44 protein-coding genes and 3 pseudogenes (1 of these 47 running past the window's edge) are annotated in these 48,243 nt (G+C 72.7%); 29 read left to right on the forward strand and 18 right to left on the reverse strand.

Annotated elements, in window-relative coordinates; all coding sequences use genetic code 11:
* Together AB0J53_RS21215 and AB0J53_RS21220 are read right to left on the reverse strand one after the other, a co-directional pair.
* Positions 1 to 427: the 5' portion of an oxygenase MpaB family protein gene (locus tag AB0J53_RS21215; RefSeq protein ID WP_364174698.1), read on the reverse strand. Its footprint begins 788 nt before the window's first position; 427 of the gene's 1,215 nt are visible here — the first part of the coding sequence; it begins with the start codon at positions 425 to 427; its stop codon lies off the left edge, out of view.
* A gap of 59 nt (positions 428 to 486) precedes the next feature.
* Positions 487 to 1,710 (reverse strand): oxygenase MpaB family protein, encoded by a 1,224-nt coding sequence (locus tag AB0J53_RS21220; protein WP_364174701.1) that lies wholly within the window; start codon positions 1,708 to 1,710, stop codon positions 487 to 489.
* Between the two features lie 169 nt (positions 1,711 to 1,879).
* On the opposite strand from AB0J53_RS21220, the gene AB0J53_RS21225 reads away from it, so the two are divergent.
* The 5 genes from AB0J53_RS21225 (at position 1,880) to AB0J53_RS21245 (ending at position 7,127) form a co-directional block, all read left to right on the forward strand.
* The gene (locus tag AB0J53_RS21225) at positions 1,880 to 2,524 is read left to right on the forward strand and encodes a TetR/AcrR family transcriptional regulator (protein ID WP_219510637.1); all 645 of its coding nucleotides are present in this window, start codon (positions 1,880 to 1,882) and stop codon (positions 2,522 to 2,524) included.
* A gap of 103 nt (positions 2,525 to 2,627) precedes the next feature.
* Entirely contained in the window at positions 2,628 to 3,653 is a 1,026-nt protein-coding gene (locus AB0J53_RS21230) for a sigma-70 family RNA polymerase sigma factor (RefSeq protein WP_364174704.1), read from the forward strand.
* A 52-nt stretch (positions 3,654 to 3,705) separates the two neighbouring features.
* On the forward strand, positions 3,706 to 5,103 hold the full coding sequence (locus tag AB0J53_RS21235) for a DHA2 family efflux MFS transporter permease subunit (protein ID WP_364174707.1): 1,398 nt from the start codon (positions 3,706 to 3,708) through the stop codon (positions 5,101 to 5,103).
* Positions 5,104 to 5,120: 17 nt separating this feature from the next.
* The gene (locus AB0J53_RS21240) at positions 5,121 to 5,888 is read left to right on the forward strand and encodes an isocitrate lyase/phosphoenolpyruvate mutase family protein (protein WP_364174710.1); all 768 of its coding nucleotides are present in this window, start codon (positions 5,121 to 5,123) and stop codon (positions 5,886 to 5,888) included.
* A 54-nt stretch (positions 5,889 to 5,942) separates the two neighbouring features.
* The gene (locus tag AB0J53_RS21245) at positions 5,943 to 7,127 is read left to right on the forward strand and encodes an MFS transporter (protein WP_364174712.1); all 1,185 of its coding nucleotides are present in this window, start codon (positions 5,943 to 5,945) and stop codon (positions 7,125 to 7,127) included.
* On the opposite strand, the gene AB0J53_RS21250 is transcribed toward AB0J53_RS21245, so the two are convergent.
* From AB0J53_RS21250 to AB0J53_RS21260, 3 genes and pseudogenes are all read right to left on the reverse strand, one after another.
* Complete coding sequence (locus tag AB0J53_RS21250) at positions 7,093 to 7,539, reverse strand: DUF6463 family protein (RefSeq protein WP_364174715.1); 447 nt, start codon at positions 7,537 to 7,539, stop codon at positions 7,093 to 7,095. The two genes, AB0J53_RS21245 and AB0J53_RS21250, sit on opposite strands and share 35 nt — an antisense overlap.
* Positions 7,540 to 7,619: 80 nt before the next feature.
* Positions 7,620 to 7,712 (reverse strand): annotated as a pseudogene (locus AB0J53_RS21255) (VOC family protein); the annotation flags it as partial.
* A 98-nt stretch (positions 7,713 to 7,810) separates the two neighbouring features.
* Positions 7,811 to 8,206, reverse strand: coding sequence for a hypothetical protein (locus AB0J53_RS21260; RefSeq protein WP_364174718.1), 396 nt, complete (start codon positions 8,204 to 8,206; stop codon positions 7,811 to 7,813).
* An 82-nt stretch (positions 8,207 to 8,288) separates the two neighbouring features.
* On the opposite strand from AB0J53_RS21260, the gene AB0J53_RS21265 reads away from it, so the two are divergent.
* Positions 8,289 to 8,717: a MerR family transcriptional regulator gene (locus tag AB0J53_RS21265; protein ID WP_246646204.1), complete on the forward strand. Its 429-nt coding sequence runs from the start codon at positions 8,289 to 8,291 to the stop codon at positions 8,715 to 8,717.
* A gap of 7 nt (positions 8,718 to 8,724) precedes the next feature.
* Here the strand turns inward: AB0J53_RS21265 and AB0J53_RS21270 are convergent, their stop codons facing one another.
* Entirely contained in the window at positions 8,725 to 9,645 is a 921-nt protein-coding gene (locus tag AB0J53_RS21270; RefSeq protein ID WP_364174721.1) for a VOC family protein, read from the reverse strand.
* A 77-nt stretch (positions 9,646 to 9,722) separates the two neighbouring features.
* Between AB0J53_RS21270 and AB0J53_RS21275 the strand changes: the two genes are divergently transcribed.
* The gene (locus tag AB0J53_RS21275; protein WP_364174724.1) at positions 9,723 to 10,301 is read left to right on the forward strand and encodes a TetR family transcriptional regulator; all 579 of its coding nucleotides are present in this window, start codon (positions 9,723 to 9,725) and stop codon (positions 10,299 to 10,301) included.
* Between the two features lie 28 nt (positions 10,302 to 10,329).
* Here AB0J53_RS21275 and AB0J53_RS21280 read toward each other — a convergent pair whose 3' ends face one another.
* Positions 10,330 to 10,851: a GNAT family N-acetyltransferase gene (locus AB0J53_RS21280; protein WP_364174727.1), complete on the reverse strand. Its 522-nt coding sequence runs from the start codon at positions 10,849 to 10,851 to the stop codon at positions 10,330 to 10,332.
* A gap of 117 nt (positions 10,852 to 10,968) precedes the next feature.
* Here AB0J53_RS21280 and AB0J53_RS21285 point away from each other — a divergent pair, with 117 nt between their 5' ends.
* Positions 10,969 to 11,808: an alpha/beta fold hydrolase gene (locus AB0J53_RS21285; protein ID WP_364174729.1), complete on the forward strand. Its 840-nt coding sequence runs from the start codon at positions 10,969 to 10,971 to the stop codon at positions 11,806 to 11,808.
* 9 nt (positions 11,809 to 11,817) lie between these two features.
* Here the strand turns inward: AB0J53_RS21285 and AB0J53_RS21290 are convergent, their stop codons facing one another.
* Positions 11,818 to 12,528, reverse strand: coding sequence for a DJ-1/PfpI family protein (locus AB0J53_RS21290; protein ID WP_219510612.1), 711 nt, complete (start codon positions 12,526 to 12,528; stop codon positions 11,818 to 11,820).
* A gap of 69 nt (positions 12,529 to 12,597) precedes the next feature.
* Complete coding sequence (locus AB0J53_RS21295) at positions 12,598 to 13,554, reverse strand: helix-turn-helix domain-containing protein (RefSeq protein WP_364174732.1); 957 nt, start codon at positions 13,552 to 13,554, stop codon at positions 12,598 to 12,600.
* A gap of 98 nt (positions 13,555 to 13,652) precedes the next feature.
* On the opposite strand from AB0J53_RS21295, the gene AB0J53_RS21300 reads away from it, so the two are divergent.
* From AB0J53_RS21300 to AB0J53_RS21310, 3 genes are all read left to right on the forward strand, one after another.
* Positions 13,653 to 14,864 carry an MFS transporter gene (locus tag AB0J53_RS21300; protein WP_364174735.1) on the forward strand — a complete coding sequence of 404 codons (1,212 nt, stop codon included), beginning with the start codon at positions 13,653 to 13,655 and terminating at the stop codon, positions 14,862 to 14,864.
* A gap of 45 nt (positions 14,865 to 14,909) precedes the next feature.
* Positions 14,910 to 15,197, forward strand: coding sequence for an antibiotic biosynthesis monooxygenase (locus tag AB0J53_RS21305; protein WP_364174738.1), 288 nt, complete (start codon positions 14,910 to 14,912; stop codon positions 15,195 to 15,197).
* A 157-nt stretch (positions 15,198 to 15,354) separates the two neighbouring features.
* The gene (locus tag AB0J53_RS21310; RefSeq protein WP_364174741.1) at positions 15,355 to 16,920 is read left to right on the forward strand and encodes a phosphodiester glycosidase family protein; all 1,566 of its coding nucleotides are present in this window, start codon (positions 15,355 to 15,357) and stop codon (positions 16,918 to 16,920) included.
* Positions 16,921 to 17,132: 212 nt separating this feature from the next.
* On the opposite strand, the pseudogene AB0J53_RS21315 reads toward AB0J53_RS21310, so the two are convergent.
* Positions 17,133 to 17,540: pseudogene (locus AB0J53_RS21315) on the reverse strand (acyl-CoA thioester hydrolase/BAAT C-terminal domain-containing protein); the annotation flags it as partial.
* Between the two features lie 167 nt (positions 17,541 to 17,707).
* Between AB0J53_RS21315 and AB0J53_RS21320 the strand changes: the two are divergent.
* From AB0J53_RS21320 to AB0J53_RS21360, 9 genes are all read left to right on the forward strand, one after another.
* A complete protein-coding gene (locus tag AB0J53_RS21320; protein ID WP_364174744.1) occupies positions 17,708 to 18,790 on the forward strand; it encodes a sensor histidine kinase in 1,083 nt (360 codons plus the stop codon).
* Positions 18,787 to 19,380: a response regulator transcription factor gene (locus tag AB0J53_RS21325; RefSeq protein ID WP_364174747.1), complete on the forward strand. Its 594-nt coding sequence runs from the start codon at positions 18,787 to 18,789 to the stop codon at positions 19,378 to 19,380. The genes AB0J53_RS21320 and AB0J53_RS21325 overlap by 4 nt, the downstream gene beginning before the upstream one ends.
* Before the next feature lie 46 nt (positions 19,381 to 19,426).
* On the forward strand, positions 19,427 to 20,398 hold the full coding sequence (locus AB0J53_RS21330; protein WP_364174750.1) for a hypothetical protein: 972 nt from the start codon (positions 19,427 to 19,429) through the stop codon (positions 20,396 to 20,398).
* Positions 20,399 to 20,728: 330 nt separating this feature from the next.
* Positions 20,729 to 21,760 carry an ABC transporter substrate-binding protein gene (locus AB0J53_RS21335; protein WP_364174753.1) on the forward strand — a complete coding sequence of 344 codons (1,032 nt, stop codon included), beginning with the start codon at positions 20,729 to 20,731 and terminating at the stop codon, positions 21,758 to 21,760.
* A gap of 9 nt (positions 21,761 to 21,769) precedes the next feature.
* Positions 21,770 to 22,798 carry an iron ABC transporter permease gene (locus AB0J53_RS21340; protein ID WP_364174756.1) on the forward strand — a complete coding sequence of 343 codons (1,029 nt, stop codon included), beginning with the start codon at positions 21,770 to 21,772 and terminating at the stop codon, positions 22,796 to 22,798.
* Between the two features lie 2 nt (positions 22,799 to 22,800).
* Positions 22,801 to 23,850 carry an iron chelate uptake ABC transporter family permease subunit gene (locus AB0J53_RS21345; protein ID WP_364174758.1) on the forward strand — a complete coding sequence of 350 codons (1,050 nt, stop codon included), beginning with the start codon at positions 22,801 to 22,803 and terminating at the stop codon, positions 23,848 to 23,850.
* Entirely contained in the window at positions 23,847 to 24,620 is a 774-nt protein-coding gene (locus AB0J53_RS21350; RefSeq protein WP_364174761.1) for an ABC transporter ATP-binding protein, read from the forward strand. The genes AB0J53_RS21345 and AB0J53_RS21350 overlap by 4 nt, the downstream gene beginning before the upstream one ends.
* Before the next feature lie 35 nt (positions 24,621 to 24,655).
* Positions 24,656 to 26,416 (forward strand): ABC transporter ATP-binding protein, encoded by a 1,761-nt coding sequence (locus tag AB0J53_RS21355; RefSeq protein ID WP_364174764.1) that lies wholly within the window; start codon positions 24,656 to 24,658, stop codon positions 26,414 to 26,416.
* 10 nt (positions 26,417 to 26,426) lie between these two features.
* Entirely contained in the window at positions 26,427 to 28,109 is a 1,683-nt protein-coding gene (locus tag AB0J53_RS21360) for an ABC transporter ATP-binding protein (protein ID WP_364174767.1), read from the forward strand.
* Between the two features lie 12 nt (positions 28,110 to 28,121).
* Here the strand turns inward: AB0J53_RS21360 and AB0J53_RS21365 are convergent, their stop codons facing one another.
* Positions 28,122 to 28,892 (reverse strand): SAM-dependent methyltransferase, encoded by a 771-nt coding sequence (locus AB0J53_RS21365; RefSeq protein WP_364174770.1) that lies wholly within the window; start codon positions 28,890 to 28,892, stop codon positions 28,122 to 28,124.
* A 142-nt stretch (positions 28,893 to 29,034) separates the two neighbouring features.
* Complete coding sequence (locus AB0J53_RS21370; protein ID WP_364174773.1) at positions 29,035 to 30,162, reverse strand: alpha/beta hydrolase; 1,128 nt, start codon at positions 30,160 to 30,162, stop codon at positions 29,035 to 29,037.
* A 165-nt stretch (positions 30,163 to 30,327) separates the two neighbouring features.
* On the opposite strand from AB0J53_RS21370, the gene AB0J53_RS21375 reads away from it, so the two are divergent.
* Together AB0J53_RS21375 and aspT are read left to right on the forward strand one after the other, a co-directional pair.
* Positions 30,328 to 31,941: a bifunctional aspartate transaminase/aspartate 4-decarboxylase gene (locus AB0J53_RS21375; RefSeq protein ID WP_364174776.1), complete on the forward strand. Its 1,614-nt coding sequence runs from the start codon at positions 30,328 to 30,330 to the stop codon at positions 31,939 to 31,941.
* On the forward strand, positions 31,938 to 33,632 hold the full coding sequence (gene aspT, locus AB0J53_RS21380; protein ID WP_364174779.1) for an aspartate-alanine antiporter: 1,695 nt from the start codon (positions 31,938 to 31,940) through the stop codon (positions 33,630 to 33,632). The genes AB0J53_RS21375 and aspT overlap by 4 nt, the downstream gene beginning before the upstream one ends.
* Here aspT and AB0J53_RS21385 read toward each other — a convergent pair.
* Positions 33,622 to 35,868: an Orn/Lys/Arg decarboxylase N-terminal domain-containing protein gene (locus AB0J53_RS21385; protein WP_364174782.1), complete on the reverse strand. Its 2,247-nt coding sequence runs from the start codon at positions 35,866 to 35,868 to the stop codon at positions 33,622 to 33,624. The genes aspT and AB0J53_RS21385 overlap by 11 nt on opposite strands.
* 67 nt (positions 35,869 to 35,935) lie before the next feature.
* Positions 35,936 to 36,316, reverse strand: a complete 381-nt coding sequence (locus AB0J53_RS21390; RefSeq protein WP_364174785.1) for a hypothetical protein — start codon at positions 36,314 to 36,316, stop codon at positions 35,936 to 35,938.
* 288 nt (positions 36,317 to 36,604) lie between these two features.
* Here AB0J53_RS21390 and AB0J53_RS21395 point away from each other — a divergent pair, with 288 nt between their 5' ends.
* Positions 36,605 to 38,395: a discoidin domain-containing protein gene (locus AB0J53_RS21395; RefSeq protein WP_364174788.1), complete on the forward strand. Its 1,791-nt coding sequence runs from the start codon at positions 36,605 to 36,607 to the stop codon at positions 38,393 to 38,395.
* Position 38,396: 1 nt separating this feature from the next.
* Here AB0J53_RS21395 and AB0J53_RS21400 read toward each other — a convergent pair whose 3' ends face one another.
* Positions 38,397 to 39,302, reverse strand: coding sequence for an RNA polymerase sigma-70 factor (locus tag AB0J53_RS21400; protein ID WP_364174791.1), 906 nt, complete (start codon positions 39,300 to 39,302; stop codon positions 38,397 to 38,399).
* Positions 39,303 to 39,519: 217 nt separating this feature from the next.
* Between AB0J53_RS21400 and AB0J53_RS21405 the strand changes: the two genes are divergently transcribed.
* Positions 39,520 to 40,869, forward strand: coding sequence for an FAD-binding oxidoreductase (locus tag AB0J53_RS21405; RefSeq protein WP_364174794.1), 1,350 nt, complete (start codon positions 39,520 to 39,522; stop codon positions 40,867 to 40,869).
* Between the two features lie 21 nt (positions 40,870 to 40,890).
* Here the strand turns inward: AB0J53_RS21405 and AB0J53_RS21410 are convergent.
* Positions 40,891 to 41,814 (reverse strand): annotated as a pseudogene (locus AB0J53_RS21410) (RNA polymerase sigma factor); the annotation flags it as partial.
* Between the two features lie 74 nt (positions 41,815 to 41,888).
* On the opposite strand from AB0J53_RS21410, the gene AB0J53_RS21415 reads away from it, so the two are divergent.
* From AB0J53_RS21415 to fxsT, 5 genes are all read left to right on the forward strand, one after another.
* Entirely contained in the window at positions 41,889 to 42,572 is a 684-nt protein-coding gene (locus AB0J53_RS21415; RefSeq protein ID WP_364174797.1) for a TetR/AcrR family transcriptional regulator, read from the forward strand.
* Positions 42,544 to 43,227: a hypothetical protein gene (locus AB0J53_RS21420; protein ID WP_364174831.1), complete on the forward strand. Its 684-nt coding sequence runs from the start codon at positions 42,544 to 42,546 to the stop codon at positions 43,225 to 43,227. Before AB0J53_RS21415 ends, AB0J53_RS21420 begins: the two co-directional genes overlap by 29 nt.
* A gap of 28 nt (positions 43,228 to 43,255) precedes the next feature.
* Positions 43,256 to 43,624: a hypothetical protein gene (locus AB0J53_RS21425; RefSeq protein WP_364174800.1), complete on the forward strand. Its 369-nt coding sequence runs from the start codon at positions 43,256 to 43,258 to the stop codon at positions 43,622 to 43,624.
* Positions 43,625 to 43,851: 227 nt separating this feature from the next.
* Positions 43,852 to 44,268 carry a hypothetical protein gene (locus AB0J53_RS21430; RefSeq protein ID WP_364174803.1) on the forward strand — a complete coding sequence of 139 codons (417 nt, stop codon included), beginning with the start codon at positions 43,852 to 43,854 and terminating at the stop codon, positions 44,266 to 44,268.
* Positions 44,265 to 47,075 (forward strand): FxSxx-COOH system tetratricopeptide repeat protein, encoded by a 2,811-nt coding sequence (gene fxsT, locus AB0J53_RS21435; RefSeq protein WP_364174806.1) that lies wholly within the window; start codon positions 44,265 to 44,267, stop codon positions 47,073 to 47,075. The genes AB0J53_RS21430 and fxsT overlap by 4 nt, the downstream gene beginning before the upstream one ends.
* 9 nt (positions 47,076 to 47,084) lie before the next feature.
* Here fxsT and AB0J53_RS21440 read toward each other — a convergent pair whose 3' ends face one another.
* Both AB0J53_RS21440 and AB0J53_RS21445 read right to left on the reverse strand, forming a co-directional pair.
* Positions 47,085 to 47,741 (reverse strand): recombinase family protein, encoded by a 657-nt coding sequence (locus AB0J53_RS21440; RefSeq protein WP_364174809.1) that lies wholly within the window; start codon positions 47,739 to 47,741, stop codon positions 47,085 to 47,087.
* Between the two features lie 144 nt (positions 47,742 to 47,885).
* Positions 47,886 to 48,243, reverse strand: a 358-nt coding sequence (locus AB0J53_RS21445) for a tetratricopeptide repeat protein (protein ID WP_364174812.1), incomplete at its 5' end; no start/stop codon positions are given.

The raw sequence follows: 48,243 nt of genomic DNA on the forward strand, positions 1-48,243 counted from the left end.
CGGTGCTCAGCATGCCGCCGCCGACGCCGTTGAGCAGGTTCAGGTACAGGCCCCTGGCCTTGTTGAACTCGGCGGCGGTGCCGAGCTTGCCGTGGTCGGCCCACGGCGGGAGGCGGCGGGCGCGCTCCATGAAGTCGCGCAGGTCGGCCGGCAGCCCGGCGGGCAGCGGCTGGTCGTTGCGGGTCCAGTCCCACAGCAGGCGGTTGACCTCGGGGACGGCGCCGCGGTCGAGGAGCGAGGCGACCAGCGGGTCGGCCTCCTCGTCCCACACCCAGCGCGGGTCGGCGCCCGCTCCGGAGCCGGCGACCGATCCGGCCGCCGCCCACGTCCACGGGCGGGCCTCGGCGGGGGTGGCCATCCCGAGCGCGCCGAGCGCGCCCAGGGCCCCGCCCGAGATCAACATCCTGCGCCTGCTCAGCTCCGCCATGCCGGGAACTCCTCTCCGAGCCGTGCCCCGGCCGCTCGGGCCGGGGCGGAGTCTTCTGATCAGGACGGGCGGTTGGTGTCGGGGATCTCGATGCTGATCGGCCGCGCCTCCGACAGGAAGAGCAGGGCGGCCTTGCGGAGGAACTCGTCGAACAGCCAGTACGCCTCGGGCGCCGCCGGGAAGGGCAGCAGGCCCTCGCGTACGGCGATGAACGGCTTCCAGCTCACCCGCAGCAGCGGGTCCCAGACCAGCTCGCGGCGGATCCTGAGCCAGGAGGCGATCTCGTCGCCGAGCATGAAGCGGGTGAACGCGCCGAGGATCGGCTTGCCGAGGATGCCGCCGTCGACGCCGGAGCCGAGGTTGAGCAGGATGTCGGCCAGCTTGACGCCCTCGGGCGTCGGCGCGAGCACCGGGTCGAGGACCTGCGCGGCCTGGGAGTTCGCCTCGGCCCACGAGGCGGGGATGTACTCGTCCCTGATGCCGAGCAGGTGCGCGCACAGCTGCCACGAGTGCAGGAACGCGTCGGACTCGGCGGCGGGGATCGGCACCTCCCACGCGGTGAGCTTCTGCATGACGGTCGTGGGCAGGCTGTGCCAGGTGACCATCATGTCCCGCTGGCTGATCGGGATCTCCTCGTCGGCGACCTGCGCCCAGTAGGGCGACTGCGGCAGCAGGTGGCGTACCGCGGCGTGCACCAGCCGGGTCTTGACGCAGGTGACGATCATCTCGCCGCGGGGGTCGTAGGCGTCGGCGGACATGATGTCGTAGCCGAGCTTGGCGGTCTTGGAGATGCGGTCCTTCATGTCCGCGCCGCCCTGGGAGTAGTAGACGGCGCGGGCCTCCTTGGGGATGACCGTGCTCATCATGCCGCTGGCCAGCCCGTACAGCAGGCCGAGGTAGAGCCCGCGCTTCTTGTTGAACTCGACGACGGGGGCGAGCCTGCCCCGGTCGGCCCAGGCGGGGAGGCGCCGGGCCCGTTCCATGAAGTCGCGCAGGTCGGCCGGGAGCCCGGCGGGCAGCGGCTGGTCGTTCTTGGTCCAGGTCCGTAACAGCTCGTTGACGCGGGGCACGTCGCCCCGGTCGAGGAGGGAGGCGACCAGCGGGTCGGCCTCCTCGTCCCACACCCAGCGGGGGTCGGCGCCCGCGCCGGCGCCTCCGACGGAGCCCGTGGGCGACCACGTCCACGGCGCCTGCGCCCGCGCGGGGGTGGCGATGCCGAGCGCGCCGAGCGCGCCCAGCGCCCCGCCGGCCTTGAGCACGTAGCGTCTGCTGACCTTGTCCACGCTTGCGTTCTCCTCCCTCGATCGAGGCCGAGAGCACCTCCTGATACGATGAAACAAAATCTGGTTCTGCGTATCATCACAGCACAGTGTCCTGGCCCTCACAAGACCCAGGTGATGGAGGCAGAATCACTCAAGGGAGGTGATCGTGGAATCCGCGCTGTCCGTGCTCATGACGCCGACGGACTCCGAGTCGCTGCTGGACCGCGCCTACAGCGACGCCGTCGAACGGGTCGACGCCGTCGACGAGACCCGCGCGCGCATCCTCGACGCGGCCTACGAGCAGTTCTGCCGCATGGGGATCCGCCGCTCGACCATGGAGGACGTGGCCCGCCGCGCCGGGGTCTCGCGCATCACCGTCTACCGCCGCTTCGCCACCAAGGACGCCCTCGTCGAGCACGTCGTACGGCGCGAGTTCCGCCGCTACTTCGACCAGTTCCTCGTCGACATCGAGCACGCCCGCACCGCCGCCGACCGGGTCGTCCTCGGCTTCGTGAGCTCGCTGCGCGCCATCCGCCGCAACCCGCTCATCGGCGGCCTCATCGCCGCCGAGCCCGACCTGGTCGTCCCCTCCATGATCAGCGACGGCGGGCAGACCCTCGCCACCGTCCGGCAGTTCGTCGCGGGCCAGCTCCGCCGCGAGCAGCGCGCCGGCCACGTCTCCGCCGACCTCGACGCCGAGCTCGTGGCCGAGCTGATGGTACGGGTCTCCGCCTCCTTCCTGGCGACGCCGAGCCGGATCGTCGACCTCGACGACGACGACCAGCTCGCGGCCGTGGCCAGGCGTTTCCTCGTGCCCATGCTCACCCCGCGCTGACGTCCGCCCGGCGGCCGACCACTTTCCGGCTCCGGCGGTGTCCATCCCTTCGTCAGGCGTCACCGGGCAGTTCGGCGGGCGCCACCGGAGAGAAGGAGCCACCATGCGAGGGAGTCCGTCGGCGGCCGAGCTGCTGGCGCTGGCGCGCGGCGGCGACGGCGAGGCGTTCCGCGAGCTCGTCGAGCCGTACCGGCGCGAGCTCCAGGTGCACTGCTACCGCATCCTGGGCTCGGTGCAGGACGCCGAGGACCTGGTCCAGGAGACGCTGCTGGCGGCCTGGCGCGGGATGGACGGCTACGAGCAGCGCGCCTCGGTGCGCACCTGGCTCTACCGCATCGCGACCAACCGCTGCCTCAACGCCCTGCGGGCCGGATCGCGGCGTCCGCAGGACCGGCCGGCCTACCGTGTGGAGGTCACGTTGCCCGAGCCGTCGCACCGCCGGGACGAGCCGAGCTGGCTGGAGCCCTACCCGGACGCGCTGCTCGACGAGCTCGCCGACCGGATGCCCGGCCCGGAGGCCCGCTACGAGCTGCGCGAGTCGGTGTCGCTGGCGTTCCTCGCGGCGCTGCAACGGCTGCCGCCCAGGCAGCGGGCCGTGCTCGTGCTGCGCGACGTGCTGGGCTTCCGGGCCGGCGAGGTGGCGGGCATGATCGGCGCCACCGAGAACGCCGTCGCGATGGCGCTCAAGCGCGCCAGGGCGACCCTCGCGGGCGAGCTGCCCGGGCGGGAGAGCGCCCCGCTGCCCGGCTCGGCGCGCGAGCGGCGGCTGGTCGACGCGTTCGCGCGGGCGTTCCAGGCAGGTGACGTGGACGCCGTCGTGGCGCTGCTGACCGACGACGCGTGGCTGACCATGCCGCCGCTGCCGCTGGAGTATCAGGGCCCGGAGGTCATCCGTCATTTCCTGGCCACCGTCGCGATGTGCGGGGGCCGCGAGTACGTGCTGATCCCGACGCGGGCCAACGGGCAGCCGGCGTTCGGCTGCTACCAGCGCGACCCGCGCACGCCGATCCTGCACGCGCACGGCGTGCTCGTGCTGACGCTGACCGGCGACCGGATCGCCGTGGTGACGCGCTTCCTGGACAACGCGCTGCTGGCGTCCTTCGGGCTGCCCCGGTCGCTGCGCGACTGACGGCCACACTTTTACCGACATAGGGGGATACGTGCGTGTCGACGGAGGGCGGATGACGCCCGGACAGGCATGGGTGCTGGGCCTGGCCTCGCTGGCGTCGTTCATGATGGCCCTGGACAGCCTGGTCGTGACCACCGCGCTGGGCACGATCCGGCAGGACCTGGCGGCCTCGATCGAGTCGCTCGAATGGACGGTCAACGCCTACAGCCTGACGTTCGCCGTCCTGCTGCTGACGGGGGCGGCGCTGGGGGACCGGTTCGGGCGGCGGCGGGTGTTCGTCACCGGGCTGGCCGTGTTCACGGCGGCGTCGGCGGCGTGCGCGCTGTCGCCGGACATCGGCACGCTGATCGCGGCGCGGGCGCTCCAGGGGGCGGGCGGCGCGATGGTGCTGCCGCTGTCGCTCACGCTGATCAGCGTGGCGTTCCCGCCGGAGCGGCGGGGCAGGGCGATGGGGCTGTACCTCGGCCTCACCGGCCTGGCCACGTTCAGCGGGCCGTTCGTCGGCGGGGTCGTCGCCGAAGGGCTCGCCTGGCAGTGGATCTTCTGGCTGAACCTGCCGATCGGGCTGGCCGCGATCGCGCTCACCGTCCGCCGCGTCGAGGAGAGCGCGGGCCCGCGCAACCGGCTCGACCTGGGCGGCGTCGTGCTGGTGACGCTCGGCGCGCTCGGCGTCGTGTGGGGGCTGGTGCGCGGGAACGCGGCGGGCTGGGGGAGCGCCGAGGTGCTGGGCACGCTGCTGCTCGGCGTCGCGCTGCTGATCGCCTTCGTGGCCCGGGAACGGCGTGCGGAGGCGCCGATGCTGCCCATGCGGTTCTTCCGGCTGCGCGCGTTCGCCACCGCCGCCACGGCCAACTTCCTGGTCTTCGCCTCGCTCTACGGCACGATGTTCTTCCTCGCCCAGTACTTCCAGATCGTGCACGGCGACGGGCCGCTCGGCGCGGGGCTGCGGCTCATGCCGTGGACGGCGACGCTCATGGTGTGCGCGCCGATCGCCGGGCGGCTGGCCGACAGGGTGGGCGAGCGGACGTTCGTGGCCGGCGGGCTGTTGCTGCAGAGCGTGAGCATGGGCTGGATCGCCCTCGCCGCCGGGCCCGGCGCCGGCTATCTCGAACTGCTGCCCGCGCTGATCACCAGCGGGGCCGGGCTGACCATGGCCATGCCCGCCGCGCAGAAGGCGGCGGTCGGCGCGGTGCTGCCGCACGAGATCGGCCAGGCGTCCGGCGCGTTCATGACATTGCGGATCTTCGGCGGGGTGTTCGGCGTCGCCGTCTCGGTCGCGGTCTTCGCCGCGACCGGCGGCTACGCCTCGCCCGGGGTGTTCGGCGCCGGGTTCGCGGCGGCGATGGGCGCGGTCACCGCGCTCGCCCTCGCCGGGCTGCTCACCGCCCTCGGCATGCCGCGCGGGCGAACCGCCCCGACCTCCGTGCCCAGGCCGGAGACCGTTCGATGACGACCCCGGAGGAACCCGTGAACCGTGACGCATCCACACTCCGCGCGCTGCACGTGCCCGGCGCGCCGCTGGTGCTGCCCAACGCCTGGGACGCGGCCTCGGCCCGGCTGGCGGTGACGGCCGGGTTCCCGGCCGTGGCCACCAGCAGCGCCGCCACCGCCGCGGTGCTCGGCTACGACGACGGCGAGGCGGCCCCCGTCGGCGAGGTGCTGGCCGCCGCCGCGCGGATCGTCCGGGCGGTGGACGTGCCGGTGACCGTCGACTTCGAGCGCGGCTACGGGCTCGCCCCCGCCGAGCTGGCCGAGCGGTTCGCCGCCACCGGCGCGGCCGGGCTGAACCTGGAGGACTCCGACCCCGCCACCGGCGAGCTCGTCGACGCCGCCGAGCAGGCCCGCTTCCTGGCCGCGGTCCGCGAGGCGGCGGCGTCGATCGGCGCGGACCTGGTCGTCAACGCGCGCATCGACGTGTTCCTGCGCCGGTCCGGGCCGCCGGAGGCGCAGCTCGCCGCCGCGCTCGACCGGGCCGCCCGCTATCTGGAGGCCGGGGCCGACTGCGTCTACCCGATCGGCGCCGGCGACCCCGAGGTGATCCGGGCGCTGACGAAGGGCATTCCCGGGCCGGTGAACGTCGCCTACGGGGGCGGCGCGCTTTCACCGGCGGAGCTGGCCGGGCTCGGCGTCGCGCGGGTGACGTTCGGCCCGGCCCTGCAACGGCACCTGTACGACACGTACGGGAGCGCGCTGTTCGCGGCGGTCGCGTCGGGCGGGAACCCGTTCGCCCGCTGACCCGGGGGCCCCGACGGCGGGCGCGGGGCGGTGATCCGGCAGGATCGGCAGCCGATGAACCTCTTCCGCAACCGCAACTTCAACATCTTCCTGGCGGTCCAGGCGCTGTCGGTGGCCGGCGACTCGTTCTCGACGGTGGCCATCCCGCTGCTGGTCCTGCACGCGACCGGCTCCGTCGTGCAGATGGGCCTGCTGACCGGGTTGTCCGGCGCGGCCTCGCTGGTGACGGGGGTGTTCGCCGGCCACCTGGTCGACCGGCTGGACCGCCGCCGCCTGCTGATCGGCTGCGACCTGGCCCGCGCCGCCCTCTACGCCGCCATCCCGCTCGTGTGGATGGCCGGCCCGCAGATCTGGCTCCTGTACGTGATCGTCCCGCTCGGGGCGGCGCTGGGCATGGTCTTCCAGGTCGCCTACGTGGCCGTGGTGCCCAGCCTGGTCGAACCCGATCAGATCACCCAGGCCAACGGCCGCCTGTACGCCGTCTACGCGGTGGGCGGCATCGGCGGCCCGGCCCTGGTCGGGGTGATCTCCCAGGCGTTCGGGCCGGTGGTCGCGATCGGCGTGGACGCCGTGACGTTCGTGGTGTCCGCGCTCGGCCTCATGCTGATCCGGCTGCGCCCGGCGGCGGCGCCGGCGGACCGGGGCGGCCTGCTCGAAGGCGCCAGGTTCCTGTGGCGGCACCCGGTGATGCGCTCGCTGACGATCCTGCTGACGTTCTTCATCTTCCTGACGGCGGGCGTGGACGACGTGCTCATCTACCACCTCAAGCACGACCTCGGGCAGAACGACGACGCCGTCGGCCTGGTCCTGGCCTGCGCGGCCGTCGGCGCCATCGTGGGCGCGCCGCTCATCGGCCGCATCCGCAAGGCGATCGGGTTCGGCAACACCTGGGTGAGCGCCACCACGCTGTCCGGGCTGGCGATGGGCGGCGTCGGGCTGGCCACGGGCGTGCCCGCGGTGGCGGTGCTGATGGCGCTGTTCGTGCTCGGCACGGCCGTGGCCGGGATCTGCTCGCAGTCGTTCCGCCAGGAGGTGACGCCCAGCCACCTGCTGGGCCGGGTCACCGCCGCCTTCTGGACGGTCCACTACGTGCTGGGCCCGGCCGGCGCCGCGCTCCTCACACTCGGCGCGGCGGAGTACGGCGTCGCGGCCGTGACCGTGGTCGCCGGCGCGGGCTGCGTGCTGGTGTCGCTGTCGGGCCTGCTCACGCCGATGCGCCGCCCGCTCCCGCCCTCCTGAGCCCGGGGCGGGCGGCCCGCCTGGCGATCACGTCGGCCGCTATCAGCAGCCCGGCGGGGACGACCGCCGTCAGGAAGCCGCTCGGCCCGAGCAGCGCGACGGCGAACGCCCCCCAGGCCAGGACGGCCCAGCCGACGTACGCGGGTACGGTGTGCCCCTGCCGCCCCGCCCGCGCCACCAGGAGCCCCAGCAGCACGAGCACCACGACGAAGCCGCCGGGCAACGCCCAGAACGTGACCAGGGACTCGCTCCCGGCGGAACGGTCGCGCAGCTCCCCGGCGAACCAGCTCGACCAGGGGGCGAGCGGGGCGAACATCAGAGTGTGCGCGGCGGCGATCAGGATCATCGCCCGGCCGGCCCAGACGGTGAGCCGGGCGGGCGCGGACGGGCGGGACGCGGATGTGACGCTCATGGCAGCCATCGTGTCCGCGCCGCCCCCGCCCCGCCTCCCCCCGTGAGAGGAGGCGGCTCCCCCGTGGAGGTGAGGGTGACCTCCAGCGCCGCCATCCGCTCCACACCCACCAGCCCGGGAGCGGCGCGGACGTCCAGATGGACGCGGTTCTTGAGGTGGACAGCGCTTTCGGGTCGTGGGCGTAGAAGTTGACCTGGAAGTGGCGGCTCATCGTGGCGCTCCGTTCGTCTCGCTCACCGCCCGCTGTGCCACCCCGGGTTCGGGGCGCGGGTCACTCGGTCATCACCCGCCACAGGGCGGCCCGGTCGAGGGTGTCGACCTGCCAGGTGCGGGAGTCCAGCGTGCCCCGGTGGCGGTAGTCGCGCATGATCCGCACGTGCTCCGGGACCCGGACGAACGCCCGGAGATCCTCCTCGCTGCGCCACACCGACAGGGAGCCGACCCGGCGGCTGGGCACGTCGGCCCAGAGCCACATGCCGACCGCGCCCGTCAGGCCCGGCCACAGGCGGCTCAGCGACCGGGCGCGGCGGGCGATGCCGGGCAGGTCGAGCAGCCGCTGCGCCCGGTAGTCGGTCAGGGCCGCCACCAGCGGGCCTGGGCTGCCGCTCGCCGGGCCGGTGATCCAGCGGGACCTGAAGTGCGGCGCCCGCCTGTCGTCGTTCGTCATGCGGCCCAAACTATATTAACGACCGATCGGTTGCATAGTTGGCCACTTGACTCGGGGCATGGGTCTGCAAGTTAATGTGAACATGAAGTCGAGCGAGTGGATGCAGATCGGGGAGCTGGCCGAGCGGTTCGACCTCGCTCCCCACGTCCTGCGGCACTGGGAGGCGATGGGGCTGATCGCGCCCGCCGCCCGGGTCAACGGGCGGCGCCGCTACACCCAGGACCACCTGATCCACGTGATGACGATCATCCGGGCGAAGGCGGCGGGCATGAGCCTGGAGCAGATCCGGGAGATCCTCGGCGTCACCGGCCAGGCGGAACGCCACGCCCTCCTCCAGCGGCACCACGCCGAGCTCGAACGGCGGCTCCAGGAGATCTCGGCGTCCAAGGCGCTGATCGAGCACCTGATGCGGTGCACGGCCGACGACTTCACCCAGTGCCCGACTTATCGGCGGATAGCGGAGAGCGCGGTGGTGCTTCCGGACCCGCACCACGACGGCTGCGTGGTCTGAGGGCGCGTCAGCCGGCCTCCTGCCGGAAGACGATCGTCGTGCCCAGGACGGGCACGGCCGCCTGCCGGCCGGTCCGGGTGAACGCGACGCCGTTGCCGCCCAGGTGCCGCACGGTGGCGTCGAGGTCGCGTACGGACACCGTGAAGCCGGCGAACCCCGGCAGGGCGGGCGGCGCCCCGCCGGACTCAGGCGCCGACGTGACGGTGACGCCCGCGCGGTCCGGCGCGGTGGCCTGTGCGGTGTCCGGCGCGGTGGCCTGTGCGGTGGGGCCGAAGTAGGTGGCGTAGCGGCGGCGGACCTCGGCCAGGTCCGGGGCGGCGACGTGCAGGAGGCACCCGGTCAGGGCGGTCGCGCCGTTGGCGTGCTCGGGGTGCCGCTCGTCGTCGACCGGCGCGTTCTGGGCGAAGCCGACCCGGCCTTCCGGCACGCGGCCCGCGGGCAGGCCGGGGTGGGAGAGCTCCAGGTAGCGGGCGGGCTCCATCCGGGTCCCCGTGGCGGTCTCGACGGGCCGCTGGACGGCGTGCACGCCGCCGTGGCCGACCCCGGCCGCCGTCAGCCGCGCGGCGACGGCGTCGATGTCCGACGTGTCGGCGATCACGATGTGCAGGCCCTGGAAGCGCTGGAGGAAGGCGGCGATGTTCGCGGCCGTCGCGCGGACGGCGGCCGTCAGGCCCGGCAGCTTGTCGTCGGGCACCCGCAGCGGGATCGGTCGCGCCCCGGCGGGCACGCGACCGGCGGACACCAGCTCGACGAAGCCGCCCGGGAAGTACACGTGCGTGTTGACCACGCCGACCGGCTCGGCCATGCCCGGCAGTTCGGGGTAGGCGGGCTCGGCCACCGTGAAGCCCAGCCGCCGGTAGCGCTCCATCGCCTCGCCCATGTCACGCACGATGTGCCCCACGTGGTGCAGACCGTTGACGTCGCCCATGTCGGGCCTCCAGATCTCGATAGTACGCTCTTATTTAAGAGGAGGCTATCATTTGGGGGCGCGGTAAAGTCGGACGCATGACTGACGGCGGGCTCCGCGAGCGCAAGAAGGCCAAGACCAGGGAGGCGATCCTGCGCGAGGCGTTCCGGCTGTTCCGCGAGCGCGGCTACGCCGCCACCACCGTCGAGCAGATCGCCGACGCCGCCGAGATCTCGCCCGCGACCTTCTTCCGCTACTTCCCGACGAAGGAGCACCTGGTCACGCTCGACCGGTTCCCGCCGCTCGTCGAGGCCCTGGCCGCGCAGCCGCCCGGCCCGCCGCTCACCGTGCTGCGCGGCGCGTTCCGCGAGGCGTTCGCCGAGCTGACCGCCGAGGAGATCGCCGCCGGGCACGCGCGCGAGGTGTTCGCCGCCACCGTGCCCGAGCTGCTGGTGGCCAACCTGCGCAGGAGCCCCGGCCTGGTCGGCGAGGTCCGCGACCTGGTGGCCGCCAAGGCCGGCTGCGACGCCGGCGACCCGCGCGTCCGCGACGCCGTCGGCGCGGTGTTCGGCGTCGTGGCGCTGATCTGGCTGGAGTGGGCCCACGACGCCGGCATGGACGCCCCCGCCGAGGTCGACCGCGCCCTGGCCCGCCTGGAGTCCGGGGTTAGCGCATAGACGCACGCCCCGCTCGGCGGCGTCGTGCTCAGGTGCGCAGCGCGAGCGCGTAGCGGACCTCGGTGAGGGGGAAGCCCTGCAGGTCGTCGGGCTTGACCGTCCCGTCGCCGCGCCAGCCGAGCGACTCGTAGAAGCGCCTGGCGCGCGCGTTGGTGTCGAGCACCCAGAGGGTGGCCAGCCCGTAGCCGGCCCCGGTCAGCGCGTCCACGGCCGTGCCCAGGAGCGCGCCGCCGATCCCGCGTCCCCACGCCTCGGGCGCCAGGTAGAGGGTGGTGATCTCGGCCACGGACGCCGGGTCCTGATCCGGGTCGCGGGCCGGCCCGAAGCCGGTGAAGCCGGTGACGCCGCCGTCGTCCTCGGCCACCAGGATGCCGCTCCTCGGCCAGGCGGTCTCGGCCAGCAGGCGCCGCCACATCGGGAGGCGGGCGGCGGGGTCCAGGCCGTCGAGGTGGTCCTGCGGCATCAGGCCCCGGTAGGCCGCCTGCCAGGAGCGTACGTGGATGCCGGCGATCGCCTCGGCGTCGGCGGGGGTGGCCTGGCGGACGGTCATGTGATCGTCATAGCATCCCCGCCCGGTGTGAGCCAGGACACGCCTGGCCTCAGTCACAGGCGCAGGCGCGCGGTCGTCTCCCCTAGCGGCACACATTCCTGACGCCGAGGAGCATCGATGCGCACTCCGCTGCTGTTCGTTCACGGTTTCTGGCACGGCACCTGGTGCTGGAGCGAGGTCCTGGCCCGCGTGGCCGAGACGGGCCGCCCGGCTCTGGCGGTCGACCTGCCGGGGCACGGGCTGCGCGCCCGGCGGCCCCGGTCGGTCACCGGCCGCCCGTTCGACCCCGCGCACCTGGCGACGGAGCCGTCGCCGGTGGCGGGGGTGACTCTGGACGAGGCGGGCGAGCACCTGGTCGCGCGGCTCAAGCGGCTGGGGCGCGGCGGCCCGGTGACGGTCGTGGCGCACAGCATGGGCGGCACGGTGCTCACCAGGGCCGCCGAGCAGGCCCCCGAGCTGGTGGCGCACGCGGTGTACCTGGCCGCGTTCATGCCCGCCTCCGGGGTGCCCGCGTTCGACTACGCCCTGATGCCGGAGAACGAGGGCGAGCTCATCGGGCCGTCGGTGCGGGCCGACCCGGCGGCGGTCGGGGCGCTGCGGCTGGACGTGGCCTCCTCCGACGACGCCTACCGGCAGCAGCTCCGCGAGACGTTCTACGGCGACATCGACCCGGAGGCCGCCGACGCGGCGATCGCGCTGATGACGCCCGACGCCCCGGCCGGGATCGCGCTCGGCACCACGACGCTGACCCGGCAGGGCTGGGGTTCGGTGCCGCGCACGTACGTCGGCTGCGCGCGCGACATGACGATCAGGCCGCCGTTGCAGCACAAGTTCGTGGCGGAGGCGGACGCCGCGTTCCCGGACAACCCGACCGCCACGGTGTGGCTCGACGCCTCGCACTCGCCGTTCCTGTCGCAGCCGGGCCGGGTCGCCGAGATCGTCGGCGGGATCGGCTGAGCCGGGGGCTCAGCCGCCGTCGCCCAGGCGCGCGATCAGCCGGTCGGCGAGCGGGGTCTCGCCGAGCGCGTCGCGCACCCACTTGCGGGTGACGAAGGAGTAGGCCGCGCGGGGTGCCTGGTCCCAGTCCAGCGTGCCCTGCGGCGGCTCCGGGTCGTACTCGATGGCGAACTGCACGGCTCGCGCCGTCTCCGGGCCGGCCAGCTCGCCGGCCAGGTGCAGCGCCATGTCGATGCCGGCCGAGACGCCGGCGGCCGTGAGCACGGGCCCGTCGGCCACCCACCGTTCGCGGGTCGGCACGGCGCCGAACTCCGCCAGCGCGTCCACCATCGACCAGTGCGAGGTGGCCCGCCGCCCGTCGAGCAGCCCGGCCGCGCCGAGGATGAACGAGCCGGTGCACACCGAGACCACCGGCCGGGCGGTCGCGGCGGCTGCGCGCACGTAGGCGAGCAGGGTCTCGTCGGCGGTGGCGCGCATCGTCGCCTCCTCGCCGCCGGGCAGCACGAGCACGTCCGGCGCGGGCACCTGCTCGAACGTGTGCCCGGCGCGTACCTGGAGCGGGGTGTCGGTCTCGACGGTGTCCAGCCGTTCGGCGACCACGACCACCCGGAACTCCGGGCGGATCGCCGCGAGCGTGGAGAGCACCTGGAGCGGGCCCACCAGGTCGAGGATGGTGCAGCCGGGGTAGAGCACGAACGCGATCGTCTTCTCGGTAGCCATACCCGCATCCTGACCCCCGGCGCGCCGCCCGTCGCCGTCCCTGGCCGGATTTCCGCGATACGCGTCCCGTCAGCGCCCGGCGGCCTGCCGCCCGCGCGCGGGGCTGGTCCCGTACCGGTCGCGGAAGGCCTCGCGCAGCGTCTCGGTCGAGCCGAACCCGCAGCGCCGGGCGATCGTGTCCAGCGGCAGGTCGCTGGAGGCCAGCAACTGCGCGACCGCCTCGGTACGCGCCGCGCGCACGTACCGGCCGGGCGTAGTGCCGAGCTGCCCGGTGAACAGCCTGCGCAGATGCCGCACGCTGATCCCGGCGCGGGCGGCGAGCGCCGCCGCCGACAGGTCGGCGTCCAGGTTCCCGGTGATGTACGCGACCAGGTCCCGCACCACCCGGTTGCCGGGCGGCGAGGTGGACAGGAACATGCTGATCTGCGCCTGGTCGCCGGGCCGGTGCAGGTACGTGACCAGCGTCTGGGCGACCTGCCTGGCCAGCGTCGGGCCGTGGTCGTCGGCGATGAGGCTGAGGCTGAGGTCGAGCCCGCTGGTCACCCCGGCCGAGGTGTGCAGCCGGCCGTCGGAGATGTACAGCGGCACCGGGTCGAAGGTGACGGCCGGGAAGCGCGCGGCGATCTCGGCGGCGTGCCGCCAGTGGGTGGCCACCCGCCTGCCGTCGAGGAGCCCGGCGGCGGCGAGCACCGAGACGCCGGTGCAGATCGACACGACGCGCCTGCTGCCGCGCGCGATCCTGCGGACCTCGTCCACCAGGCGCGGGTCCTCGCGGGCGGCCACGTGCCCGTGCCCGCCGGCGACGATCAGCGTGTCGACCGGGCCGGTGACCCGCTCCAGCTCCCGCTGCGCGACCAGCGTGATCCCGCACGAGCTGCGGATGGTGGCCGCCGCGACGGTGGCGAGCTCGACCGTGTACGGGGGCCGCGCGCCCGCCCGGTTGGCCGAGGCGAACGCGTCGCCGGGCGAGGCCACGTCGAGCAGTTCGACGTCGGGATAGCCGACGATGACGACACGGCGGTTCACGCTTCTCCTCTGCCCGGCGTCCCTTTACCGGACCTAACGCCCAGGATTGAGGACATATGCCGCCATCGCCGGGCGGTGGTGCGCCCAGAATGTGCCGCATGTCAGGGGCAGAGACACCACGGGCCGGATACCCGCTGCTGGCGGCGCTCTACACCACGCAGTTTCTCGGCACCGCCTTCTTCGGCACCGCCCTCGCCTCGATCCTGCGCGAGCGCGGCGCCGGCCTGGAGGCGCTGGGGCTGCTGCAGGCCGTGTGGATGCTGACCGCGCTGCGGATGCTGTGGGCGCCGCTGGTGGACCGGTTCGGCTCGGCCCGCCGGGGGCACTACCGGTCCTGGCTGCTGGTGCTCCAGCCGGCGCTGGCCTTGACCCTGCTGACGCTGGTCGCCCTCGACCCGGTCGACGATCTCGGCCTCGTCCTGTTCGCCGCCGCTGCCGCCGGAGTGCTCTCGGCCACCCAGGACATCGCCGTCGACGCGCTGGTGGTCCGGCTGCTGCGCCCCGGGCAGCGCGGGATCGCGAACGGCATCCAGGTCGCCGGCGGCTACGTCGGCAGCCTCGTCGGCGGCGGCGTCTCCCTGCTCGTCTACGCCGAGTTCGGCTGGGCCTGCGCGCTGCTCACGCTGGCGGCGCTGACCGTGCTGCCGGCCGTGCAGATCCTGCGGCTGGCCGAGGGTCCGCCGCCCGCCGCGGGCCCCGGCCTGCGGGAACGGTACGCGGCGCTGCTCGGCGTCTTTGCCGACCGCCGCAGGGCGCGGTGGACGCTGCTCGTGCAGCCGTGCTTCCTGGCCGGGATCTTCGCCGCGTACGCCCTGGTCAGCCCCATGCTGGTGGACGCGGGCTGGTCGCTGTCGTCGATCGGCCTGGTCACCAGCCTGCTCGGTGACACGGTGGCGATCGCGGGCGCGCTGCTGGCCGGGGGCCTGGTCGCGCGGTTCGGCACGCGCGCCTGCCTGGCCGGGTCGGGGGCGGCCCTGCTGGTGAGCGTGGTGGCGCTGCTGCCCGCGGCTCACGGGGCGGGCTGGCCGGTGCTGACCGGGGGCGCGATCCTGCTGTTCAAGGTGGCCTACGCGGCGGCGGCCACGGTGGTCTCGGCCGAGACGATGCGGCTGTCCCGCCCGGCGACGGCGGGCGCGGACTACAGCGCCATGTCGAGCGCGGGGTCCGTGGTGGCGTTCGGCGTGGGGGCGGTGACGCTGACGGTGGCCGCCGCCGTGGGCTACCCGGTCACGCTGGCTGGGGCCGCGGTGCTCGTCGGCGCGGGCATGATCGCCTGCATAGTCACTAATCTTGACTATCAGAAACAGTGACTATATGGTCCTCTTCGTACCGGTCGAATCCAGGAGGACACCCCCATGAGCATCACCGTCGAACTCACCCGTTTCAAGGTGTCGCCCGACCGGGAGGAGGAGATGCTGGCCGCGCGCCCCGCGATGCTGGCCGACTTCCGCGCCGACCGGGACGGCTTCCTCGGCGCCCGCCTGATCCGCCTGCCCGGCGGCGAATGGCTGGACGTCGTCGACTGGCGCTCCCCCGAGGACTATGCCGCCTCCCGCGCCAAGGGCGCCAACCTGCCGGGCATCGCGGCGTTCTTCGCCACCATCGCCGAGCTGGTCAGCGCCGAGGAGGGCACGGTGGCGTAGCCGCGCTATCTGATCGCGGCGTAGCCGCGTGGTCCGATCGCGGGCTGGCCGCGTTGTTCACCTGGGCGCTGCGCCGCGAGCGCCCGGCGTTCGGTCCCGGGTCACGGGCGGGCCGTTGACTGCCCGGGCACCATCTTGTTCCGGACCGAGGACGTACATGCACCGCAACACTCTCTCCGCCGTGGCCGCCGCCGCGATCATGCTGACCGCGAGCGCGCCCGCCCTGGCGGACACCCCGCCCGACCCCTTCTTCGGCGGACGGCTCCCGCTGAGCGCGCAGCCGGTGACCACCACCGTGGCGCCCGGCGTGACGCTCACGTCGATGTCGCTCGGGGCCAAGGACGAGAACGACTTCTGGACCGTGCACGTCTACCTGCCGCACACCGCCGACGGGCCGCTCGACAAGGCGGCCACCGCCCTGGGCTCGCGCGAGATCGCCGACCGGGTCGCCGCCGCCGTGCGCGGCAAGGGGTACGAGCCGCGCGTCGAGGAGGTCGTCACGCCCGCGTACGCCGACCGCCCCGCGGGCACGCTCGGCTGGACCGTCCGCGTCGGCCGCCACGCCACGAGCGCGGAGGCGGCGGCGGAGCTCGCCCGGCTCCGCGCGGCCGGGTTCGCCGGCGGCACCCGCTACACCGCGCAGGACGGCGCCGACCCCGGCGCGCCGCAGAAGGTGCACGTGCTCCGCGTCGACTTCCGCGCCTTCGGCGGCACGGTCGGCACCGACTTCGGCCCGGCGCTGAACGGCACCGAGAAGCTGACCGACCTCGCCGCCGCCGCGGGCGCGGTGGCCGGGATCAACGCGCAGTGGTTCTACAACAGCGCGCCCGGCGGCATGTACGTCAAGGACGGCAAGCTCATCGGCTCCGCCACCCAGGGCCGGGGCGGCATCAAGATCACCCGGGGCGGCCGCTCGGTCGACGTGGACGCCTACACGGCCCGCGTCACCCTGCGCGCCGGACGTACGAGCGCCGAGATCGACGGCGTCAACCGAGTGCCGGGCGAGATCTGGAACTGCGGCGGCGTGGGCGGCGACCAGCCGACCGAGAAGCCGCAGCACGACCTGAAGTGCACCGACGACAGCGAACTGGTCCTGTTCACGCCCGAATGGGGCGCCCCGCCCACCGGCGCCGGCGCCGAGGCCGTCCTCGACGCGCGCGGCACCGTCACCGCCGTCAACGCCTCCCGCGGCGCCGCCGTCCCCGCCGGCGGATCCACCGTCCAGGCCATCGGCGACAGCGCCGCCTGGCTGCTCGCCCACGTCAAGCCGGGCGAGCGGCTGCGCGTGAACGAGCGGGTCGAGGACAGCCGGGGCCGCCGGATCCCGCTCACCCGCGACACCACGATCCTCCAGGTCGGGCCCACGCTCGTCCGCGACGGCCGCGTCTCCGTGAACGCCGCCGCCGACGGCCTCGTCCGCGAGGGCGCCGACCAGACCTTCACCTACAACTGGACGGTACGCGCCAACCCCCGATCCATGATCGGCATGGACGACCGGGGCCGGCTCATGCTCGTGGTCGTCGACGGACGCCAGGAGGGCTACAGCGAAGGACTCGGCATCGCCCAGACGGCCGAGCTGATGAAGCTCCTCGGCGCCCGCGAGGCGATGAACCTCGACGGCGGCGGCTCCAGCGTCATGGTCACCCCCGGCGGCATCGTCAACCGGCCCTCCGACGCAGCCGGCCAGCGCTCCCTCGGCAACGTCCTACTGGTCCGCCCGTAACCGACCGGCCGACACCCCGAGCAGGGTGAGGAGGTGCGGCCAGGCGCGGGCGCCCAGGGCGGCGTCCGCCTCGGGGGTTCCGCCGTAGGCGTAGGCGGGTGAGGCGGGGGCGGGGGGCTCGCCGGGGAACCTGGCCGGTGCCCCGCCTCCGGGTGGGTGATCACCAGAGCCGGTCGCCGGGCGGCCAGCTCGCGGGTGAAGCGGAGGGACGGCCACATCCGGTCGTCGCCGCCCGCCACGTTCGCCCACGCGACCGAGGTCGGGGAGACGGCGATCACGGCGTCGAGCCGGGGTTCGACGACGGACAGCAGCAGCGCAGCCTCCGCCCCCTTGGAGACGCCCAGGACGCCGATCCGCCGCGTCCCCGCCTCCGCGAGCAGGTCGACGGCGGCCGTGAAGGTCTCCAGCGGTATCTCGCAGATGCCGGGCGGCTGCCCCGGCCCGCCGAACCATCGGACGGACAGCGCCCTGAGGCCGTGCGCGGCGAGCAGTCGGCACCGCTCGGTCTCCACGCGCCCGCTGGACCCGGCCAGCACCAGGACCCCGGCGGTCGCGCCCGGCGCGGGTTCGGCCAGGAAGCCGGTCCAGGGGGCGGTGAGCTCGCGCTCGACGATCTCCACGGCACCACGTTCTCACGCCTGTCGCTCTGGTGTGGATCTTGGGGAAGCGGTTGCCTCAGCCGGGCCCCCCGTGGCTGAGTCAGCCCCGAGGGCGAGTCAGGTCGGCCGTCGCTTGTGTGACATTCGTCAGGGGTGGGCGGGAGGCCGGGGTGGATAGTGTGAAACGCATGAAGGGCCGGCTCTGGACCTCCGTCTACCTCGTCGTCCTGGTGTGGCCGCTGCCCGGGTTCCTGGCGGCCTCCCCGCCGGGGCTCACGATCGGGCTGGTGGCCGCCGGGCTGGCGGGGTTCGTGGCGCTCTACCTGCGGGTCGTGTGGACCGCACTGGACCGGCCGCACCGCAACGCCACCCCGTACGCGCTGATCCTCCTCTACGTGGTCGCCGCGGCGATGACCGTGGTGCTGGGCGAGATGTGGGTGTTCGCGGCGTCGTACTTCCTCATCACCGCGGTCGCCGCGGCGCTGCCCGCGCGGGCGCTGCCGGTGGCGGCCGGGGCCACGGTCGCGGCCGTCACGCTCGCCCTGCCGCTGCTGGGCAAGTCGCTGGCCGAATACTGGTGGCTGCCGCTGCAGGCCGTGGTGTTCACCGCCGCCATCCGCGCCTTCCTGCAGCTTAACGCCGCCAACCGGGCGCTGAGCAAGGCCGGGGCCGAGGTCGAGCGGCTGGCCGTGGACAACGAGCGGCTGCGCTTCGCCCGTGACATGCACGACCTCCTCGGCCACAGCCTGGCCGTGATGACGGTGAAGAGCCAGCTCGCGGCCAGGATCGCCACCGCCGACCCGGACCGGGCCAGGGCCGAGATGGAGCAGGTCGAGGAGCTGTCCCGGCAGGCGCTGTCGGAGGTGCGCGAGGCGATCGCGGGCTACCGGGAGCTGTCGCTGCCCGGCGAGCTGGACGGCGCGCGCCGGGCGCTCGACACCGCGGGCGTGCGGCTGGAGGTGGCCGCCGACCCGCTGCCCGCCGACGCCGAGCCGGTGCTCGCCTGGGTCGTCCGGGAGGCCACCACGAACGTCGTCCGCCACAGCGGCGCCCGCCGCTGCCGCATCCGCCTCGGCGTGACCGGCGGCGAGGCGTACGCGGAGGTCCGCGACGACGGCCGCGGCCCCGCCGATCACACGGGCACGCACGGCAACGGCCTGCGCGGTCTCGCCGAGCGCGTCCACGTCGCGGGCGGCACCCTGTACGGCGGCGCCGCCGAGGGCGGCGGCTTCCTGGTGAGCGCCCGCGTCCCCGTGGCGGAGCGGGCGTGATCCGCGTCCTGCTGGCCGACGACCAGCATCTCGTACGCGAGGCGCTGGCGGCGCTGCTCGGCCTGGAGCCCGACATCGAGGTCGCCGGGCAGGTGGGCCGGGGCGACGAGGTGGCCGGGGCGGTCGCCCGGCTCGATCCGGACGTCGTGCTGCTCGACATCGAGATGCCCGGCTGCGACGGCCTCATCGCGGCGGCCGGGCTCACCGGCGTGCGCGTGATCATCCTGACGACGTTCGGCCGCCCCGGCTACCTGCGCCGGGCGATGGACGCCGGGGTCGACGGCTACGTGGTCAAGGACGCCAGGGCCGGGGAGCTGGCCGACGCGGTGCGGCGGGTGCACGCGGGGGAGCGGGTGTTCGACCGCAAGCTCTCCGCCGCCAGCCTCTCCGCCGGCGCGAACCCGCTCACCGGCCGCGAACGCGACGTGCTGCGCGCCGCGACCGAGGGCGGCACCGTCGCCGACATCGCCCGCCGCCTCCACCTGTCCGACGGCACCGTCCGCAACTACCTGTCGTCGGCCATCGGCAAGCTCGGCGCCCGCAACCGAGCCGAGGCGGCGCGCGCCGCGGAGTCCAAGGGCTGGCTCTGACGAACGTCACTACCGGCCGCACCACGCCTCTCGCGAGGCTGGAGGCATGGTGAAACGCATCGCGCCCGCACTCGGGCTGTTCTTCCTGTCGCCGCTGATCGGCGAGTTCCTGCTGGGCAACCTGCCGGTGACCATGCTGGTGGCGCTGATCACGCTGGCCCCGCTGTACGGGGGCGGCGCGCTGCTCGTCCGCGAGCTGGCCCGGCGCCGGGGGGCGGGCTGGCCGGGCATCGTCCTGCTCGCCGTCGCCTACGGGCTCGTGGAGGAGGGGCTGGTCACCCGGTCCCTGTTCAACCCCGGCTACGCCGGCATGGACCTCGCCTCGTACGCCTGGATCCCGGGTCTGGAGGTGAGCGCCTGGTGGGTGACGTTCGTGCTGGGCGGCGTGCACGCCGTGGGCAGCATCTGCGTGCCGATCGCGGTGATGGAGGCCCTGGTGCCCGCCAGGGCCTCGGAGCCGTGGCTGCGGCTGCCGGGCCTGGTGACGGCGGGGGTGCTGTTCCTGCTGGGGGCGGCGGCCAGCGCGCTGTTCGACCCGGCCCCGTACCAGCCGTCCGTGGCTCAGCTCGCGGGCGTGGTGGTGCTGGCCGGGCTGCTGGTCGTGCTCGGCCTGCGCCGCCGGGGCCCGGCCGCCGCGTCGCCGGGGCGGGCGCCGGGGCCGTGGCCGGTGCTCGGCTTCTCGCTGGTGGCGGGGGCGGTGTTCTGGGGTGCGGCGATGGCCGCCTGGACGGTCCCCGCGTGGCCGCTCGTGGCCGTCAACGTCGCCGTCTACGCCGTGGTCTGCGCCCAGGTGGCGCGCTGGTCCAGGAGGGCGGGCTGGGGCCGCGCCCAGGTGTTCGCGCTGGCCGCGGGCGGTGTGCTCACCTACGCCTGGCACGGCTTCCCGCAGCCGCCGGCCGTGCCCGCCGACCCGGCCGTCGACCTCGCCGGGAACATCGCCTTCGCGCTGGCCGCGCTCGCGCTCCTCGCCGTGGCCGCGGCCCGCCTGCGCTCCCGGGAGCCCGCCGCCGCGGCGTGACCCGGTGCCGTGCTCGCCGGGCACAGCTACGGCGGGATGGTCATCACCGGCGACGGCGACTCTTGCTGGAACCTGGTCACCGACCGCGAACGGCACTGGTACGCGGACGTGGAACCGTTCACCCCGTGTACCGGCGGCTGGCCGAGGACCCCGCCTGGGAGGCGTACGCGCTGGACGGCGGGCACAACCTCATGGGCGACGCGCCCGAGGCCGTGGTGAAGATCCTTCTCGACGCCGCGTGAGCCCGATCACAACCGGGTAGCCAAGTGGGCAAACTATGGTTAGCCTTGCCTAACTGTTGAATCCCGGCACGAGAATGGAAGCACCACCATGCGCGCATGGCGTCCGATCCTGGCATTCGCCGCTTTTAGCGTCGTGCTCGCAGGTTGCGGTTCCGCGGAGACCGGCGGCAGCGCCGCGGGCACCGGCGCGGCGGCGGCCTCCGCCGCGCCCGCCGGTCCGTGGCAGTTCACCGACGGGTCCGGCAAGGTCGTCAAGGCCGACAAGACCCCGACGCGGATCATCGCGCACGCCGGCGAGGCGGCCGCGCTGATGTCGTTCGGCCTCAAGCCCGTCGGCATCTACGCCGACGAATCGGTCAAGACCGACGCGAACCTCAAGGACCTCGACCTGACCGGCATCGAGATCCTCGGCGAGGAATGGGGCAAGATCGACGTCGAGAAGGCCGCGGCCCTGCGCCCCGACCTCATCGTCGGCGACTGGTGGCCCGCCGAGAAGGCCTACAGCGGCCTGGAGGAAGGCGCCGACGAGAAGAGCAAGAAGCTCACCGAGCTCGCCCCCATCGTCGGCGTCGCCCAGGGCAAGTCGATCGTCGCCCTGGCCAAGGGCTACGAGGACCTGGCCAAGAGCCTCGGCGCCAAGGTCGACGCCCCGGAGATCGTCGCGCACAAGAAGCGCTTCGAGGAGGCGGTGACCGCCTTCAAGGAGGCCGTCGCCGCCAAGCCCGGCCTCACCGCGGCCGCCATGCTCCCCGCCGACGACAAGCTGTACGTGGCCAACCCCGAGTACGCGCCCGAGCTGCTGGACTTCCAGAACTGGGGCCTGAAGGTGATCAACCCCGACAGCCCCGACCCCGGCTTCCCCTACTGGGAGAACCTGAGCTGGGAGAACGCCGACAAGTACCAGCCCGACCTCGTCCTGTACGACGGCCGCAGCTACAAGCCGACCTCCAACGAGGAGTGGGGCAAGAAGCAGCCCACCTGGTTCAAGGTCAAGGCGGCCAAGGCGGGCGCCGTCGTGTCGTGGCCGGCGTACTGGCTGCACACGTACGAGGACTTCGCCACCGAGCTGGAGAGCCTGACCGCGGCCGTGAAGGCCGCGGACGAGAACATCGGCGACTGACCGCCGACGATGAGCAGCTCGACCTCTCTCGGACGACGAGCCTCGGCCCTCGGGCCGGGGCTCGCCCTGCTGTGCGTGCTCCTGGCCCTGATCGCCTTCCTCAGCATCACGCTCGGCTCACGCTCGATCGGCCTGCCCGAGGTGCTGAGCGCGCTGGGCAGCATGGACGCCGACGCGTCGTTCAACAGCACGGTGACGCTGGAGCTGCGCGTGCCCCGCACGCTGATCGGCATCCTGGCGGGCGCCGCGCTCGGCGTGGCCGGCGCCATCCTCCAGGGCGTCACCCGCAACCCGCTCGCCGACACCGGGATCATGGGCATCAACTCCGGCGCGGCCGTCTGCGTGGTCTTCGCCATCACGGTGCTCGGCGTGCGCGGCGCCGGCGTCTACGTGTGGTTCGCCTTCGCCGGGGCGATCGCCGCCCTCGTGCTCGTGTACGCGATCGCGTCGCTCGGCAGGGAGGGCGCCACCCCGGTCAAGCTCGCCCTGGCCGGAGCCGCCGTCACCGCGGGCCTGGCCTCGGTCACCACCGGGGTCGTGATGACCAACGTGGACGCGCTCAACGAGCTGCGCTTCTGGCAGGTGGGCTCGCTCGCCGGTCGCTACACGCCGATCCTCGCCGGGGTCGCGCCGTTCCTCATCCTCGGCCTGATCGCGTCGCTGGCGTTCGGGCGCACGCTCAACGGGCTCGCGCTCGGCGAGGACCTGGCCCGCGGCCTCGGCCAGCACGTCACCCGGACCCGGGTGGCGGCGTTCGCCGTGGTCGCCATGCTGGCCGGAGCCGCCACGGCGGCCTGCGGGCCGATCGTCTTCGTCGGGCTGGTCGTCCCGCACGTCGCCCGGTTCCTGTGCGGTCCTGACTACCGGTGGATCCTGCCGTACTCCATGCTGCTCTCGCCCATCGTGCTGCTGCTGGCCGACGTGCTCGGCCGGGTGGTGGTGGCGCCCGACGAGCTGCAGGTCGGCGTGGTCCTGGGCGTGCTCGGGGCGCCGGCGTTCGTGGCCATCGTCCGCTACGGCCGGATGTCGGAGGCGTGAACATGACCACGACCACGACCGCCTCGACCACCGGCGCGTTCCGCGCCATCCGCCGCCGCAGGAACGCCCGCGCGCTGGTGGTGACGTGCGCGCTGACCGTGGCCGTCGGCGCGCTGTTCGTGCTCACGATGATGGTGGGCAGCTTCCAGCTCACCGCGGGCGAGGTCATCGCCTCGGTGCTGCACCTGCGGGAGGATCCGAGCGTCGACTTCGTCGTGCGGGGGCTGCGGCTGCCCACGGCGGCGGCGGCGCTGGCCGTCGGCCTCGCCCTCGGCGCCGCCGGGACGATCTTCCAGCAGTTGCTGCGCAACCCGCTCGCCTCGCCCGACTTCGTCGGCATCAACTCGGGCGCCGGGCTCGCCGCCATCACCGGGATCGTGCTGCTGCAGGCCGGCGGCCTGGCCGTGAGCGCACTCGCGCTCGGCGGCGCGATCGTCGCCGCCCTGCTCATGTACGTGCTCGCCTGGCGCGACGGCGTGGCCGGCTACCGGTTCATCCTCATCGGCATCGGCGCCGCGCTCTTCTTCGACGGGCTGATCGGCTACATGCTGACCCGGGCCCGGCTCAACGACGCCCAGCAGGCGATGCACTGGCTGACCGGCTCCGTGGGCCAGGCCGACGCCGCCGAGCTGCGGCTCCTGCTCGCCGCCGTGGCCGTGCTGCTGCCTGTCGCGCTGCTGCTCCAGCGGCAGTTGCGCGGGCTCGAACTCGGCGACGACGCCGCCCGCGCGCTCGGCGTCCGCACCGAGCTCAGCCGCGCCGGGCTGCTCGCCACCGCGGTGGTGCTGACGGCGCTGGCCGTCGCCGTGGCCGGGCCGATGATCTTCGTCGCGCTCGTCGCCGGGCCGATCGCCAACCGGCTGCTCGGCCCGGCCACCGGCGGGATCGTGCCCGCCGCGCTGGTCGGCGCGACGCTGGTGCTCGTCGCCGACCTCGTCGCCGTCCACCTGTTGCCGACGCCGCTGCCCACCGGCGTGGTGACCGGCGCGGTCGGCGCGCCCTACCTGCTGTGGCTGCTGGCCACCACCAACCGGCAAGGAGCGGGTGGATGACCCGACTGCACGCCGAGGGCGTGACCCTCGGATACGACGACCAGCCGATCGTGACCGGCCTCGACGTCCGGATCCCCGACGGCAAGGTCACCGCGATCGTGGGGGCCAACGCGTGCGGCAAGTCCACGCTGCTGCGCGGCCTGGCCCGGCTGCTCAAGCCCCGCGCGGGCGCCGTCTTCCTCGACGGCAAGGCGATGAGCGAGCTGGGCGCGCACGAGGTCGCCAAGACGCTCGGCCTGCTGCCGCAGACGCCCGTCGCCCCCGACGGCATCACCGTCGCCGACCTGGTCTCGCGCGGACGCTACCCGCACCAGGGCTGGTTCCGCCGCTGGACAGACGGCGACGACGACGCGGTCACCCGCGCCCTGGAGGCCACCGGCACCGCCGCCCTGGTCGACCGGCCCATCCGGCAGCTGTCAGGCGGGCAGCGGCAGCGCGTGTGGGTGGCGATGGCGCTCGCCCAGGACACCGACCTGCTGCTCCTCGACGAGCCCACCACCTACCTGGACATCAACCACCAGGTGGAGCTGCTGCGGCTGCTGCGCAAGCTGAACGCCGAGTCCGGCAAGACGATCGTGGTCGTCCTGCACGACCTCAACCTCGCCTGCCGCTTCTGCGACCACGTGATCGCGATGGCCGACGGGTCCGTCGTCGCCGAGGGCGAGCCCACCGCGGTGATCACCGCCGAGCTGGTCGAGAAGGTCTTCGGCCTGTCCTGCGTCGTGGTGCCCGACCCGGTCGCCGGCACGCCGATGGTGGTGCCGTCCTGACCACGACGACGACGGCGGGGCCGGCGACCGCCCCCGTGGCCGCGCTGCGCACGGCGACCGGCCGGGAGGCCACCCGCTGGGTCGCCGCGCACTGCCGCCGCTCGCCCTGGCTCGCGGCCGGGGCCGTGCTCAGCACCGTGGCCGGGGCCGGGCTCGCCGTCCTCCCGGTGCTCCTGCTCGGGCAGGTGGTCGACGGCGTCGTCGGGGGAGAGCCGCAGTCGATCCTGGTCACGATCGGCGTGCTCATGGTGGCCGCAGCGCTGCTGGGCGCCGCCGCAACGGCCGCGTCCACGTACCTGATCGGCAGGCTCGGCGCGGACCTGCTGGCCGGGCTGCGGGAGGCCGCCGTACGGGCCGTGCTGGGGATGCCGAGCGCGCGGGTCGAGCAGGTCGGCCGCGGCGACGTGCTGTCCAGGGTCGGCGACGACGTGGCCGTGCTGTCCAAGGGCATCCGCACGGCCGTGCCCACCGTGTTCTCCGCCGGGGTGCTGGTCGTCATCGCCACCGCCGGCATGTTCGGGCTGGACTGGCGGCTCGGCCTCGCCGGCGCGGGCGCGCTGCCCGCCTACGCGCTGGCGCTGCGCTGGTATCTGCCCCGGTCCGCCCCGCTCTACAAGCGGCAGCGCGAGGCCCAGGCCGACCGCGCGCAGGCGCTGATCAGCGGCCTCAACGGCATCGACACCGTACGCGCCTACCGCCTGGAGGAGGACTTCCGCGAGCAGGTCACGCGCGAGTCGTGGCGGGTGCGCGACCTCGGCATCGAGGTGTTCCGCTTCTTCGGCAGGTTCGTCGGCCGGGAGAACCGTGCCGAGTTCATCGGCCTCACCCTGATCATCGTGGTCGGCTACGCCCTGCTGGAGGCCGACGCCGCCACGCTCGGCGAGGTGTCGGCCGCGCCGCTGCTGTTCCACCGGCTGTTCAATCCGCTGGGCTCCATCATGTTCACCTTCGACGAGGCGCAGAAGTCCGGCGCGAGCCTGACGCGGCTCGTCGGCGTGCTGGGCGAGGCGGCCGAGGACCGGCTCGTGGGCAGCGCCGCTCCCGCATCGGCGGACGTCACCCCGTACCCGGTGACGGTCGAGGGGCTGACGTTCGGCTATCCCGGCGCGAGCGAGCCGGTGCTGCGGGACGTGAGCCTGACGATCCCGGCGGGCGGGTCGCTCGCGCTGGTGGGCGCGACGGGCGCGGGCAAGACCACGCTCGCCGCGCTCGTCGCGGGCATCGGCACCCCGCAGGCCGGGTCGGTGCGCGTCGGCACGGCCGACCTCGCGGACCTGGACGAGGCCGGGGCGCGGGCCCTGGTGAGCATCCTGACGCAGGAGACGCACGTGTTCTCCGGCCCGCTCGCCGACGACCTGCGGCTGGCCGCGCCCGGCGCGACCGACGAGGAGCTGATGGCCGCGCTGCGGGTCGCCGGCGCCGACGGCTGGGCCGAGGCGCTGCCCGACGGGCTCGCCACCAAGGTCGGCGAGGGCGGCGAGCGCCTGGACGGCACCACGGTCGCCCGGATCGCGCTGGCCCGGCTGGTGCTGGCCCGCTCGCCGGTCGTGGTGCTGGACGAGTCGACCGCGGAGGCGGGCAGCGAAGGCGCCGCCGAGCTGGAGCGGGCCGTACGGGCCGCCTGCCGGGGCCGCACCACGCTGCTCGTGGCGCACCGGCTGACCCAGGCCATGACCGCCGACCGGATCGCCGTCCTGGACGCCGGGCGCGTGGTCGAGCAGGGCACGCACGAGGAGCTGGTGGCCCTGGGCGGACGCTACGCGCGGCTGTGGCGGGCCTGGCGTGCGGGAAGTTAGGAGCGAGCGCATGTCCTCCCTCACGGGGTCCGTCATCCTGCGGACCGCGCTGCGGCGCAACCTCGGCGCCATGACCGGGGGCACCGTCCTCATGGGCCTCTACCAGGCGGGCGAGACCGCGTTCCCCATCGCGCTCGGCCTGATCGTCGAGCACACCATGCGGGACCGCACGCTCGGCTCGCTCGGCCTCTCGATCGCCGCGCTGCTCGTGATCATCACGACCGTGTCGCTGTCGTGGCGCTTTGGGATGCGCATCCTGCAGAAGGCGAACGTCACCGAGGCGCACCGCTGGCGGGTGGAGGTCGCCGCCTGCGGGCTGCAGCCGGTCGCCAGGGACGCCGACCTCAGGTCCGGCGAGGTGCTGACCATCGCCACCGAGGACGCCGACCAGACCGCCGACATCATCGAGGTGGTGCCGCTGCTGGTCAGCTCCCTCGTCGCGGTGCTGATCAGCGCCGTGGCGCTCGGGCTGGCCAGCGTGTGGCTCGGCCTGCTGGTGATCGCCGGGACCGTCGCGATCCTGACGACCCTCAGCGTGCTGTCGCGCCGGATCGGCGCCGGCACCCGAGAGCAGCAGGCCCGGGTCGCGCGGGCGGGCGCGAAGGTCGCCGACCTGATCACCGGCCTGCGCCCGCTGCACGGCTTCGGCGGCAACGCCGCGGCCTTCCTGTCCTACCGGAAGGTCAGCGGGGAGGCGCGCCACCAGTCGATCGTCGTCGCCCGCGCGAACGGCGCGTACGCGGGCGCCGCGCTGGGGCTCAACGCGATCCTCGCCGCCGTCGTGACCCTCGCCGCCGGCTGGCTCGCCTTCCAGGGGCAGATCACGATCGGGCAGCTCGTCATGGCCGTGGGGCTGGCCCAGTTCATCATCGAACCGCTCAAGCTGTTCTCCGAGATGCCCAAGTACGTGATGGTCGCCCGCGCGTCGGCCGACCGGATGGCGCTCGTCCTGGCCGCGCCGCCGGTGATGACGCCCGGCGGGGGCCGCCCCGCGCCGGGCGGGGACCTGGAGGTCGACTGCGTCCGCCACGGGGCGCTGCGCAAGCTGAAGTTCCGGGTGGCGCCCGGCGAGTTCGTCGCGATCGCCGCCTACGAGCCGCGCGCCGCCGCCGACCTGGCCGCGGTGCTCTCCCTCCGCGTCCCGCCCGGCGCGTACGAGGGCGTGGTGCGGATCGGCGGGCGCGCGGTGGCGGACCTGTCGGTCGAGGCGGTCCGCGAGCACCTGCTCGTGAACCCGTACGACGGGGAGATCTTCGCCGGGACCCTGCGCAGCAACATCGACCCGTCGGGACGCGGCCGCCTGGTGCCCGAGGCCGTCGCGGCGTCGATGCTGACCGACGTCGTCGCCCTGCACGCCGAGGGCCTCGACCACGGCGTGCGCGACCGGGGCGCGAACCTGTCGGGCGGGCAGCGCCAGCGGCTCTCGCTGGCCCGCGCCCTGGCCGCCGACACCGACGTGCTCGTCCTGCACGACCCGACGACGGCGGTCGACGCGGTCACCGAGCAGCTCATCGCCCGCGGCATCGCGGACCTGCGCCGGGGCCGCACCACCGTGGTGATCACCAGCAGCCCGGCGTTCCTGGACGCGGCCGACCGGGTGCTCGTCCTCGACGGCGGCATGGTCACCGCCGAGGGCGCCCACCGCGACCTGCTGGCCGCCGACGAGCACTACCGGCAGGCCGTGGCGCGATGACCCGCGGCCGGGCTACGGCTTGCGGCCGAGGCCGCCGACGATCACCCAGGGCAGGGCGGGCAGGCCGTTCAGCGGGGACCGCCAGCTCCGCACGTCGGTGAGACCGGGCTCGACCAGCTCGAAATCGCCGAAGAAGTCGCCGATCCGGGCGCGGCTGCGCGGCGTCAGCGCCGTGCCCGCCATCCGGAAGCCCTGCTTGGCCGTCGCCATGACGTGCTCCGGCGACTCGTCGGCGGTGTGCGAGACGAGCAGGTGGCTGCCGGGCGCCAGCGCCCGCCGGTACTCGGCGACGATGCCGGCCGCGTTCTCCTCGTCGGAGACGAAGTGCAGGATCGCGGCCATGAGCACCGCGACCGGCTGCCCGAAGTCGATCAGCTCGCGGGTGAGCGGGTGGCCGAGCACGTCGCCCGGGCTGCGCAGGTCGGCCTCGACCACCGCGACGTCGTCGTCGGTGGCCAGCAGCGCCCTGGCGTGGATCGCCACCGTGGGGTCGGAGTCGACGTAGACGACGCGGGTGCCGGGGGCGCCGGAGCGGGCCACCTCGTGCACGTTCTGCTGGGTGGGCAGGCCGGCGCCGATGTCGACGAACTGGCGGATGCCGGCCTCCTCGACCAGGTAGCGGACCGCGCGGCCGAGGAAGGCCCGGTTGTCGCGGGCGGTCTGCGACGCCTGCGGGTTCTGGGCCAGCATGGCCTCGGCGGCCTGGCGGTCCGCTGCGAAGTTGTCCTTGCCGCCCAGCAGGTAGTCGTAGATGCGCGCCCCGTTGGGGATGCTGGTGTCCACCCCAGGCACAGCCGAGCGTCCGTCTTCTCGCACTGAGTCCCCCAGCCATTTCATGATTCTTCAGGAAATGCTGCCATATATCGGCGTCGCGCGACCGATCAAGCCGCCAAGTGGCTGTGGCAGTCGTGTGGCGGCCGGGGGCCTACCAGAACCTCACCTCGGGATAATCGGCCGACGGCCGGTCCAGCAGGGGCCGGTGCCGCCCCTTGAGGTGCGTGTCGAGGAACGCCGTGACGTACGCCCGGGTGATCGCGATCCCGCGCTCGCCGTCGATCGGGAACTCCGGCAGCCCGAGCTGCGGCAGCAGCACCCCGTAGTCGACGAAGCTCATGTGCTCGGCGCCGGTCACGGTCAGCCAGCGCTTCCAGTCGCTCTTCACGTGCGGCCAGAACTGGTCCCAGGAGCCGTCCCGGCCGCCGGAGTCCGGCTGGTGCCGGGGGTTGCCGATCATCATGAACGGCTTGTCCAGCGGCTCGGCCGGCGTCTTCGGGTTGTAGGTGCCGTCCAGGTTGACCGCCGCCCGGACCCGGCGCGACCCGGACAGCAGGTGCGCGGCGCTCTGGCCGCCGACCGAGTGGCCCACCATCGCGATCCGCCTCTCGTCGATCAGCCGGTTCCAGCGCTTGTCGGCTTCGAGCCGCCGCAGCACGAACTCGGTGTCGGCCGCCCGCACCTGGGCCACCTTCCGGCCCGTTTCCTCCGTCTGACCGGCCTTCCCGGCCTCGAACGTGGTGGTGCGGCCGTCGGGGAACGTGGTCGCCAGCGACTCGTACGTGTGCTCGATCCCCGCCACCAGGTAGCCGCGGCTGGCGAACTCCTCGGCCAGCGAGGTCAGCGTCGCGCGGGGCATCGTCATCCCGGGCGACATCACGACCAGCGGCCAGCCGCCCTTCCGCTTCAGCGCGGGCGCCCCGGTCCGGGAATGGGTGGGGGTCTCGGCCAGCGTGCCGGGCGGCACGTCCTTGAGCCGGGGCTCGCTCCTGATGAGCAGCTCCGACTCCTTCGGCGTCAGGTAGCGGGACGGCTTTCCGCCGCCCGCGCGTGCCGGGTACCACAGCGACACCATCAGCTCCCGCGCCTTCGCGGTCGGCACCCAGGGGTCGGGCCGGGAGGTGTCGACCAGGTGCAGGTCCTGCTTGCCCACCCGGTGGTCGCCGGTCGGCGCGGGCAGCGAGGTCACCGGCGCGGCGGCGGCGGCCGGGGGAGCGATCAGCGGGGTCGTCAGGGAAGCGGAGAGCGCGAGGACGCTCGCGGCGACGGTCTTCTTCATGGGATCAACCGTGCCGCGAAAGCGCCCCGGGGCGTCCCCGGCGAAAGTCCTCGCCTGCCCACGACTTTCGTAGGGGGTGCCGTGCCGCGCTCTCTGCCGGTTTCACCCGTTCCCCGCCAGGGCAGACACCTCACGATCCCCCACCGCACGCGAAGGGGGAGCGACATGACCGGCCGCGACGAGGAACGACGCTGGGAGTCGCTGAGCCCGTTCGAGCTGAAGGACGAGCTCATCGCCCTGGCAGGCGAGAGCCAGCGCCAGAACGCCGTCACGATGCTGAACGCCGGCCGAGGCAACCCCAACTGGATCGCCACCGAGCCGCGCGAGGCGTTCTTCCTGCTGGGCCAGTTCGCCGTCACCGAGTCCAGGCGCACCTGGTCGGAGTTCCCCGGCCTGGGCGGGCTGCCGGGCCGCGAGGGCATCGCCGGCCGGCTCACCGCCTTCCTCGGCGAGCACGCCGACCGGCCGGGCGCGAGCCTGCTGCGCGCCAGCGTCGAGTACGGGACCGGGCGGCTCGGCTTCGACGCCGACGCGTTCGTGTGGGAGCTGACCGACGCCGTCACCGGCGACCACTACCCCGAGCCCGCCCGCATGCTGCGGCACGCCGAGCAGGTCGTGCACGCCTACCTGGTCCAGGAGATGTGCGGCGGCCGGACCCCGCGGCGGCCGTACGACCTGTTCGCCGTCGAGGGCGGCACCGCCGCGATGTGCTACGTCTTCGACACCTGCGTCATCAACGGCCTGCTGCGCCCCGAGGACACGATCGCGCTGATGACGCCGATCTTCTCCCCCTACCTGGAGATCCCGCACCTGGAGCGCTACCGGTTCAAGACCGTCGAGATCCAGGCGGCCAAGACCAACCGCGCCGGCCTGCACACCTGGCAGTACGACCGGTCCGAGCTGGACAAGCTCGCCGATCCGTCGGTGAAGGCGCTGTTCCTCGTCAACCCGTCCAACCCGCCCTCGGTGATGCTGGCCGAGGAGTCGCTGGAGCACATCGCGGAGATCGTCCGCACCTCTAACCCGGAGCTGGCGATCATCACCGACGACGTCTACGGCACGTTCGTGCCCGGGTTCCGGTCGCTGATGTCGGCGGTGCCGCGCAACACGATCGGCGTCTACTCCTTCAGCAAGTACTTCGGCGCCACCGGCTGGCGGCTCGGCGTCATCGCCGTCAACCAGGACAACGTCTTCGACGAACGGCTCGCCCGGCTGCCCCGGCCGGACCTGGACCGGCTGGCCGACCGCTACGGCACCATCAGCCTGCGGCCCGGCGACATCAGGTTCATCGACCGGCTGGTGGCCGACTCCCGCCAGGTGGCGCTCAACCACACCGCCGGCCTGTCCACGCCGCAGCAGACGATGATGACGCTGTTCGCGCTGTCGTCGCTGCTCGACGCCGACGGCTCGTACCGGGACACCTGCCGTGCGGTCATCGCCCGCCGGCTGGACGCGCTCACCGAGGGGATGGGCGTGCCGATCCCCGACGACCCGCTCGCCGCCCACTACTACGTCGAGCTGGACATCCTCAGCTTCGTCCGGCGCACGTACGGCAACGAGTTCGCCGACTGGCTGCAGCTCACGTACGAGCCGGTCGACCCGGTCTTCCGCCTGGCCGAGAAGGGCTCGGTGGTGCTGCTGAACGGCGGCGGCTTCGACGGCCCGCAGTGGAGCGTCCGGGTGAGCCTGGCCAACCTGGACCACGACGCCTACCTGAAGATCGGCGGCTGGCTCAAGGAGATCGTCGACGGCTACAAGGCCGAGTTCGACGCGTCATGACCTGGCTGAAGGAGCTGCTGCGCGGCACGCCGGAGATGGCGCTGTTTGTGTCGCTGGCGCTCGGGTACGCGATCGGCAAGGTCAGGGTGGGCGGGCTCTCGCTGGGCGGCATCGCCGGCACGCTCATCGTCGCCATCTTCGTCGGCATGTTCAGCGGCGTCACGCTGAGCGACCAGGTGAAGAACATCGCCTTCGCCCTGTTCATCTTCACGCTCGGCTACATGAGCGGCCCGTCGTTCTTCGCCAGCCTCAACCGCCGGAGCCTGCGCTACGGCTGGTTCACGCTGATCGAGGTCGTCGCCGTGCTGACGGTGACGACGCTGGCGATCCTGCTGCTGCGCCTGGACGTCGGCACCGCCGCCGGACTGATGGCGGGCGGCGCCACCGAGTCGGCCGTGGTCGGCACCGCCACCGACGCGATCTCGCGGCTGCCGCTCCCCGCTGCCGAGATCCGGGCGCTCCAGGCCAACGTCGGCACCGCCTACTCCATCTCCTACATCTGCGGCCTGATCACGATCGTGCTGCTGACCAGCCAGATCGCCCCCGCCGTGCTGCGGTTCAGCCTCAAGGACGAGGCGGACAAGCTGTGGCGGCGCATCAGCGGCGGGCAGCCGGGCGAGGACGCCACGACGGCGCTGCCCGGCGTCGTCGGCCGCGCCCAGCGGGTGACCGCCGCCGCGGGCAGCACCGTCACCGAGGTGGAGACCGCGCTCGGCGGCAGCGCCACCGTGGAGCGCGTGCGGCGCGGCGACCGGAGCATCGACCTGCGGCCCGGCACCGTGCTCGCCGACGGGGACGTGCTCGTGCTGTTCGGGCGGCGCGAGGACCTGGTGCGCGCCGACGACGTGGTCGGCCCGGAGGTGTCCGGCACCGGCGCCCTCGACCTGGAGCTCGACCAGGCCGACGTGCTGCTGACGCGCAAGGATTTCGCCGCCGCCCCGCTCGGCGACCTGCGGCGCGAGATCCCGGCCGAGCAGCGGCACGGCGTCTACGTCACCGGCATCACCCGCATGGAGCAGGGGCTGCCGGTGCAGCCGGGCACCACGATCAACCCCGGCGACGTCATCCGCGTCACAGGGGCCGGCAAGGACGTGCGCGCGTTCGCCGGGCGCTTCGGCGTCCGGCTCGACCAGAGTGTCAAGGCCGACTTCATCTTCATCGCGCTCGGCGTCATCCTCGGCATGCTCATCGGGAAGATCACGGTGCCGCTGGGCGGCATCCCGCTGTCGCTCGGCACCGGCGGCGGCTGCCTGCTGTCGGGGCTGCTGTTCGGCTGGATCCGCGCCAGACGGCCCACCATCGGCCAGTTCGACTCCGCCGCCGCCACGGTGATCAAGAACCTGGGGCTGGCCACGTTCATCTGCGCGGTCGGCCTGTCGTCGGGGCCCGCGGCCGTCGCGCTCGTCGGCAAGTACGGCATCTCGCTGCCGATCGCGGGTGTGCTCATCACGCTCGTCCCGGCGACGGTGTCGCTGCTGGTGGCTTTCAAGGTGATGAAGCTGGCGCCGCCGCTCGCCCTGGGCGCCGTCGCCGGTCAGCAGTGCTCCACCCCGGCGATCACCGCCGTGCAGGCGCAGGCCGGCAACAGCACGCCGCTGATGTCGTACACGATCGTCTACGCGCTGTCGAACGTCGTGCTGCCCCTGCTCGGCCCCATCGTGGTGGCCCTGGCCCACGCCATCACCGGCTAGCGGCCCTGACGACCTGGACGCGGTAGTGGCCGTCGGCGTCGCGGTGGGCGCCGTGGATGTCCGTGGCCAGGGCGGGGAAGGCGCGGTCGAAGTCCTCCAGGGCGCGCAGGTACGTCATCAGCGGGCCGTCGGCGGGGCCGGTCGCCTCGCCGGGCATCAGCATCGGGATGCCCGGCGGCGTCACCACCACCGTGGCCGCCGCGATCCGGCCCGGCAGCTCGGCCAGCGTCACCGCCTCGGTGCGGGACCGGATCATCGCCTGGTAGCAGTCGGCCGGCGTCATCACCTGCTCGGGCAGCCTGGTGAAGACCTCGTCCAGCAGCTTGCCCACCCCGGAGTCGCGCAGCTTCTCGTGGACCAGCGTGCAGAACTTCTGCAGCGACACCGTCGCGGGCCCGAGGCCCGGCAGAACTTCCGCCAGCGGCAGGTCGTCGTCGTAGGCGTTCTTGAAGTCGGTGAGCGCGTCGATGAGCGTGCCCCACTTGCCCTTGGTGATCCCCATGGAGAACAGCACCAGCAGCGTGTGGTCGCCGGTCTTCTCCACCACGATGCCGCGCCGCGCCAGGTAGGCGGCGACGATCCGGGCCGGGATTCCCCAGTCGAGCGTGCCGGTGACGGCGTCGGCGCCCGGGCAGGTGATCGTCACCTTGACCGGGTCGAGCAGGCAGTAGCCCGCCGACATGCCGTCGAACCCGTGCCACGCCGCCCCCGCCTCCATCGTCCAGCAGGACGGCTCGGCGCACAGCAGCGCCGGATCGGCGTCGGCGAAGGAGTGCACCTGGCCGGTGCGCGGGTCGGTGACGGCGGAGGGCTGCCAGACGCCGAAGAACCAGTCGGAGCGCTGCCCGTCCTCGCGGATGCGGTCGGCCAGCCGCACCATCGCCTGCCGGAACCGGACCGCCTCGACGATCGCCTCCCCGGTGAGGAACGGCCCCGCCGGGCCGTCCATCATCGCCGCGGCCACGTCCAGCGAGGCGATCAGCGGGTAGAGCGGCGAGGTGGAGGCGTGCATGAGGTACGTCTCGTTGAACGCGTCGTAGTCGACCGGGGCGCGCTCCGACGGGCGCACGTGCACCATCGCCGCCTGCGACAGCGCGGCCAGCAGCTTGTGCGTCGACTGGGTGGCGAACACGGTGGGCCGGCCGGGTCCGGGCAGCGTGCGCTCGTCGATCGCCATGCCGTAGCGGCCGGCGTAGAGCGGGTGGAACCGGGCGTAGGCGAACCACGCCTCGTCGAAGTGCAGCCTGGGCACGCCGGCGCCGAGCAGTTCGCCGACGCGGACCGCGTCGTAGCAGACCCCGTCGTACGTCGAGTTCGTGATCACCGCGTAGGCCGGGTCGCCGTCGGCGAGCGGGTGGGCGGTGATGCGGGCGCGGATCTCGGGCGGCTCCAGCGCGGCGGGCGGGATCGGGCCGGCCAGCCCGAGGCCGTTGCGCTCGGGCACCAGGTAGACCGGGCGGGCGCCGCTGATGGCGAGCGCGTGCTGGACCGACTTGTGGCAGTTGCGGTCGATCAGGACGGTGTCGTCGCGGGCCATCGCGTGGTGGCCGACGACGCGGTTGGCGGTGGAGTTGCCGTTGACCACGAAGAACGTGCGGTCGGCGCCGAAGACGCGGGCGGCGTTGCGCTCCGCCTCGCCGATGGGGCCGGTGTGGTCGAGCGGCGAGCCCAGTTCGCCCACGGAGATCGACAGGTCGGTGCGCAGCAGCCGTTCGCCGTAGAAGTCGAAGAACGCCCGTCCCACGGGCGACTTGAGGAAGGCGACGCCGCCGGCGTGGGCGGGGGTGTGCCAGGAGTAGCGGTGGTGGTCCTCCAGCCGGCGCAGGGCGGCGAAGAACGGCGGCAGGATCTTCTCGGAGTATTCCTCGGCGGCGTGGGCGATGCGCCCGGCGATGAACTGCGGCGTGTCCTCCAGCGGGAACACGTAGCCCTGGATGACCTCGTACACCCACAGGGGGAGCTCCTGCTCGTGCGTCATCAGGAACACCGGCAGGCCGCGGAAGCGCCTGCCCACCGCGCCGAGCAGCTCCTCCGCGCCGGGCGCCGCCCAGGCGGCGAGCACCGCCGTCAGCGACGCGTCCGAGCTGACGACCGCCAGGGCGTCGTCGGCCCGGTGGGTCCAGCGCACCTGGAGGCCCTCCTCGGCCATGGCGGCGCACACGCGGCGCAGCTGCTCGGCGAGCGCCGAGTCGGCGTCGGGGCGTTCGGTGACGGCGACGAGGACGGTTCGCTCCATGCGGCACTCCCAGGGGGCTCGGACGGCGGCTCCCGGCCGCGGGCAGCGGCCGGGAGCGCTCACGGGGTCAGTCGGCGCAGATCGCGAAGACGCTGATGCCGACGTCGTTGTAGCCGTCCTGGCGGCCGAGGCCGATCCAGCCGCGGCCGTCGTCGGTCGGGAACGAGCCGACGAGGATCGCCCGGTTGCCGCGCGCCTCGGCGCCGCCGCCGAGAACGCGCTTGGAGCCGGGGCAGTAGAGGGTGCGCCGCTGGAAGTTGGGCACGTTCGCGTTGGGCAGGGTGACGAGCTGGTAGCCCGGCGGCAGCGCCGACGCGGCGGCGGTCTGGGCGGTGGCGGTCTGGGCGGTGGCTGCGGTGACGGTGGCCGTCGCCGGGGCGGCGGAGGCCAGGCAGGCGGTGGTGGCGAGCGCGGCGAGGCCGGTGAGTGCCACTCGGTTGAGCTTCATACGGGCTCCGTTCGGGTTTGCGTCCTCGGCGCACGCGCATGGTGCGGGATGGGGGACCGGGGACGGCGTTCGAGGGTACACGTGCAGTATTGGCGCAACTACGGAGCGTGTCGATGGGAAATCTCGTTCGAGCCCAGGTCGTCCGCTATTTATCTTGGAGTCCATAAATAGTCATCGTTCTTCCTCTTGCGGTGATGATCTCGATATCGGATGATCCAGGTGGCGGCGGCTGAGCCGGGCCGAGATATCGTGCAGACCATTTTTAGTGACCGCGCGGAAGGACCCCCCATGCGCAGACTGATCCCCCCGATGGTGGCCGCCCTGGCCCTCGCGGCATTGACGGCGCCGGCGCCCGCGGCGGCCGACCCCGGCGCCAGGCCCGCCGCGTACCGCCTCGACTGTGACGGTCAGGCTCCCGGCAGCTCGTGCACGGTCGTGGCGAGCGGCAAGAGCCGCCCGAACCACGTGCAGGAGTTCGTCGCCACCGTCAGGACCGGCGAGCAGGTGTGGGCCCGCGACACCATCTACACGCGCGAGGGCCAGGCCCGCACCCGCCCCTTCCCCCTGCCCGCCGGGAACGTGACCGTCGACGTCTCCGTCACCTCCATGCCGGAGAAGAAGGCCGGCACGCCGCTGCGCCTGATGGCCTGGAACCTCTTCGTCGGCGGCACGATCAACCGCCAGGAGACGACCGGCGACAACCTCAAGCAGATGATCGAATACCTCAACGAGGTCAACCCGGACATCCTGTTCGTGGTCGAGGGGTACGGCTCGGGCCAGAAGATCCTGGAGGGCCTGAACGCCGGCCGGGCCGAGGACGACCGGTTCTCCGCGGCGCAGCTCACCCACCCCGAGGACTACAGCGTCAACGGCGACAACCTGTGGATCTACACGAAGCTGGACATCCAGCAGGTCTACCCGCGTTACGCCGACGAGGAGATCTCCTCCTTCAACCTGGGCGGCGCCCGCCTCGGCCTGCCCAACGGCAAGCACGTGCACGCGTTCAGCGTGTGGACCTGGCACGACGGCTACGCCTTCGGCGACACCCACGACGCGGCCGTGCAGAACACCCACGGCCTGCCCCGCACCAAGACGACCGAGCAGATCCTCGACGCCGACCGGCTGCGCCGCGTCGCCATGGGCAAGTCCATCCTGGAGAAGGCGATCCCGTCGTTCGTCGGCGACGACGACGCCCCCGTGCTCATGGGTGGCGACCTCAACGCCCAGTCGTACCTGGACTGGACCGACCAGTTCGCCGACGCGCCCGGCCACGGCGGCGTCGTGCTCCCGTGGCCGTACACGAAGATGTACACCGAGGCGGGCTTCGTCGACACCTTCCGCCACGCCAACCCCGACGCCGGCCTGTACCCGGGCCGCACCTGGAGCCCGCTGAGCGGCTTCGGCGCCGTGCCCGCCCGCATCGACTACGTCTTCGCCAAGGGCGAGGACGTGCGCATCCTCGGCTCCCGCTCCGACGTGCGGCGGCTGCCGCGCCACCGCGACAGCTGGCTCGACCGGCCGTACCCGTTCTACTCCGACCACGGCGCGGTGATCACCGACGTGGTGATCCGGGGCAAGGGCACCGGCCCCGACCGGCCGATCGTCAGCGAGGAGCCGGGCAAGGGCCGCGAGATCTGGCCCGCCCCGCCGGCCGGCACCCGCGTCCCGCCGTCCGAGCTCAGCGCCACGGCGAGCACGTTCAAGCCCGGTGCCGGCGACCCGGTCCGCGCGGTCGACGGCAACCTGACCACGGACTTCCACTCCTACTACCCCGGCCCGCCGCCGCAGCCCCACCACATCACCGTGGACCTGGGCAGGGTGCGCGAGCTGTCGGCGGTCCGCTTCCAGCCGAAGCTGCGCGTCAACATGAACGGCACCGTGCTGGAGGGCATGGTCCAGGTGAGCGACGACGGCGAGACGTTCCGCGACGTCAAGCGCGTCGAATGGCCCAAGATGACCGCGCCCAACGACGTCGACCTGACCGGCGTCTCCGCCCGCTACATCCGGCTGCGCGCCGACTACGGCATGGGCGGCGCCACCGCCATCGCCGAAATCATCCCGTACGAGGTCGCGCGCTGACTCACCGGCTCACCGGGTTCTCCTGCTTCATGTGCGCCAGCTTCGCGGGGTTGCGCACCGCGTAGAGCCCGGTGATCAGGCCGTCGTCGATGCGCACCGCCATGACGGTCTCCAGGCGGCCGTCGACCCGGATGATCAGCGCGGGGTGGCCGTTGACCTGCGCGACGTCCAGCGTGGCCGTCGCGGGGATGCGGTCCAGCAGGCCGGACACCGCCTGGGCTCCCACGACGGGCGTCAGGGAGGCCCGGACGACGCCGCCCCCGTCGGTCAGGAGGACGACGTCGGGGGAGAGGATGTCGAGCAGCCCCTGCAGGTCGCCCGTCCGGGCCGCGCGCCGGAACGCCTCCAGCGCGCCCCGCACCTCGGCGGGCGAGGCGTCGCCGCGCGGCCGGCGGGCGGCCACGTGGGAGCGGGCCCGGTGGGCGATCTGGCGCACGGCGGCCGCGCTCTTGCCGACGGCCTCGGCGATCTCGTCGTAGCCCACGTCGAACACCTCGCGCAGCACGAACACCGCCCGCTCGGTCGGCGTGAGCGTCTCCAGCACCAGCATCATCGCCATCGACACGCTGTCGGCCAGCTCGACGTCCTCGGCCACGTCGGGCGCGGTCAGCAACGGCTCCGGCAGCCACGGCCCGACGTACGACTCGCGGCGACGGCCCAGCGTGCGCAGCCGCTTCAGCGCCTGCCGGGTGGCGATCCGCACCAGGTAGGCGCGCTGGTCGCGGACCGTGTCAAGATCGACGCCCGCCCAGCGCAGCCAGCTCTCCTGCAACACGTCCTCGGCGTCGGCGGCCGAGCCCAGCATCTCGTACGCGACCGTGAACAGCAGGTTGCGGTGGGCGACGAACGCCTCGGTGGCGGGATCCGCGCCGGTGCGGCCGGTCGGTTGCTCATTGCGTTCGCTCATCACTGTCCCTGCCCGTTCGTGTGCGGTGCTGCGTCCATACGATCCCGGCCACCACGCCCCTGTGACACCTCCCCGCTATGACACAGGTCACATCCGCCGGGCTGTCACAACGATCAGCCCGCCGGGATCTCCTGCTCGTCACCACCTGGACCGGCGAGTGAGCATCCCCTGGAACGCCGCCCTGGCCCGCCGGCCCTCACCGGACGAAAGGATCATCATGAACGCAGCGCTCGACACCCTCCGCCGCGACTTCGGCGGCGCCGTCATCGAACCCGGAGCGCCTGAATACGCCGCGGCCAGCCGGTCGGTCCTGGTCACGGGCAGCCCCGCCTACGTGTTGCGCCCCGAGAGCACCGGTGACGTGCGGGCCGGTGTCGCGTTCGCCGCCGCCTCCGGGCTGGTGCTGTCGGTGCGGGGCGGCGGCCACGCCTTCGCGGGCTTCGGCACCAACGACGGCGGCGTCGTGCTCGACCTGAGCGGGCTCGACGCCGTCGAGGTCGTCGACAAGGACCGCCACCTGGTCCGCATCGGCGGCGGCGCCACCTGGGGCCAGGTCGTGGACGCGCTCGCCCCGCACGGGCTGGCGATCTCCTCCGGCGACACCAGGAGCGTCGGCGTCGGCGGGCTGACGCTGGCGGGCGGCATCGGGTGGAAGGTCAGGAAGCACGGCCTCGCACTGGACAACCTGGTCGCCGCCGAGGTGGTCACCGCCGACGGGCAGGTGGTGCGGACCGGCGCCGAGGAGCACCCGGAGCTGTTCTGGGCGATCCGGGGCGGCGGCGGCAACTTCGGCGTCGTGACCGCCTTCGAGTTCGCCGCCCACCCGACGACGGAGGTCTTCTACGGCAAGATCGCCTTCCCTCCGGCGGAGGCGGCCGCCGTCCTCCAGGGGTGGGCCGACCACCTGCGCACCGCCCCCGAGGAGCTGACCTCCATCGTGGAGCTCGCCAGCCCGCTCGCGGGCGGCCCGGACGCGCCGGTCGAGGTCCGCGTCGCCGTCGACGGCGACGACCCGGCCCTCGCCGCGCGGGCCCTCGACCCGATCCGGGCGCTCGGCACCGTGATCGCCGACGACGTCACGCTCAGGCCGTACGCCGACACGCTGGTGGAGGGGCTCACCCCGCCGCCGGGCATCCGGCTGGTCACCCGCAACGGGTTCGCCGGCGGGGCGTCGCTGTCCGAGGTGCTGCGCGTCCTCGCCGGCACCGCGGCCAGGCCGGGATCGCCGTTCATCGCCGTGCGCGCCGTCGGCGGAGCGGTGGCCCGCGTGCCGGCGGACGCCACCGCCTACGCCCACCGGCAGGCGGAGGTGATGGTGGTGACCACCGTCGCGGGCCCGCAGCCGGTCGTCGAGGCCGCCCTGCCCGGCCTGGACGCGCTCTGGGACGAGCTCGGGCCGCACGTCGGCGGCGCCTACGCCGCCTTCCTGGCCTCCGCCGCCGAGGAGGACGTGGCCGCGATCTACCCGGACCGGACGTACGGGCGGCTGGCGGCGGTCAAGCGGCGCTACGACCCCGACAACCTGTTCTCCCGCAACCACAACGTGCGGCCCGACCAGACGAGGTAGTCGCCACAACGTGCGGCCCGATCAGACGAGGTAGTCGCGCAGCGCCGTGGCGCGGCCCGGGTGGCGCAGCTTGCTCATCGTCTTGGCCTCGATCTGCCGGATGCGCTCCCGGGTGACGCCGTAGACCTTGCCGATCTCGTCCAGGGTCTTCGGCTCGCCGTCGGTCAGGCCGAAGCGCAGCGCGATCACGCCGGCCTCCCGCTCGGTGAGGCCGTCCAGGATCTGCCTGAGCTGGTCGCGCAGCAGGTCGAGGCCGACGGCGTCGGTGGGGTCGAGCGCCCCGGCGTCCTCGATGAGGTCGCCGAGCTCGGTGTCGCCCTCCTCGCCGAGCGGCGTGCTCAGCGAGACGGGCTCGCGGGCGTAGCCGCGGATCTCCTCGACCCGCTCCGCCGTCAGCTCGACCTGCTCGGCGATCTCCTCGTCGGACGGCTCCCGGCCCAGCGACTGGAACAGCTCGCGCCGGGCCCGCGCGACCTTGTTGATCAGCTCGGTCATGTGGACGGGGATGCGGATCGTCCGCGACTGGTCGGCCAGCGCCCGGCCGACGGCCTGCTTGATCCACCAGGTGGCGTAGGTGGAGAACTTCAGCCCGAGCCGGTGGTCGAACTTCTCCACCGCCCGCATCAGCCCCAGGTTGCCCTCCTGGATCAGGTCCAGGAAGGGCAGGCCGCGCCCGGTCTGGCGCTTGGCGATGGACACGACCAGGCGCAGGTTGGCCTCGATCATCCGGTCCTTGGCCAGGCGGCCGTCGGCGGCGATCCACTCCAGGTCGGCGCGGTCCTGCGGGGACAGCGCGTCGCCGTCGCGGTCGAGGCGTTCCTGGGCGAACAGTCCGGCCTCGATGCGCTCGCCGAGCGCGACCTCCTGCTGGGCGTCGAGCAGCCGGACCCTGCCGATGTTCTTGAGGTAGTCCTTGACCTGATCGGTGGTTGCGGCTGCTGTCATACGGGCCTCCTGGAAGTAAACTTGCGACGGTGGTAAGATTACGTTGAAGGCATTCCATCGTCAAGAGGAAATTTATGTCCGACGTAAAAATCTTCGGCCTGCGGGAGCAGAAGAAGCAGGAGACCCGCCAGGAGATCTCCGACCAGGCCACCCGCCTCTTCATCGAGCAGGGCTTCGAGGAGACGACGATCGCCGAGATCGCCGACGCGGCGCGGGTGGCCAAGAAGACCGTCACCAACTACTTCCCGCGCAAGGAGGACATGGCCTTCGACCACCACGAGCGGTTCGTGGCCGCGCTGGCCGAGATCGTGGCGGGCCGGGAGCCGGGCGAGTCCGCGCTCGCCGCGCTCCGGCGGGTCTTCCTCGACGCCGCCGCCCGGCACGACGCGATGCTCGGGTTCACCCACGGCGGGTTCGGGCGGATGATCGTGGAGTCGCCGACGCTGGTGGCGCGGCTGCGCGAGCTGATGGAGCAGCGGGAGGAGGCCCTGGCCCGCGCGCTCGCCGAGGAGACGGGCGACACCGGCCCGGTGCCCCGGCTGGTGGCGGCGGCCGTCGCGAGCCCGTACCGGGTGCTGCTCGGCCAGATCATGGAGCTCACGCTCGACGGGCTGGACAACGCGCGCATCGCCGAGATCGTGACCGAGTCCGCGCGCGAGGTGTTCGACCTGATGGAGCCGTCCTTCGGCCACTACGCGGTGCGCTCGGCATCTGACAGCTCGCGGCGACATCGTCCAGCATCGGAAGAACAACTGTGACTGGGAGAACGACTGGATCTTGGAAGACTCCCGCTTCCAACTTCTCGACGGCCCCGACGAGGTGCTCCTATCCTTCCTGGCGCGGACAGTTCATCCCGAAGCGCAGCCCGATGTTGACAGCGCCGCCCGGCAGGTCGATGCGCTGAACCGGCTCCTGGAACCGGACGGCTGGACCCTGCGGACTCAGGAGTTCTTGTCGGGGCCGCCGATCTACTGTCCGGTCGCGACAGGAAAGACTGCAGACCCAGTGATCCCCCTGCCACTCAGGGGCGATGACGCCAGCAAGCTCGACCTCGTCCTTGATCAGGTACATCATCTCCTCGACACAGATGGCCACGTACTGGCCCGCGACCTTCTTCCCAGCACGACTCTCACCCTGCGCCGTGATGGCGGTTTCTTCCACCCGATACCCGGCGACAACTGGACGGACGCCACGTACGAGGCCGTCCTCACCATGGACCCCGCTCTCGTTCCCGAGTTCACCCCCGCAGTGAACGAACTGATCTGGCAGCACCTGGTCATCGTGTTCAAACGGCTTCAATGCGAGGATGTCTTCTCACTCATCGTCGAGGCCGCACCTCTGCCCCTTCCTCCCGTGCCACAGAATTGGCGGCAAGTGGCCGTTACTCCTCCTGCAACCAACCGCGCGACGTGAGCGAGCAGCCGGCGAGGGATACCCCACCATGGATGGCTTGGTCTTCAGTAGCGGGGCCGAGCTTGTCGTCTACCAGGTCCTCTGCGAGATCCAACGGGACAGCCCGCCCCAGCGCTCCATCGCCGTCTTGCCGCTGCCCTCCGCCAAGCTCCGCGAGGCGGGCGTGCGTAGCCCCGACTTCACGGTCCTCGGTAACAGCCGAGTTGTCGTCATCGACGTCGATGGCCCACACCACTACGGTCGTACCCGCAAGGCCGACGACGAGGACCGCGACCGGCATTGGAGCCGCTGCGGCGTTCCAACGATCCGCATCGCACACGAGCAGACCAGAGACCCTGCCTCCTTGAAGGAACGCCTTCGCGAAGACCTCCTCCGCACGTTGGTGCCGCTCCGGTAATGAGTATCCGGGGAGGCGATCTATCGCAAATAGTGAGCCACTATCTGCGGTAACGAGGTCCTGATCATCCGCGATGCCCCAGTGAGCCCTGGGCGATCACGCCTATCGATATGCGCTGCGATCGAGGCTGCGGGGGTGGCTAACGGTGCTTATCTGCGATTTCGGTCGATTCCTCAGGTGGTCGGCTCTACCGTGAGTGGTCGTACCTTGGCTGTGAGGGGATCGACGTGGATCCGATCGTTTTGGCGGCGGGCACGGCGCTGGTGAGGGTGATGGCCACCGATGCCTGGCAGTCGGCCCTCGATGGCGTGGTCGCGCTGTGGCGTAAAGCTCGGCCTGAGCAGGCCGACGCTGTCGAGGTGGAGCTGGTCGAGGTCCGCGAGCAGGTGCTCGAGGCCCGCCGGGACAGCGACGCCGACACCGAGCAGGCCCTGGCCGGGGCCTGGCAGATACGGCTGCGGCAGCTGCTGCGCGCCGACCCGGGCCTGGCCATGGAGCTCCAGCGGGTGCTGGATGAGGTGCTCACCCCGGCGCTGAAGCCGGCTGAGCAGGAGCGCATCGGTTCGCTAGTGATGAAGGCGACCGCCAGCGGGCACGGGCGCGTCTATCAGGCTGGCCGCGATCAGACCATCAACGAGAAATGAGCGTCCCGCCGGGCCCAAGCGATCCAGGCCCCCGGCCGCCGCAGGCGGGGATGCAGGCTACGGCTGCCGGGCATGGGCGCATCTATCAGGCCGGGCTCAACCAGACGTTCCATGAGGTGGTGCTGTCAGAGGCGGCGCTGCGGCCGGTCACGGAGGTGACCGCCCCGCCGCGGATGGTGAATCTGCCCCGGCATACCCGCACGTTCGTCGGGCGCGGTGACGAGCTGGCCGTGCTGGAGGCGGCGCTGCTGGGCGGGGGTGGGGTAGTGGTGGCCGCGGTGCACGGTTTGGGCGGGGTCGGTAAGTCCACGCTGGCCGCGCATTATGCGCTGGCGCAGGCCGCCGGCGCTGCAGGGAATGGTGGTGCGGGGCCGAACCCGGTGTGGTGGATCACCGCCGATTCCGGCCCGGCGGTTGAAGCCGGACTGGCAGGGCTGGCGGCCGCGTTGCAGCCGGAGCTGGCCACTGGGTTGTCGTTGGAGGCGCTGGCGGCACGGGCGACGGCGTGGCTGGCGGCCCATGACGGGTGGCTGTTGGTTCTAGACAACGTCGTCGACCCTGCTGATGTGCGGCCACTGCTGGAGCGGACCTTGGCCGGGCAGGTTCTGGTAACCAGCCGGCTGGGCGAGGGCTGGCACCGGCTGGATGCTCAGGTGCTGCGTCTGGACGTGCTGGGCGAACGTGAGGCGATCGAACTGTTGGCCCGGATCGCCGCGCCCAACCTCTCCCCAGACGCCGCCCGGGCCGATTCCGGTAGGAAACTGCCCGCGAGCTTGGACGGGGCGGTGGAGCTGGTGCGTGATCTCGGGCATCTGCCGCTGGCAATCGAGCAAGCGGGCGCTTACCTACACCAGACCCGCATGACCCCGCGTGCCTACCTGACTCAGCTCGAGGACAAGCCGGCGGTGATGTACGACCGGGCAGCCCGCGGCGCCGACGGAGAGCGGACCACCGCCCGCATTTGGCGACTGACCCTCGATCAGCTCACCGAGACCCCGCTGGTCGGCCACCTGCTGCGCGTCCTGGCCTGGTACGGCGCCGAGCCCATCCCTCGTGCCCTGCTGAGTGGCCTGGATCCTGATGAATCGGACATTCAGCATGCGCTGGGGGAGCTGGCCGCCTACAACATGATCACCCTCGACAGCGAGACGATCACCGTGCACCGGTTGGTCCAAGCCGTTGCCCGCACCCCTGATCCCGGCGACCCGCATCGCCGGACTGCCGACATCGACACCGCCCGCGACCAGGCGACTCTCCTGCTCGATAGTGCTCTTCCCGCATCACCCTGGGATCCGGCCGGCTGGCCCGTATGGCGGGCGCTATCGCCGCATATCGAAGCTCTGACCAGCCACGCCTTGCCTGACACCGACACAGCCACGACCGCACATCTGCTCAACGAGACCGGACTCTTCCTGAAGAACCAGGGGGCCCTCGCTCGTTCGATCAGGTGCTATCAACGAGGACACATGACCTCTCAGCGGGTGCTGGGCGCCGATCACCCCAACACCCTCACCTCCCGCAACAACCTCGCCAACGCCCATTGTGCGGCAGGGGATCTGAGCCGGGCCATCCCGTTGTACGAGGCGACGCTGGCCGATCGGGAGCGGGTGCTGGGCGTCGATCACCCCGACACCCTGCAATCCCGCAACAACCTCGCCAACGCCTTCCGGGAAGCGGGGGATCTGGGCCGGGTCATCCCGCTGTTCGAGGCGACGCTGGCCGACAGTGAGCGGGTGCTGGGCGCTGACCACCCCGACACCTTGACCTTCCGCAACAACCTCGCGAACGCCTACCGAGAAGCGGGGGACTTGGGCCGGGCCATCCCGCTGTTCGAGGCGACGCTGGCCGACAGTGAGCGGGTGCTGGGCGCTGACCACCCCGACACCCTGGCCTCCCGTGACAACCTCGCCGGCGTCTACCGGTCGGCGGGGGATCTGGGCCGGGCCATCCCGCTGTACGAGCAGACACTCGCTGATCGGGAGCGGGTGCTGGGCGCTGACCACCCCAACACCCTCACCTCCCGCAACAACCTCGCCGGCGCCTACGGGGAAGCGGGGGATCTGGGCCGGGTCATCCCGCTGTTCGAGGCGACGCTGGCCGACAGTGAGCGGGTGCTGGGCGCTGACCACCCCGACACCCTGACCTTCCGCAACAACCTCGCCAACGCCTTCCGGGAAGCGGGGGATCTGGGCCGGGCCATTCCGCTGTTCGAGGCGACGCTGGCCGACAGTGAGCGGGTGCTGGGCGCCGACCACCCCCACACCCTGGCCTTCCGTAACAACCTCGCCGGCGCCTACGGGGAAGCGGGGGATCTGGGCCGGGTCATCCCGCTGTTCGAGGCGACGCTGGCCGACAGTGAGCGGGTGCTGGGCGCCGACCACCCCCACACCCTGACCTCCCGTAACTACCTCGCTGGCGCCCACTATGCGGCGGGGGATCTGGGCCGGGCCATCCCGCTGTTCGAGGCGACGCTGGCCGATCGGGAGCGGGTGCTGGGCGCCGACCACCCCGACACCCTGATCTCCCGTAACAACCTGGCTGGCGCCTACCGGGAAGCGGGTGACTTGGGCCGGGCCATCCCGCTGCACGAGGCCGCCCTGGCCGACAGTGAGCGGGTGCTAGGGGGTGATCACCCCGATACCCTGCAATCCCGTAACAACCTGGCTGGCGCCTATCAGGCGGTGGGGGATCTGGGCCGGGCCATTTCGCTACTCGAGGCGACGCTGGCCGACAGTGAGCGGGTACTGGGCCCTGACCACCCCACAACGCGAACCGTTCGAGCCAATCTGGCAGCAGCTTTGGGATAGCGGTGAGCTTCAGCGGGTGAGTTCTGAGGCGCCGCCGTTTTTGCGGAGTTGTCGGAGGTCGGGGATGTGGTTGTACAGCGTCCCCGGCGAGACGCCGAGCAGCTTGGCGATCGAGGTGATCGAGTTCTCTGGGTTGGGGAGCATGTCGCGGGCGGCGCATAGTAGCTCGGGGGTGATGACGGTGGGTCGGCCGCCGGTGCGGCCACGGGCTTTGGCGGCGGCCAGGCCGTCGCGGGTGCCGGCGACGATGAGCTCGCGGATGAACTCAGCCAGGGCGGCGAAGACGTGGAAGATGAGCCGGCCGCCGGGGGTGGTGGTGTCGAGGTTCTCGTGCAGTGAGGTGAATCCGATCTCGCGGCGGCGGAGCTCGCCGACCATGGTGATGAGGTCTGCCAGGGACCGGCCATAGCGGTCGAGGGAATGCACGACCAGGGTGTCGCCCTCGTTGAGGAAGGCGTGACAGGCGGCGAGCTCAGGGCGTTCGGCGTTCTTGCCGGACTTCTTGTCGGCAAACACGCGCCGGCATCCGGCGGTCTTGAGGGCGTCGAGTTGGCGTTCGAGGTTCTGACCGGCGGTGGAGACGCGGGCGTAGCCGATGCGGATCTCGCTGCGGTGGACGGGGAAGGCGGCCAGCGGGTCGGCAGGCAGCTGCAGGGCGTCGGTCACGCCCGTCATTCTCTCAACAAACGGTGTTTGTATGTTGTTGAACCATCGAGGTTGTTGAACGAGTTTTTGAAGGCCTCGAGGGTGTTATGCGGGCCGGTTCGGCGGATCTTCAAAAAACGATCGTTATTTGAAGCGTTCAGTGGGCTATGGCTCGCTCTGCCCTGCTTTCATTTTCTCGGCGAGAAGAGCCGTGTATTCGGCGAGAGTTCTCTGAGTACGCACAGTCTCAGGATCGTCGACCCCGGACACTCGCTCACGCACCCGCAGTAGCGCGGCCAGCTGGTCTCGGGCGGTGGCTGGATCTCCCGCCTGTCCCGTCCAATGGGCAAGGGCGTAGCGGGTGGTCAGGGTGCTGGGGTCTTCGACGCCGGACACCCGTTCACGCACTGGCAGTAGCGCGGCCAGTTGGTCTCGGGCGGTGGCTGGATCTCCCGCCTGTCCCGTCCAATGGGCAAGGGCGTAGCGGGTGGTCAGGGTGCTGGGGTCTTCGACGCCGGACACC

It is taken from the genome of Nonomuraea sp. NPDC049725, assembly GCF_040674795.1.
Taxonomy (GTDB): Bacteria; Actinomycetota; Actinomycetes; order Streptosporangiales; family Streptosporangiaceae; genus Nonomuraea; species Nonomuraea ceibae.

Coding starts and splice junctions, on each gene's coding strand:
- AB0J53_RS21225 (WP_219510637.1), top strand. CDS start 1,880: ATGACGCCGACGGACTCCGAGTCGCTGCTGGACCGCGCCTACAGCGAC.
- AB0J53_RS21230 (WP_364174704.1), top strand. CDS start 2,628: ATGCGAGGGAGTCCGTCGGCGGCCGAGCTGCTGGCGCTGGCGCGCGGC.
- AB0J53_RS21235 (WP_364174707.1), top strand. CDS start 3,706: ATGACGCCCGGACAGGCATGGGTGCTGGGCCTGGCCTCGCTGGCGTCG.
- AB0J53_RS21245 (WP_364174712.1), top strand. CDS start 5,943: ATGAACCTCTTCCGCAACCGCAACTTCAACATCTTCCTGGCGGTCCAG.
- AB0J53_RS21250 (WP_364174715.1), bottom strand. CDS start 7,539: ATGAGCGTCACATCCGCGTCCCGCCCGTCCGCGCCCGCCCGGCTCACC.
- AB0J53_RS21260 (WP_364174718.1), bottom strand. CDS start 8,206: ATGACGAACGACGACAGGCGGGCGCCGCACTTCAGGTCCCGCTGGATC.
- AB0J53_RS21265 (WP_246646204.1), top strand. CDS start 8,289: ATGAAGTCGAGCGAGTGGATGCAGATCGGGGAGCTGGCCGAGCGGTTC.
- AB0J53_RS21270 (WP_364174721.1), bottom strand. CDS start 9,645: ATGGGCGACGTCAACGGTCTGCACCACGTGGGGCACATCGTGCGTGAC.
- AB0J53_RS21275 (WP_364174724.1), top strand. CDS start 9,723: ATGACTGACGGCGGGCTCCGCGAGCGCAAGAAGGCCAAGACCAGGGAG.
- AB0J53_RS21280 (WP_364174727.1), bottom strand. CDS start 10,851: ATGACCGTCCGCCAGGCCACCCCCGCCGACGCCGAGGCGATCGCCGGC.
- AB0J53_RS21285 (WP_364174729.1), top strand. CDS start 10,969: ATGCGCACTCCGCTGCTGTTCGTTCACGGTTTCTGGCACGGCACCTGG.
- AB0J53_RS21290 (WP_219510612.1), bottom strand. CDS start 12,528: ATGGCTACCGAGAAGACGATCGCGTTCGTGCTCTACCCCGGCTGCACC.
- AB0J53_RS21300 (WP_364174735.1), top strand. CDS start 13,653: ATGTCAGGGGCAGAGACACCACGGGCCGGATACCCGCTGCTGGCGGCG.
- AB0J53_RS21305 (WP_364174738.1), top strand. CDS start 14,910: ATGAGCATCACCGTCGAACTCACCCGTTTCAAGGTGTCGCCCGACCGG.
- AB0J53_RS21310 (WP_364174741.1), top strand. CDS start 15,355: ATGCACCGCAACACTCTCTCCGCCGTGGCCGCCGCCGCGATCATGCTG.
- AB0J53_RS21320 (WP_364174744.1), top strand. CDS start 17,708: ATGAAGGGCCGGCTCTGGACCTCCGTCTACCTCGTCGTCCTGGTGTGG.
- AB0J53_RS21330 (WP_364174750.1), top strand. CDS start 19,427: ATGGTGAAACGCATCGCGCCCGCACTCGGGCTGTTCTTCCTGTCGCCG.
- AB0J53_RS21335 (WP_364174753.1), top strand. CDS start 20,729: ATGCGCGCATGGCGTCCGATCCTGGCATTCGCCGCTTTTAGCGTCGTG.
- AB0J53_RS21340 (WP_364174756.1), top strand. CDS start 21,770: ATGAGCAGCTCGACCTCTCTCGGACGACGAGCCTCGGCCCTCGGGCCG.
- AB0J53_RS21345 (WP_364174758.1), top strand. CDS start 22,801: ATGACCACGACCACGACCGCCTCGACCACCGGCGCGTTCCGCGCCATC.
- AB0J53_RS21350 (WP_364174761.1), top strand. CDS start 23,847: ATGACCCGACTGCACGCCGAGGGCGTGACCCTCGGATACGACGACCAG.
- AB0J53_RS21360 (WP_364174767.1), top strand. CDS start 26,427: ATGTCCTCCCTCACGGGGTCCGTCATCCTGCGGACCGCGCTGCGGCGC.
- AB0J53_RS21370 (WP_364174773.1), bottom strand. CDS start 30,162: ATGAAGAAGACCGTCGCCGCGAGCGTCCTCGCGCTCTCCGCTTCCCTG.
- AB0J53_RS21375 (WP_364174776.1), top strand. CDS start 30,328: ATGACCGGCCGCGACGAGGAACGACGCTGGGAGTCGCTGAGCCCGTTC.
- aspT (WP_364174779.1), top strand. CDS start 31,938: ATGACCTGGCTGAAGGAGCTGCTGCGCGGCACGCCGGAGATGGCGCTG.
- AB0J53_RS21385 (WP_364174782.1), bottom strand. CDS start 35,868: ATGGAGCGAACCGTCCTCGTCGCCGTCACCGAACGCCCCGACGCCGAC.
- AB0J53_RS21390 (WP_364174785.1), bottom strand. CDS start 36,316: ATGAAGCTCAACCGAGTGGCACTCACCGGCCTCGCCGCGCTCGCCACC.
- AB0J53_RS21395 (WP_364174788.1), top strand. CDS start 36,605: ATGCGCAGACTGATCCCCCCGATGGTGGCCGCCCTGGCCCTCGCGGCA.
- AB0J53_RS21400 (WP_364174791.1), bottom strand. CDS start 39,302: ATGAGCGAACGCAATGAGCAACCGACCGGCCGCACCGGCGCGGATCCC.
- AB0J53_RS21405 (WP_364174794.1), top strand. CDS start 39,520: ATGAACGCAGCGCTCGACACCCTCCGCCGCGACTTCGGCGGCGCCGTC.
- AB0J53_RS21415 (WP_364174797.1), top strand. CDS start 41,889: ATGTCCGACGTAAAAATCTTCGGCCTGCGGGAGCAGAAGAAGCAGGAG.
- AB0J53_RS21425 (WP_364174800.1), top strand. CDS start 43,256: ATGGATGGCTTGGTCTTCAGTAGCGGGGCCGAGCTTGTCGTCTACCAG.
- fxsT (WP_364174806.1), top strand. CDS start 44,265: ATGAGCGTCCCGCCGGGCCCAAGCGATCCAGGCCCCCGGCCGCCGCAG.